The sequence below is a fragment of the Kitasatospora sp. NPDC029367 genome (assembly GCF_055569135.1).
Genome location: NZ_JBVHYH010000025.1, coordinates 1 through 52,587 on the forward strand (window position 1 = coordinate 1; position 52,587 = coordinate 52,587).

Here is a 52,587-nt window from a genome sequence, read left to right on the forward strand (position 1 = left end):
GCGGCTCGTGGCGGAACGGAAACGGCGCTGACCCCCTTCTCCGCCCACACCCCCTTCCCCCCCCCCCCCCCCCCCACCGCCGATTCCGCCCAGGCCATGGGCAGGGACCGGGTCATCACCCTCATCGGCCGGCTCGCGCAGCAGTCGCACTTCCCGGTCAACCCCGGCGGCGCCCCGGCCCAGGGCGATCGGACCGTCTTCCGCTCGATCCTCTTCGACAAGGACGGCATCAATCAGGTCGGCGAGACCGACGGCACCTGCACCACCACCACCGTCGACAACGGCGGAGCGGAGGAGTGCGTCGTGACCTACACCCTCGCGGACGGCCAGATCTCCGCGCAGGGGATGGTCTTCGGCAACCTCAACCCGGGCCCGCCGCCGTCCTTCGACAACGCGATCACCGGCGGCACCGGGGAGTTCGACCGGGCCCGTGGCCAGATCCACGCCGACACGATCGGTCCGGGCACGAGGCGCTTCACGATCGACCTCGACCGCTGACCGGTCCTGCGCACCGCATCCGGCGGCCCCGCCCTCTCGGCGGGGCCGCCGTCGTTCTCACGTTCTCCCCGGTGATAAGGATGTAGTCCCTACGGCTTGCCGCGCAGGCCGCGGAGGTGTTCGGCGACCGGGGCCAGGGCCGCGTAGAGGGCGTCGAGCTGCTCCGGGGTGAAGCGGTCGATGAAGTGGGCCCGGACGCTGCGCACGTGGTCGGGGGCGACCCGCTGCATGGTCTCCCAGCCCTGTTCGGTGAGGTGGGCGTAGAGGCCGCGGCGGTCGCCGGGGCACTCCTGACGCAGCACCAGCCCGGCGTTCTCCATCCGGGTGATCTGGTGCGAGAGCCGGCTCTTGGACTGCAGGGTGGCGGTCGCGAGGTCCGTCATCCGCATCCGGTGGTCGGGGGCCTCGGAGAGCACGACCAGGATCTCGTAGTCGTTGATCGCCAGGTTGTGGGGCTGGAGTTCACGGCTGAGCTGGTAGTCCAGCAGCTTGGCGACCTCCAGATGGGCGCGCCACATCCGCTGCTCCCTGGCGGTCAGCCAGGGAGTCTCCTCCTCGGGCTGCGGCGGAGGGTTGTCCGCAGTGTCGATCGTGTGCGTATCCATGGGATCCAGCATAGCCGATTTAGTTCAATCTTGTACAAGTTTACAGGCCGAAACGCCGACCGAGTTCGCCCAGGTTACCGAGGCCCGGTGCGTTGGGCTGGTTGCCGCCGTGGCCCGGCTGGATCGGCACCCCGCCGCCCGGGACCCCGGCCTCGGCGTCCACCCGGCCGACCGAGCGCTCGGCCAGCAGCGTCTCGCTGGACTGCACCAGCACCTGCCCGGCACCGATGAACTCGAACTGGTGCTCCTCGCCGGAGGCGCCGCCGATGCCGGTCAGCCGGCGCAGGCCGCCGACCACCCCGTGCAGGTAGTCGTGGTCGTAGTGGTGGCACGGCGCCGGGCAGTCCGCCCAGCCGACCAGGGCCTGCGGGTCCACCCGGACCGGCGGCTCGACGAAGTGCACCGGCCCGTTGGAGGCGGCGACGAAGCGGCCGGTGCCGATCAGGGTCAGGAAGCCCGGGATGATCGACTGCTTGAGCCGCAGCGTCGGGTCGAAGGCGAGCAGGTTGCCCGAGCGGACGGTCAGGTTGCCGTCGTCCAGGTCGTAGGAGTTGAGGTCGAAGGCGCGGTCGGCCAGCAGCAGCCGGCCGGAGCCCTGGGCGACCACCCAGTCCGAGGCGTGCAGCGGGGAGTTGAAGTGCTGGCCGAGTACCCGGTCGACCATCCCGGCGCCGACGCCGCGGAAGGAGATGTCGCCGTAGTAGGCGACCATCTTGCCCTTCTGCAGGAAGTAGGAGCCGTTCAGCTCGACGGCGAAGGCGTAGGGGTTGACGTTGTCGTTGGCCGGCAGGGTGTGCGCGTCGTACACCACCGGGCCGGTGCCGCCGTGGGTGGTCGGCAGCGGGGCCTGCGGGCCGCCGAACTGCTCCTGGGCGTACGACTGTTGGGGCTGCGGCGGCTGGTAGGACGGCGGCGGTGGCGGGGGAGGCGGCGGCGGGTGGCCCGCGGAGCGGCCGTGGTCCGGCGGCAGCGTGAAGCCCGGCTGGGTCTGCTGGTCGTGCGGCGACTGCCCGTACGGCGGCTGCGGCGGCTGCGGCGGGTGGGACATCAGAGCTTCTCCTCGCTCGCCTGGACGTACACCGTGCCCTGCCCGGACAGCTCCAGCTGGAACGCCTCGCCCGAGCCCCGGCCGATCATCTCGCGCCAGCCGATCGCGGTGGACAGTTTGTTGCGCACCTCGCCGCGGTGCGCCACGTACGCCTGCGGGTCGACGTGCACCGACTGGCCGGGGGTGATCGGCAGCTCGAAGACGCCGCCGTGGGCCATCACCGCGACCGAGCCCTGCCCCTCCAGCCGGGTGGTGAACAGGCCCTGCCCGCTGACCTGGCCGCGGACCATGCCCATCACCCCGCCCTGCGAGCCGAGGAAGACGGTGGACTGGCGCAGGGTGCCCTCGAAGGCGAGCAGCCGGTCCGCCTCGACGAACAGGGTGTCGCCGACCAGGTCGATCACGTGCACATGGTGGCCGCCGTGGCCGAACATCACCCGGCCCTGGCCCTCGACCGTCATCAGCGGGGTGTCCTCGTTGGCGACCCGCCGGCCGATCATCGACATCACCCCGCCCTGGCCGCCGGTGATGTTCGGGGTGAAGCGGACGTCGCCGGTGTACCCGAGCATGGCCCCGCGCTGGCTGAACAGCCGCTGACCGGGCACCACCTGGGCCTCGACCATCTTGCCGTTGATCCGGGTGAAGCCCATCAGACGTCACCCCCGATGGTGACCTTCTCCGAGGGCTGGACGTACACCAGGCCCTCGCCGGTGAACTCGACCTGCACGGCCTCGCCGCCGCCCTCGCCGATCACCGTGGTCCAGCCCGCGCCCGACTTCACGCTGCGGTGCAGGTTGCCGGTGTGCGCGACGTACGCGCCGGGGTCGACCCGCAGCGGCATGTCCTTGCCGACCCGCAGGATGACGGCCGGCCCGTTGGAGGTGACGGCCGCCCAGCCGTGCCCCTCCACCTTGGTGGTGAAGAGGCCGTTGCCCGAGGAGACGCCGTTCAGCCCGGTGAAGCTGGTGCCGGTGTGCAGCCCGGCCTCGGTGCAGAGCAGGTTGTCCGCCTCGACGTAGAGCGTCTCCCCGTCGAGGCGGACCAGGTTGATCTCGGTGGCCCGGTCGGCGAAGTAGCAGGTGCCCTGCCCCTTCACCTCCATGACCGTCATCCGCTCGCCGGTGAGTCTGCGGGCGACCATGCCGCGCAGCCCGTCCCCGCCGCCGGTCAGTTTCTTGAAGGTCATCTGGCCGGTGTACGCGACCATCGAGCCGTGCCGGGCCTTGACGGCGTCCCCGCCCAACTCGACGGCGAGCACCCGCGATCCCTGGAGTCTGAACTGTGCCACGGCCGCAATCTAGCCGCCGCGGGGGCGGCCGGGCGAGAGGGCCGGGGCGGACCGGTACGGACTCGGGACAGTCGTTCGGGTCAGGAGCGTGCGTGCGCCCCGCGGCCGTGGCCGGGGTGCGGGACCGTCCCGGCGGCCTCCTCGACCTCCAGCAGCGAGGCCGAGTGGCGCTCCGCCTCGAAGGCCACCACGCCGCCGCGCAGGCCGAACAGCCGCTTGGAGAGCATGATCCAGAGCACCGCGGCGATGTTCAGCAGCAGGGTGCAGATCTTCACCGCGCTGACGTGCTCGTGCAGCTCGTAGCCCTCCAGCGGGAGGAAGGCGGCGGTGGCGACCACGGTCAGGTACTCGGCCCAGCGCTTGCCCAGCCAGAGGCCGACCGCCTCGACGATCTCGATCAGCGCGTAGGCGACCAGCGCGCCCGCGACGACCAGCAGGGTCTTCTTCTGGTAGCCGAAGGTCTTGCGGATGGTCTCGACGATCGGGGCGTGGTCGAGGTCCCAGTGGAAGTGGTCGGTGACCGGCTTGAAGACCGTGAGGTCGTCCTCGAAGATCCGCTGCACGGCCTCCTGGCTGTTGGAGAACTTCCAGACGCCCCAGGCCATCAGGATGATGATCACGCCGCGCAGGACCCGCTCGACGGCCAGGAAGCGCAGGATGAAGAGGTCCCGCAGCGCCTTGCCGCGCGGCACCAGCGGGGCGTCCGCCGCCGGGCCGGAGCCGTGCGGGGCGCCGAGCGCGAAGTCGCCGCAGCGCAGGCAGCGCCAGGCGTCGCCGACGGCGGTGGCGGTGTGCAGCCGGGCGGCCAGCTCGGGCTCGGCCGGCGCGTAGGTGATGTGGCCGCGCTTGGCGCAGGTCCTGCGGTCCCAGTCACGCTTGAACATGTGGTGCTACCCCCGTGGTGCGGTGCCGGTGACGCCCGGTTCCGTCGGGCGCGCGGGCAGCAGGATAGGGGGTACGGGCGACGCTCCGGCGCATCCGGCGGGGTTCTGGCGCGCGGCTGTGACATCCGGCACGGTGGCCACCCCCGGCCCGGGGCCCGTACGTGTGCTCGGTGATAATGGCCGGAAGGCTTGTGAGTCGCTTCACAAGCGTGCCCGCGCCTCCGACCCCCGTATTGAGGTATCCATCGTGAACAGCAGCGCCGTCCACCGCCTGCGCCTGGTCTCCGCTCCCGAGGGGATCTCCTTCATCCTGCTGCTGATCTGCTCGGTGCTGAAGCGGACCACGTCCTTCGACGCCGTGCCGGTGATGGGCATGGTCCACGGGATCCTGTTCATCCTGTACGTGGTCTTCTGGATCCAGGCCTGGCAGGCGCAGAAGTGGGACGTCAAGCGCGGCGCCCTGCTCTTCGTGCTCTCGGTGCTGCCGCTCGGCGGCTTCTTCGCCGAGCGGATGCTCGGCCGGGAGGAGCGCGGCGAACTGCAGCCCGCCACCGCCTGATCCCGCTTCCGTGCGGACGGTCGACAGGCTGCCACGGCCTCCTCTCCCAAAGGGCCGCGGCAGCCTGTCGCCGTTTCTCACCGGTGGTGGCTGGTGGGCGCCGGGGCGGCTAGTTGACGTTCACCCCGCTCCAGGCCGCGCCCACCGCCTTGTACTCGGCGCTGGTGGCGCCGTAGAGGTCGGAGGCGGCCTTGAGGGTCGCCGTGCGGGCGGCCTTGTAGTTGGTGGTGGAGGTCATGTAGACGGTCAGCGCGCGGTACCAGATCGCGGCCGCCTTGTTGCGGCCGATGCCGGTCACCGTCGAGCCGTTGGAGGTCGGGCTGTTGTAGCTGACCCCGTTGACGACCTTGGCGCCGCTGCCCTCGGACAGCAGGTAGAAGAAGTGGTTGGCCACGCCCGAGGAGTAGTGGACGTCCTTGTTGCCGACCGTGGAGGACCAGTAGTCGGCCGAGCGGCCGTCCTTGGACGGCTTGTCCATGTAGCGCAGCGGGGTGCCGTTGCCGTTGATGTTGAGCTTCTCGCCGATCAGGTAGTCCGGCGGGTCGGCGGGCAGGTTGGCGTACCACTCGACCATGGTGCCGAAGATGTCCGAGGTGGCCTCGTTGAGGCCGCCGGACTCGCCCGAGTAGATCAGCCCGGCGGTGGCGGAGGTGACGCCGTGGCTCATCTCGTGGCCGGAGACGTCGATGGCGGTGAGCGGGTGGGTGTTGCCCGAGCCGTCGCCGTACGTCATGCAGAAGCAGGAGTCGTCCCAGAACGCGTTCACGTAGTTGCTGCTGTAGTGGACGCGGCTGGCGGCGCCGACGCCGTTGTTCTTGATGCCGTTGCGGCCGAAGGTGTTCTTGTAGAAGTCCCAGGTGGCGGCTGCGCCGAACTGGGCGTCCACGGCGGCGGACTCCCGGTTGGACGGTGAGCCGTTGCCCCAGGAGTTGGTGGTGTTGCTGAACAGCGTGCCGCTGCCCGAGGTGCCGCCCTTGAGGTCGGTGGTGGACTGGTTGCCCCGGGAGGCGTCCTTGAGCGAGTAGGTCGAGCCGCTCTGGGTGGTGGTGAGGGTGACGGTGCCGACGTTGACGCCCTTGCCGGTGCCGGTCGCGGTCATCACCTGCTCCTGGCTGGAGAGCACCCGGCCGGTGGCGGCGTCGGTGACGACCTCCTGGCGGCTCGGGGTGCCGTCCGCCCGCTGGCCCTGGACCACCGTGCGGTGGGCCAGCCGGGGGTTGCCGTCGGCCGCCCAGACCACCAGTTCCGGCGTGTCGGCGCCGTCCACCCGGCTGAGCGCCGGCTCGTCCGCGTCTGCGGCCAGGCCGACGGTCGCCCGGACGGCGTCGGTGGCACGGGCGGCGGCCTGGCCGCCGGTGAGCGCCGGGGTGGTGGTGGTCAGCGCCAGTCGGCCGTCGAAGGCGCGGTCCACCGAGGCCACCGAGCCGTTCGGGCGCTGGTGGACGACCAGGTCGCCGCCCAGCACCGGCAGGCCGGCGAAGGTGCGCTCGTAGCGCAGGTGCCGGGTGCCGTCGGCGTCCACCACGGCGTCCTTGACGACGAGCCGCTCCTGGCCGCCGAGGGCCAGCTGCTGCGCGAGCGGGGCGCTCTGCGCGGCGGCCAGCGCGAGCGGGGCGGCCGACGGCGGGGCGGGTACGGCCGCCTGGGCGGCGGGGAGGGCGGCGATCTGGACGACGCCGGCCAGCAGAGCGGTGGCGGAGAGCACCGCCGGAAGGGTCAACTTTCGCTTCACGTGGGGCAGTTCCTTCCACGAGACCCGCGGGTGCCTGCGGGTGCGCCGCGTACCGGGGCGCCGGGGGTGGCGCCGTTGGGGGCGGTAGGGCGCGGACGTGCTGCTCCCGTGCGGCTTCTGACGATCCGTCAATTGGGTGGGGGTGACGGAGCGTTGAGCGGGAGCTTGGTCATAAGCATGACAATTCGTGGCAGGAAAGAACAGGGCGCCGCCGGGGATTGGCCAGGAGTCGCCAGCGGCGGTGCGGATGGTTCGGTTGCCGTCCACTGTCCGGAATTTACGGTTCGTCCGGCTGGCGGAACCCCGCCAGCTGCGGGTATGGACGGACGCCCGGGACCTGCCCTCCAACGGGGCCCCGGGCGTCCGGCTCACCTTGCGCCGTGCGTCACTTCACGTTGACGGCGGTCCAGGTCGCGGCGACGGCGCTGTACTCGGCGCTGGTGGCGCCGTACAGGTCCGCCGCGGCCTTGAGGGTGCCGGTACGGGCCGCCGCGTAGTTGGTGGTGGAGGTGAAGTAGGTGGTCAGCGCGCGGTACCAGATCTTCGCCGCCTTGTCCCGGCCGATGCCGGCGAGGCTGGAGCCGTCGTACGTCGGGCTGTTGTAGCTGACGCCGTTGATGGTCTTGGCGCCACTGCCCTCGGACAGCAGGTAGAAGAAGTGGTTGGCGACGCCCGAGGAGTAGTGGACGTCCTTGTTGCCGACCGTGGAGGACCAGTAGTCCGCCGACGCGCCGTCCTTGGAGGGCTGGTCCATGTAGCGCAGCGGCTTGCCGTCACCGTTGATGTTGATCTGCTCGCCGATGAGGTAGTCCGGCTTGTCGGAGGGCAGGTTGGCGTACCACTCGACCATGGTGCCGAAGATGTCCGAGGTGGCCTCGTTGAGGCCGCCGGACTCACCGGAGTAGTTGAGGCCGGCGGTGGCGGAGGTGACGCCGTGGCTCATCTCGTGGCCGGCCACGTCCAGCGCGGTCAGCGGGTGGGTGTTGCTGGTGCCGTCGCCGTACGTCATGCAGAAGCAGGAGTCGTCCCAGAACGCGTTGACGTAGTTGGAGCCGTAGTGGACCCGGCTGGCGGCGCCGACGCCGTTGTTCTTGATGCCGCTGCGGCCGAAGGTGTTCTTGTAGAAGTCCCAGGTGGCCGCGGCGCCGTACTGGGCGTCCACGGCGGCGGACTCGGCGTTGGAGGCCAGGCCGTTGCCGAAGCTGTTGGTGGTGTTGGCGACCAGGGTGCCGGAGCCGGAGGTCCTGCCCTTGAGGGTGTAGGTGGCCTGGCCGCCGCGGGTGGCGTCCTTGAGCTGGTAGGAGCTGCCGCTCTGGGTGGTGGTCAGCGGGACGGTGCCGACGAAGACGCCCTTGCCGGTGCCGGAGGCGGTCTGCACCTCCTCGTGGGTGGAGAGCACCTGGCCGCTCGCCGCGTCGGTGACCAGCAGCTGGCGGCTCGGGGTGCCGTCGGCGCGCTCGCCCTCGACCGTGGTGCGGTACGCCAGGCGCGGGCTGCCGTCGGTGGCCCAGACCACCAGCTCGGCCTTGCCGGTCTGGTGCACCGCCGTCAGCGGCGCCTCGTCCTCGTCGACGGTGATGCCGACGGTGGACTGCACGGCGCCGGTGGCCTGGGCGGCGGCCTTGTCCGCGGGGATCTGCGGGGTGAGGCTGGGCAGCGCGAGCTTGGCGCCGATGGCCTTGTCCACGGCGGTGGTGGTGCCGTCCGCCTTCTGGTGCACGACCAGGTCGCCGCCGAGGACGGGGAGCCCGGCGAGGGTGCGCTCGTAGCGGAGGTGGCGGGTGCCGTCGGCGTCCACCACGACGTCCTTGGCCACCAGTTGCTCCTGGCCGCCGAGGGCCAGGGCGTGGGCGACCTTGCCGGACTGGCCGTTCGCCTGGGCGAGCAGGGCGGCGAGCTGCTGGGAGCTGCCGGCCTGCGGGGCGGGGTCGGCCTGGGCCGCGCCGGCCTGGACGACACCGGTGAGCAGAGCGGTGGCGGACAGTACGGCGACTGCGGCGAGCTTTCGCTTCACGGACGAGTCCTTCCGGGAAACCGCGTGTGGGCGCGGTCGCACCGCGTCCCGGGGGCCGGGGTCGGCACCTTCGGGGCGGGACGGGCGCTGACGTGCGAGGACCCCGAACGGTCGTGCGGCTGCCACCGGTTGGGTGGGGGTGGTGGCGGTCGAACGGGGTTGGCGGAAAGCATGACAATCGAGCAAATCAAATGACAGGTCTTCCTCATGAATTGGCCAAGTCCCGCCAGGGCGAAGGAATGTGAACGGGCGGACAAAGCGGACGTTTTACCCCGACTTTCAGCGGGTTACGGTCCGAACCGAGGCCTGATACCGGGGTGTTCGGGCGTTCGACGGTCAACCCCGTTGCGCCGGGCGACCGTTGCCCGCAGTTCACACCGACGCAATGTCCAGGTATGGACCTGGCCGTCCGATTGGCGGGATCCCGCCACGCGTCGCGCTTGTCCACCATCAGGACGGCTGGTAGCACACGTCCCGTCCGCCGGTACGGTAAGGAGGTGGCCAAGCCCCTCGCACTCGACTTCGACCCGATCGCCCGCGCCGACGAACTGTGGGCCCGCCGCTGGGGCACCGTGCCCTCGATGGCGGCGATCACCTCGATCATGCGCGCCCACCAGATCCTGCTGTCCCGGGTCGACGCGGTGCTCAAACCGTACGGACTGACCTTCGCCCGGTACGAGGCGCTGGTGCTGCTGACCTTCAGCCGGACCGGCGAGCTCTCGCTCTCCAAGATCGGCGAGCGGCTGATGGTCCACCCGACCAGCGTCACCAACACCGTCGACCGGCTGGAGCGGGCAGGCCTGGTCGCCCGCCGCCCCAACCCGCTGGACGGCCGCGGGGTGCTCGCCGCGATCACCGGGCGCGGCCGCGAGGTGGTCGAGGAGGCCACCCGGGAGCTGATGTCGATGGAGTTCGGGCTGGAGGAGTACGGCCCCGAGCAGTGCCGGCAGGTCTTCGAACTGCTCAGGCCGCTGCGGATCGCGGCGGGCGACTTCGCCGAGCCGGACGAGGGGGCTGCTCAGGGGCGGCCGTGAGGACGGCTACCCTCGTGGGAGCGGTGCGCGGATCCGGGCGTACCGGCCCAAAGAGCCGAGCGAGGCGAGGAAGAGTATGAAGGCGACCCCCCTGCTGGGCTGGTACCGCGGCCTGGCCATTGCGACCGGTGTGGCACTCCTGGTGTTCTGCGGCTTCATGGTCGCGAAGTACGGTTTCAGCACCGCCGAGGACGTGACCACCTACGTCGCGATGCTGCACGGCTACCTGTACATCGGGTACTTCGTGGTGACCTTCCTGCTCGGGCAGAAGCTCAAGTGGCCGCTCGGCCGCCTGGTGCTGACCCTGGCGGCGGGCTGCATCCCCTTCCTCTCCTTCGTCTTCGAGCGCCGGGTGGCCCGCGAGGCCGCCGAGCAGCTCCCGGCGGGCGGCGCCCGTCAGCCGGCCGGCGTCTGAGCCGCACGCCGCGAGGGCGCGCCACGAGCACGTGCCGCCAGGGCGCCCTTCCCCGACCGGGGGAGGGCGCCCTCGGCGTTTCCGCCCCCTCCCGCCCGGCTGCCGCTCCCGGCCGCCGCCGTTTCCACGGGCGGGGCTCCATCGACAAGTACTAGGACGTCCGAGTAAATTAGTAGGACGTCCTAATAGCTGTGCCGCCCGGTGCCGTGGCGGCCGTACGGAGCGGAGTTCGGCCCATGGACGCCGAGGACATCGAGCGCGGACGCCAGCGCTGGCAGCAGCGGTACGACAAGGCCCGCAAGCGCGACGCGGACTTCACCACCCTCTCCGGCGACGAGGTCGAGCCGGTCTACGGCCCGGCGCCCGGCCAGCCCGTCGAGGGCTTCGAGCGGATCGGCTGGCCCGGCGAGTACCCCTTCACCCGCGGCCTGCACCCCACCGGCTACCGCGGCCGCACCTGGACCATCCGGCAGTTCGCCGGGTTCGGCAACGCCCAGCAGACCAACGAGCGCTACCGGATGATCCTGGACGCGGGCGGCGGCGGCCTCTCGGTCGCCTTCGACATGCCCACCCTGATGGGCTACGACTCGGACGACCCCAAGTCGCTCGGCGAGGTCGGCCACTGCGGCGTCGCCATCGACTCGGCCGCCGACATGGAGGTGCTGTTCGCCGGCATCCCGCTCGGCGAGGTCACCACCTCGATGACGATCAGCGGCCCGGCCGTCCCGATCTTCTGCATGTACCTGGTCGCCGCCGAGCGCCAGGGCGTGGACCCGGCGGTGCTCAACGGCACCCTGCAGACCGACATCTTCAAGGAGTACATCGCCCAGAAGGAGTGGCTCTTCGCCCCCGAGCCGCACCTGCGCCTGATCGGCGACCTGATGGAGCACTGCGCCCAGGGCATCCCGGCGTACAAGCCGCTCTCCGTCTCGGGCTACCACATCCGCGAGGCCGGGGCGACGGCCGCGCAGGAGCTGGCGTACACCCTCGCGGACGGCTTCGCCTACGTCGAACTGGGCCTGTCCCGCGGCCTGGACGTGGACGTCTTCGCGCCCGGCCTGTCCTTCTTCTTCGACGCCCACCTGGACTTCTTCGAGGAGATCGCCAAGTTCCGCGCCGCGCGCCGGATCTGGGCCCGCTGGATGCGCGACCGCTTCGGCGCCAAGACCGACAAGGCGCAGTGGCTGCGCTTCCACACCCAGACCGCCGGCGTCTCGCTCACCGCGCAGCAGCCGTACAACAACGTGGTGCGCACCGCGGTCGAGGCGCTCTCCGCGGTGCTCGGCGGCACCAACTCGCTGCACACCAACGCGCTGGACGAGACCCTGGCGCTGCCCTCCGAGCAGGCCGCCGAGATCGCGCTGCGCACCCAGCAGGTGCTGATGGAGGAGACCGGCGTCACCAACGTGGCCGACCCGCTGGGCGGTTCCTGGTACGTCGAGGCGCTGACCGACCGGATCGAGCAGCAGGCCGAGGCGATCTTCCAACGGATCCTGGACAAGGGCCGGGCGGACCATGAGATCGGCCCGATCACCTCCGGCATCCTGCGCGGGATCGAGGAGGGCTGGTTCACCGGCGAGATCGCCGAGGCGGCCTTCCAGTACCAGCAGTCGGTGGAGAAGGGCGAGAAGCGCGTGGTCGGCGTCAACTGCCACCCGCGCAGCGTCACCCCCGACCTGGAGATCCTGCGGGTCAGCCACGAGGTCGAGCGCGAGCAGGTGCGGGTGCTGGGCGAGCGCAAGGCGGCCCGGGACGAGGCGGCGGTGCGGGCCGGGCTGGACGCCATGCTGGCGGCGGCCCGCTCGGGCGAGTCGATGATCCCGCCGATGCTGGACGCGGTGCGCGCCGAGGCGACCCTGGGCGAGATCTGCAACGCGCTGCGGCAGGAGTGGGGGACGTACCAGGAGAACGCGGCCTTCTGACCCGTTGAACGTCCGAGCCGCCGTACGGAGGTCCGTACGGCGGCTTCGGCGTGCCGTCAGCCGATGACCAGCGGTCCGAGCAGCAGGTCGATGAAGCGGCGGGTCCACGCGGGGGTGATCGGCTCGCCGCTGACCAGCACGCGGTGCTCGACGGTGCCGGCGATGGTGTCGAAGATGATGTCGACCTCCTCGCGGGCCGAGGCGGTGTCGGTGTCCGCCTCCAGTTCGCCGCGCGCCTGGGCGGCCGCCCGGCCCTGCCGGACCAGCCGCTTCTGCGGGTCCACGATGGCCTCCCGGATCCGGCGGCGCAGCTGAGGATCCCGGGTGCCCTCGGCGAACAGGGCGAGCAGCGCGGCCTGGGTCTCCGGGCGGGCCAGCAGGTCGGCGAACTGGCCGACCACGGCCTCGATGTCGGCCCGCAGGCTGCCGAGGTCGGGCATCACCAGCTCGTCGAAGAGGCTGGCGACGGCGTCGACCACCAGCTCGTTCTTGGAGGGCCAGCGCCGGTAGAGGGTGGTCTTGGCGACCCCGGCCCGGGTCGCGACGTGGCCCATGGTCAGTCCGCCCCAGCCGAGTTCGGCGAGGGCCTCGCGGGTGGCGTCGAGGATCGCGAGGTCGGCGGCGGCGCTGCGCGGGCGGCCCTTGGCCCGTACGGCGCCGTCCCGTACGGCACCGTCCCGGACGGCGTCGTCCGGTCTCACGGAGGGCTGGGCGGCCGGCACCGGACCTCCTTGCGATCTACTGGTAAGTAACCTGGGTGGGGCTGGTAACGGTAGCGACTGTTCGGGGATTCGGGCAGTCAGGCGGCCGGTGAAAGTGGGGCAGCTCACGTCCCCGAACCGCCGGTGGGGCTTGCGGCCGGGGCACCGGCTCCAGTTACGCTACGACCTGTAGCGAAAGCAGTGACAACCAGGCGCCGACCCCGTGGGACGGGGCGGCGCGGGTGCGGGTGGGGATCCGCGCCGAACGGTTCAGGCTACCGGGGGAAGGGCGCACCGGCCGGGAACCCGCACCGCGCAGCCCGCGCGGGGCGACTTTCCGGAGGTTGGCGCCCGCGAGCAGCGACGACGGGGGAGGATGGTGCCATGCAGCCACGGAATTCGCGTCTCAACAGCTCCTCCCTGCGCGGTGCGGTCGACCTCGCCGCAGTGAAGGCGGCCGGTGAGGCCGCCCAGAAGGCCGAGCAGGCCCGGGCCGAGCGGGCCCGTCAGGCGGCCGCCGCCGAAGCGGACGGAGTCGCCGCCCCCCAGCCCGCCTACCAGCTCGTCATCGACGTCACCGAGGACACCTTCGAGACGGAGGTCGTCCAGCGCTCCGCCGAGGTGCCGGTCGTCATCGACTTCTGGGCCGAGTGGTGCGGGCCCTGCAAGCAGCTCAGCCCGATCCTGGAGGGCCTGGCCGAGGAGTACGCCGGCCGCTTCGTGCTCGCCAAGATCGACGTGGACGCCAACCAGCTGATCGCCCAGCAGTTCGGCATCCAGGGCATCCCGGCCGTGATGGCCGTGGTGGCCGGTCAGCTGGTGCCGCTGTTCCAGGGCGCGGAGAGCGCCGCCAACGTCCGCAAGGTGCTGGACCAGCTGATCCTGGTCGCCGAGCAGCGCTTCGGCATCTCCGGCGGCTCGGTCGTCCCGGGCGAGGCCGGCGCCGTCGCCCCGCAGCGGCCGGAGGACCCGGCGCTGGCCGCCGCGCACGACGCGCTGGACGCCGGCGACCTGAGCGGCGCCATCCAGGCGTACCGGAACGTGCTGGTCGACCAGCCGGGCAACACCGAGGCCAAGCTGGGCCTGGCCCAGGCCGAGCTGCTCAAGCGGGTCGAGGGCCTGGACCTCCAGTCGGTCCGGACGGCGGCCGCCGCCGACCCGAAGGACATCGGCATCCAGCTCCAGGCCGCCGACCTGGATCTGGTGGGCGGTCACGTCGAGGACGCCTTCGGGCGCCTGGTGGACACCGTCGGCCGGACCTTCGGCGAGGACCGGGACACCGTCCGGCGGCGCCTGCTGGAGCTGTTCGAGGTGATCGGCCCGGAGGACCCGCGGGTGGTCGTGGCCCGTGCGGCGCTGGCCCGCGTGCTGTTCTGAGCCGGGTGTTCTGAGCCGGGTGTTCTGAGCCGCCCCCGCGGCGGCCCGGCCCCGGTGCTGGCACCGGGTGCCTGACACCTCGGATGACCTGCGGTGTCGCCTGGTGATTTGGCGACAATCCGGTCAACCGGACAGAGGTTTACCAAATCTTGATTTCATCCGTGGGTGGTCACTATCCGTGACCACCCACGGGTGTTTCGCTGCTGTTTCCGGCAGATTTCGCCGTCACGTTTCCTTCAACGCGTCACGCACGGTGCAACGCGGGTCGATTCCATGATCAATGCCACCTGGTGTTGCATTACCCGTCAGTAAGGCACCCCTTGTGCTTCGCCCGGGATTCAAGCACGATCGGCCACGCCCGGTCCCTGACTCCACACCCTCCGACAGCCGGTCGGCCACGCGGAGTGCGGGATCCCCACCGGGTGATCCGCCGGCTCCGGTCGGCGGTAGGGAGGGCAGGGGGGTATCCGCGGTCCCACGGCGGTTCCTGTCCTCGACCGGCCGCGCGGCCCTGCGCGGTCGCTGGTTGTCGCTCGGGGGTGATCGCCGATGTCGTCGGTCCGACCCGTCGTCCCGCAAGGACGGCCGGTTACGGGACGGGAGTGCCGCAGCACGCAGGCCGCTCCCGCGTCCGACGACGACCGAGGCGCTCTCCGCTACCGAGGACGTAGCTCTCTCCCATCCCAGGCTCCCACCGGCGCGGGACGCGCCGCCGGGAGGCCGGAGATGTACGTCCTAGAAGGAGGACTCGCATGTCCAAGACCTACGGCAAGACCCGCTGGAAGCGCTTCGCCCTGGTGATGGTGCCGAGCGTCGCGGCCACCGCGATGGTCGGCGTCTCGATCGCCAACAGCGCGCTCGCCGCCTCGTTCAGCATTTCCGGCCAGCAGTTCAAGGTCAGCACCGACCAGCTGCACGGCACCAACTTCGCCCAGTTCGGCTCGGTCGACATCGAGGCGAACGGCAAGCCCCACCCGGTCGCGGTCTCGGCCTTCGACCACGCCGACATCACCAACCTGTGCCAGTCGGTGGTGACGGACCTGTCCGCGTTCGGCCTGGGCAAGATCACCCTCCAGCTGCACGCCGGTACCGAGGCAGGCAAGCCGGTCCAGGCCGACAACCTGCTGATCGACCTGGAGCAGCTGAAGGCGGACGCGACCTTCAGCCAGATGAACATCGGCCAGGACGCCTCCACCCTCTCGGGTACGGCCACCCAGGGCTGGGCCCCGCACGCGGGTGTCACCAAGGCGGGCGGCGGCGCCGGCCTGCCGTCCGGCGCGACCGGCTTCGCCCAGTCCGCCAAGACCGCCGACCTGAGCGGCGTTCAGCAGACCGCGCGGGCCACCTCGGCCGGCACGTTCAAGCTGAACGGCCTCAACCTCGCGCTCAAGAGCGGCGACGGCGCGGGCAACGAGTGCTTCTGAGCCACGTCTGACGGCACGCCGACCGGCGTGCCCGGATGACCGGGCAACCCGGGGCCGGGGGTGGCGGGCGACCGCCGCCCCCGGCACCCACCTTTTTCGTTCTTCCCTCGTAGCGACGTCGAGGAGCTGCACCATGTCCAGCGCAACGGTCGAGACACGGCCCCGTCAGCAGAACCCCATCGGGTGGCTCTGGCGGCACTTCCGTGAATTCCGCCGCTCCAGGCCCTTCTGGGGCGGCCTGCTGGCCATGATCGCCGGCGTCCCGATCCTCTACTTCCCGTACGCCCACCTGACCTTCGGCGGGCTGACCATCGCGATGTCCACCACGGCCGGTGCCGGCTCGCTGATCATCGGGGTGCTGATGATCATCCTCGGGCTGACCGCCTGGTTCCAGCCCGCCGTACGGGTCTTCGCGGGCATCGCGACCATCCTGCTGACGTTGGTCTCGATCCCGGTCTCCAACCTCGCGGGCTTCGGCCTCTCCCTGCTGCCCGGTCTGATCGGCGGCGGGCTGATGGTCTCCTGGGCGCCGCTGCCGGAGCCGTCCACCGCGACCGCGCCGGCCAAGGGGCGGCGCGCACGGCACGGCAAGCAGGCGGACGGTGCGGTGGCGGAGAGCGTCGCCACCGAGACCGCCGCCGCCGAGATCGCCACCGAGACCGCCGCCGCCGAGACGGCCGCCGCCGCTGAGGCCACCACCGCCGAGGCCGCCACCGAGGCGCCCACCGCGAAGCTGCCCGCCCAGGGCGGCGCATCCGAGCAGCCGGCCGCCGAGCCCGCCGCCGAAGCCGCCGAGGCCGCCGTTCCGAAGCAGGGCACCGCCGGGGAGCAGGAGGGGGCGCGGTGACCGGGCCGGCCGAGCAAGCAGAGGGCACGGCCGTCCCCGCGCAGCGCTCCGGCCGGCACGCCGCGCCGCGCCCGCCGGTCCGGGTCCGGCTGAGAGGCCGCGCCCTGGCGATGGCCGCGGTGCCGACCGCGCTGCTGATGGCGGCCGCCTACACGCCCAACCCGGCGGTGGCCGAGTCCGCCGCGGGCAAGCCGTGCGGCAACGCCCCGGTGACCGTGCCGGACGTGGCGCCGGTCGAGGAGACGCCCGTCCCCAAGAGCGAGCTGCCCGAGCCGCCGCCCGCGCCGACCGGTACGCCCGGGGCGACCGGGAGCCCGACGGCGCCGCCCTCGTCCGGCCCGAGCTCGCTGCCGACCACCACGCCGACCCAGGCGCCCACCACGGCGCCCACCACCGCGCCGACCACCGCGCCGGTGAAGCCCCCGGCGACGACGGCCACCCAGCCCGCCGTCCGCTCCGCCGCCACCGGCGGCTCCGGCGCGGTCAGCGCCGTCTACCGGGGCACCGGGGGCGGCACGGCCACCGCGAGCCAGGCCGGGCTGATCGACGACATCGTCGGCGGCATCAACCACCTGCTGAACCCCGGCAGTTCGGCCAGTCCGACGCCGAGCGCGACACCGAGTGCCACCCCCCAGGGGCCGGCCGCCCCCGCCCCGCGGGCCGGCACCCCGGCGCAGCCCGCCCAGCCGCAGGCCCCGGTCGCCGGCACCCAGCAGGCCGCGCCGCCCGCCGGGTCCTCGGACGGGCAGTCCGCCGCCCAGCCCTCGGGCGGGCAGCCCTCGCCGGCCGCCACCGCCACCAGCGGCAAGGCGGGCGGCAAGGCGAGCGGCAAGGCGGCCCCGTCGGCGGGTGCGTCGGCGAGTTCCTCGGCCACCCCCACCCCGTCCGGCTCGCCCACCGCGAACCCCAACTGCGCCGTGGACACCCGGAATCTGACCGCCGGTGCGGCCACCGCCGAGCACGTCGTCCCGGAGCAGAACTGGACGCTCCGGACCAGCCGGCTCGGCCTGCACGGCGCGGTCTTCCACGGCGTCTACGACGTGAAGACCCCGACCGGCACCAAGCGGGTGCTGAAGTTCGTGGTCGACAGCGTGGACATCGAGAACCTCGACATGTCGACCCTGGAGGGCAACGGCGTCACCTTCCACGTCCAGGGCGCCCCGGGTTCGACCTCGACCATGCGCAACGGCCCGGTCACCATGTACGTGGAGCGGCTGTCCGGCCACCTGTCCAAGCTGCTCGGCCTGCCGATCCCGATCGACCTGGGCGAGATCACCCTCACCCCGGACACCCTGCCGCGCTGGCTGTACGACCTGATCGGCGCCATCCCTATCCCGCTGGACATCGAGCTGACCGGGGTGACCGCCAAGCAGGCCGGCCAGTTCGGCGGCACCCTGCACATCCCGGGGATGCACCTGTTCAACGACGACGCGCCGTACAGCGACAAGTAGCGGACCCGGAAACGCCGGTGGGGCGGCCCTCCCGTACAGGAGGACCGCCCCACCGGCGTTCGTACTACCGGGGTGTCACTCGCCGTGGCTGCCCAGGCGGTGCACCTGCACCATGTTGGTGGTGCCGGGGATGCCGACCGGGACACCGGCGGTGACGATCACGGTGTCGCCCTCGCCCAGCTCGCCCAGCTTCAGCAGCTCGCGGTCGACCTGCGCGACCATCGCGTCGGTGGTGGCCACCTGCTCGGTGACGTACGACTCGACGCCCCAGCTCAGCGAGAGCTGGTTGCGGGTGGCCGCGTCCGGGGTGAACGCGATCACCGGGATCGGCGAACGGTAGCGGGACAGCCGGCGCGCGGTGTCACCGGACTTGGTGAACGCGATCAGCGCCTTGCCGTTCAGGAAGTCGCCCAGCTCGCACGCGGCGCGGGCGACGGAGCCGCCCTGGGTGCGCGGCTTGCGGCCCGGGTTGAGCGGCTGGAGGCCCTGGGAGACCAGCTCCTCCTCGGCCTTCTCGCAGATCCGGCTCATGGTGCGGACGGTCTCGACCGGGTACTTGCCGACGCTGGACTCGGCGGAGAGCATCACCGCGTCGGTGCCGTCCAGGATGGCGTTGGCGACGTCGGAGACCTCGGCGCGGGTCGGGCGCGAGGCGTGGATCATCGACTCCATCATCTGGGTGGCGACGATGACCGGCTTGGCGTTGCGGCGGGCCAGGGTGATCAGCTGCTTCTGGACCAGCGGCACCCGCTCCAGCGGGTACTCGACGGCCAGGTCGCCGCGGGCGACCATGATGGCGTCGAAGGCGAGGACGATCTCCTCCATGGCCTCGACGGCCTGCGGCTTCTCGATCTTGGCGATGACCGGCACCCGGATGCCGACCTCGTCCATGACCTCGTGGACGTCCTTGATGTCCTCGGCGTTGCGGACGAAGGACAGTGCGACCATGTCGACGCCCAGACGCAGGGCGAAGCGCAGGTCGTCCTTGTCCTTCTCGGACAGGGCGGGCACGTTCACGGCCGCACCGGGCAGGTTGATGCCCTTGTTGTTCGAGAGCACGCCGCCCTCGACCACCACGGTCTTCACCCGCGGGCCGTCGACGCTGACGACCTCCAGGGCGATGACGCCGTCGTTGATCAGGATCGGGTCGCCGGGCTTCACGTCGCCGGGCAGGCCCTTGTAGGTGGTGCCGCAGATGTGCTGGTCACCGGGGACGTCCTCGGTGGTGATGGTGAACTCGTCGCCGTTGTCGACGGTCACCGGGCCGTTGGCGAAGGTCGCCAGACGGATCTTGGGACCCTGGAGGTCGGCCAGGACGCCGATGGCCTTGCCGGTGTCCTCCGAGACCTGGCGGACCTTCCGGTACCGCTCCTCGTGGTCCGCGTGGTTGCCGTGGCTCATGTTCAGTCGGGCGACGTTCATGCCCGCCTCGACGATGGCCTTCAGCTGTTCGTAGGAGTCCGTGGCCGGACCCAGGGTGCAGACAATTTTCGCTCGGCGCATATGGATCAGTCTATCCGTTCGTGTTATGGGTGCATTCGGCACGGACCGGGAGGAATCGCCGACGAATGATCCCGAGGAACGAGACGATTCCGTGTCAGTCCTCGGACAGCTCGCCCTCGTGGTGCACCAGGGCGAAGGCCTGCCGGGCGATCTCCAGCTCCTCGTCGGTCGGCACCACCGCGACCGCCACCCGGGAGAACTCGGGCGAGATGATCCGGGCGTCGCCCGAGCGCACCGAGTTCAGCTCCGGGTCCACGGCGATGCCCAGCTCCTCCAGTCCCGCGGTGGCCGCCGCGCGCACCGGCGCCGCGTTCTCCCCGACCCCCGCGGTGAACGCGATCGCGTCCACCCGGCCGAGCACCGCGTAGTAGCCGCCGATGTACTTGCGCAGCCGGTGGACGTACGCGTCGAAGGCGAGCCTGGCGTCCGCGTCCCCCTCGTCGGCGCGGCGCATGATCTCCCGCATGTCGTTCTCGCCGCACAGGCCGCGCAGCCCGCTGCGGCGGTTGAGCAGGTCGTCGATCTGGTCGACGGACAGGCCGCCGACCCGGTGCAGGTGGAACACCACGCCCGCGTCGATGTCACCCGAACGGGTGCCCATGACCAGGCCCTCCAGCGGGGTGAGGCCCATCGAGGTGTCCACGCAGCGGCCGCCGCTGACCGCCGAGGCGGAGGCGCCGTTGCCCAGGTGCAGCACGATCACGTTGACCTCGGCCGGGTCCTTGCCGAGCAGCCGGGCGGTGGCCCGCGAGACGTACTGGTGCGAGGTGCCGTGGAAGCCGTAGCGGCGCACCCGGTGCTCGTCGGCGACGGCCTTGTCGATCGCGTAGCGGGCCGAGTACTCGGGCATCGAGGCGTGGAAGGCGGTGTCGAACACGGCCACCTGCGGCAGGTCCGGCCGCAGCGCCCGGGCCACCTCGATGCCGGTGATGTTCGCCGGGTTGTGCAGCGGCGCGACCGGGATCAGCCGGCGGATCTCCCGGAGCACCTCGTCGGTGATCACCGTCGGCTCGGTGAACCGCTTGCCGCCGTGCACCACCCGGTGGCCGATCGCGGCCAGCTCGGGGGAGTCCAGCCCGAGGCCGTCGGCGGCCAGCTCCTCGGCGACGGCCTTCAGCGCGGCCGAGTGGTCCGGGAAGGCCTGCACCAGCTCGCGCCGCTCGCCGGACCGCGGGGTGTGCACCAGCCGCCCGCCCGCCTCGCCGATCCGCTCCACCAGCCCGGAGGCCGGCCGGGAGCCGTCCAGCATGTCGATCAGCTGGTACTTCACCGACGAGGAGCCGGCGTTGAGAACGAGGACGCGCGTCCCTCCGGTCATGCCTGCGGCTCCTTGTCGTCCTGGGCCTGGATGGCGGTGATCGCCACGGTGTTGACGATGTCCTCGACCAGCGCGCCGCGGGAGAGGTCGTTGACGGGCTTGCGCAGCCCCTGCAGCACCGGGCCGACCGCGACCGCGCCGGCCGAGCGCTGGACGGCCTTGTAGGTGTTGTTGCCGGTGTTGAGGTCCGGGAAGATCAGCACGGTCGCCCGCCCGGCCACCGGCGAGCCCGGCAGCTTGGTGGCCGCGACGTGCTCGTCCACCGCCGCGTCGTACTGGATCGGGCCCTCCACCAGGATGTCCGGCCGCAGCGCGCGGACCAGCTCGGTGGCCTTGCGGACCTTGTCGACGTCCGCGCCCGAGCCGGACGTGCCGGTCGAGTACGAGAGCATCGCGACCCGCGGCTCCACCCCGAACTGGGCGGCGGTGGCGGCCGACTGGATCGCGATGTCGGCCAGCTGCTGGGCGTCCGGGTCCGGGTTGACCGCGCAGTCGCCGTACACCAGCACCCTGTCGGCCAGGCACATGAAGAAGACGCTCGACACGATGGACGCGCCCGGCGAGGTCTTGATCACCTCGAAGGCGGGGCGGATGGTCGCCGCGGTGGAGTGCACCGCGCCGGAGACCATGCCGTCGGCGATGCCCTCCTGGACCATCAGGGTGCCGAAGTAGGAGACGTCGGTGACCACGTCCAGGGCCAGCTCGACGGTCATCCCCTTGTGGGCGCGCAGCCGGGCGTACAGCTCGGCGAACTGGCGGCGCAGCGGGCTGGTGCTCGGGTCGACGATCCGGACCTGGGTGCGGTCGGCACCCGGGTCGTCCTGCGGGAGGACGATGCCCAGGCTCGCGGCCTTGCGGCGCACCGCGTCGACCTCGCCGAGCAGGGTGAGGTCGCAGATGTTGCGGCGCAGCAGGATCTCGGCCGCCCGCAGCACCCGCTCCTCGGTGCCCTCGGGCAGCACCACGTGCCGGCGGCCGGCCCGGGCGCGCTCCAGCAGCTCGTGCTCGAACATCATCGGGGTCACCCGTTCGGACCGGCCGACCTCGATCCGGTTGGTCAACTCGACGGTGTCCACGTGCAGTTCGAAGAGTCCGAGGGCGATCTCGGCCTTCCGGGGGCTGGCGGTGGTGAGCTTGCCCTCCAGGTGGGTCAGGGTGGCGGCGGTGGGCCAGCTGCCCTCCGGGACGACCGCGACGGGGGTGCCGGGGGCGAGCCGGGCGGCCAGCGCCATCACGTTCGGGCCGGGGTGCTGGCCGAGGGTCAGCAGCACGCCGGCGATCGGCGGGGCGCCCGCCGCGTGCGCGGCCAGCGAGCCGATCACCAGGTCGGCGCGGTCCCCGGGGGTGACGACCAGGGCGCCCTCGGTCAGCGCGTCCAGGAAGGTGGGCAGCATGGCGCCGCCGAAGACGAAGCCGCGGACGTCCCGGGCCAGGCCGGCCGCGTCGCCGAGCAGCACCTCGGCGCCGGTCGCCTCCACCAGCTGGGCGACCGTCGGCGCGGCCAGGGCCGGCTCCTCCGGGATCACGTAGGCCGGGATCGGCAGCCGCTCGGTGAGCGCGCGCTGGATCCGCTGCTTGGCCCCGGGGGAGGTCCGGTTGGCGATCATCGCCAGGGTCTCGCAGCCGAGGTCGGTGTACGCCCGGTGGGCGCCCAGCACCTCGGCGATCACGGCCTCCGGGTCCTTGCCCTGGCCGCCGACCACCGGCAGCACGGCGGCGCCGAACTCGTTGGCGAGCCGGGCGTTGAAGGCCAGCTCGTCCGGGATGTTGGTGTCGGCGAAGTCGGTGCCGAGCACCAGTACCGCCTGGCAGCGCCGCTCCAGCGCGCGGAAGCGGTCGACCAGCGCGGAGACCAGCTCGTCCTGCCCCCGGGCGGCCTGCAGCGCGGCGGCCTCCTCGTAGCCGAGCCCGTACAGCTCCGTGCCCGGCAGGTCGATCCGGTACCGTCCGCGCAGCAGCTCGACGACGTGGTCGGAGCCGGGTTCGCCGGGCGCGGCCGCGTGCACCAGCGGACGGAACACCCCGACCCGGTCCACCTGGCGGGTGAGCAGTTCCATGACCCCGAGTTCGACGGCCTGCCGGCCGTCCCCCCGGTCGATCCCGGTCACGTACACGCTGCGCGCCACGCGGATGTCTCCGTCCCGTCGTCTCGGAAGGTGGTCATCTCGACCATACCTTCGCACCACGAACGCCTGTCCGCGAGCAGAGGCAGGGGGGAAGGGCAAGGGACCAAGGGCCCGGACCGGGGACTTGCGGCACTGCCTGCCCTTGATGTACCTACGTCATGTAGTTACATTGGCTGGTATGGAGACCATGGGACTGCGTGAGCTGAACCAGAACCCGTCGAAGGCGGTCGCGCGGGTCCGGGCCGGTGCGACGATCGTCGTGACCGACCGCGGGCGGCCCGTGCTGCGAATGGTGCCGGAGACGGCCCCGGAGTCGACCCTCGAACGCCTGGTCGCGGCCGGCGAGGTCACTCCGCCCACCGACCAGGGCATGCCCGAGCTCGCCCTCGACCTGCTGCCGGACGTCGGCAGCCTGTCGGACCTGCTGATCGAGGACCGGAACCGGGAGCGCGACCGTTGATCTACCTGGACTCCTGCGCACTGCTGAAGTTCATCAAGCCGGAGCCGGAGACGGCCGCGCTGCGCGCCTGGCGGGAGGCGCTTCCCGACGGCACCGAGCTGATCACCGGCGAACTGGCCCGGCTGGAGATCACCCGCACGCTGCTCCGCGCGGGCCTGTCGCACCAGCTGGTCCCGTACCACGTGGACCAGGCGCTCCGGGGGGCCTACCGGGTCGACCTCAGCAGCGCGGTGCTGGCCAGGGCGCTCGCCTACCGCACCCCGCGGCTGGGCTCGCTGGACGCGCTGCACCTGGCCAGCGCGGAGCCCTTCCGCGCCGAACTCACCGACTTCGTCACCTACGACCGCGAGCTCGGCCGGGCCGCCGAGGAGCTCGGGTTCCCGGTCACGGCTCCCCGGTGACGCCCACTGGGGCGGTTACCAGCGGTCAGCGCGCGGCGTTGGCGGCTTCGGAGCCGGACAGGTCCAGTTCCCGGCCGTTGAGGTAGACGGTGGACAGGCGTCGGTCCAGCAGCCAGCCGTGCGGGCGGAGCAGGGCGCCGTCGCGGCCCGCGGTCCAGCCGTCGGCGGTGAGGGCGGCGCGCATCCGGGCCTCCAGCTCGGCGGCGGGCAGGCCGGTGGTGCTGCCGATGGTGAGGGTGCGGGCGCAGAAGTCGGAGCCGCAGTAGCCCCCGTCGGTGCGGGTGACGGTCAGGCCGGCGGGGACGGGCACCTCCGCGGCGCTCGGCAGGAAGGCGTCGTGGGCGAACAGCGGGTAGGCGACGGCGACGGCCGCTCCGACCAGGGCGTGGACGGTGAGCGCGACGGCCGCTCCGGCGACCGGGTGGTAGAACTGCCGCTCCGGTCGGGGGCCGCGCAGGCGCCGCTCGACCAGTGCGCCCGCCAGCACCACCAGGCCGGCCGCGAGCGGGTACCCGGCCTCGATCTCGGCGGTGGCGCGGGTGAAGTACCACTCCTGCTCCAGGCCGACCAGTGCGAGGGCCAGCGCGGCGAGGACGGCGAGGACGGCCGCTCCGACGGCCCGGGTGCGGACCAGGAACGCCCAGCAGACCAGCGGCGGCAGCAGATAGGCCAGCGCCAGGACCACGTACACGAGCAAGCCCCCCGCCTGCCGACGATCACTGCCAGGCGGGGAGCCTACGGGGTCAGGCGGGTCGGAGCCAGAGGGTGGCGAGCGGGGGCAGGACCAGTTCGGCGGAGCGGGGCTGGCCGTTCCACTCGACCGGATCGGCCTTGATCGGGCGGGAGTTGCCGGTGCCGCTGCCGCCGTAGGCCTCGGCGTCGGTGTTCAGCAGCTCCTCCCAGAGCTGCTCGCGGCCGTCCAGGGCAGGCAGGCCGACCCGGTGGCCGTGCCGGACGACCGGGGAGAAGTTGCAGACGGCGACCAGCGGGGTGCCGTCGGCGGCGAAGCGGACGAAGGAGAGCAGGTTGTCCTCGGCGGCGCCGCCGTCCAGCCAGCGGAAGCCGTCCGGGGTGGTGTCCAGCTCCCAGAGGGCGGGGGTGTCCCGGTAGGTCCGGTTGAGGTCGCGGACGAGGCGGCGCACGCCCTGGTGGTCCCGGTGGGCGGGCCACTGCTCGTCGAGCACCCACCACTGCGGGCCCTGCTCGTGGTCCCACTCCGCGCCCTGGGCGAACTCCTGCCCCATGAAGAGCAGTTGCTTGCCGGGGTGGGACCACATGAAGCCCAGGTAGGCGCGGTGGTTGGCGCGCTGCTGCCACCAGTCGCCGGGCATCTTGGAGACCAGGGCCTGCTTGCCGTGGACGACCTCGTCGTGGGAGATCGGCAGGACGTAGTTCTCGGAGTAGGCGTACACCATCGAGAAGGTGATCTCGTTGTGGTGGTACTTGCGGTGCACCGGCTCCTTGGACATGTAGACCAGCGAGTCGTGCATCCAGCCCATGTTCCACTTGAGCCCGAAGCCGAGGCCGCCGGCGTCGGTGGGCCGGGTGACGCCGTCCCAGGCGGTGGACTCCTCGGCGATGGTGATCACGCCGGGGCAGCGCCGGTAGACGGTGGCGTTCATCTCCTGGAGGAAGGCCGCCGCGTCCAGGTTCTCCCGGCCGCCGTACTGGTTGGGCGTCCAGGCGCCGCCCTCGCGGGAGTAGTCGAGGTAGAGCATCGAGGCGACCGCGTCGACCCGCAGGCCGTCGATGTGGAACTCCTCGCACCAGTACACGGCGTTGGCGACCAGGAAGTTGCGCACCTCGGTGCGGCCGTAGTCGAACTCCAGCGTCCCCCAGTCGGGGTGCTCGGCGCGCTGCGGGTCGGCGGGCTCGTACAGCGGCTCGCCGTCGAAGCGGGCGAGGGCGAAGTCGTCCTTGGGGAAGTGCGCGGGCACCCAGTCGACGATCACGCCGATGCCGTGCCGGTGCAGGGTGTCGACCAGGTGCCGGAAGTCGTCCGGGGAGCCGAGCCGGGCGGTGGGGGCGTAGTAGCCGGAGACCTGGTACCCCCAGGAGCCACCGAAGGGGTGCTCCATCACCGGCATGAACTCCACGTGGGTGAAGTTCAACTCCTTGAGGTAGCGCGGCAGTTCCTCGGCGATCTCGCGGTAGGTGGTGAGGTCGGGCCGCCAGGAGGCCAGGTGCAGCTCGTACACCGACATCGGCGCCCGGTGGTGCGCGGTGCGGGCCCGGCGGGCCATCCACTCGTCGTCCTGCCACCGGTACGCGGAGGAGGTGACCACCGAGGCGGTGCCGGGCGGGCACTGGGCGGCCCGGGCGAGCGGGTCGGCCTTGTCGAGGACCCAGCCCTGCCGGGTGTGGATCTCGTACTTGTAGGTGGCGCCCTCGGCGAGGCCGGGGACGAACAGCTCCCAGATGCCGGAGGAGCCCAGCGAGCGCATCGGGTGGCCGGTGCCGTTCCAGTGGTTGAAGTCGCCGATCAGCCGCACCCCGACGGCGTTGGGCGCCCAGACCGCGAAGGCGGTGCCCGCCACGCCGTCGACGGTGCGCACGTGCGAGCCGAGCGCCTGCCAGAGCTGTTCGTGCCGGCCCTCGGAGATCAGGTGCAGGTCGAGTTCGCCGAGGGTGGGCGCAGTGCGGTAGCCGTCGTGCTGGCGCAGCGGTTCGCCGTCGGGGTAGGTCACCAGCAGGGTGTAGTCCGGGAGTTCGCCGCCCGCCAGCAGGCCGGTGAACAGCCCGCCCTGCTGGTGGGTGAGTTCGGCGGGGCCGTGGGCGGTCTCCACCACCACCCGCTCGGCGAACGGGCGCAGCACCCGGATCGCCGTCCCGCCGTGCACCGGGTGGGCGCCGAGCAGGGCGTGCGGGTCGTGGTGCTGCCCGTTCACCAGCCGGTCCACCTCGGCCGGCGGCAGCGGGGCATCGGGCAGGCGCAGGGCGCCGGCCGGGGCGTCCGCGGGGGTGTCCGCGGGGGGACCGGCCGGGGCGGCGGCCCCGGGTGCTGAGCCCCCGCGGCCGGAGCTCCCGCGGCCGGAGCTCTCGCGTTCGGAGCTCCCGTGGTCGGCGGCCCCGCGTTCGGAGCCCCCGCGGTCGGCGGCCCCGGGTTCGGCGGCCCCGGCCAGGAAGGTGGCCGGAACGGGGCGGGTGGGGCGGCCGGTCGGGTCGAGCGGCGTCACGGCGTGGTCCTCCAGCGGCGGGGATGGGCGAACTCGTGGCGGGCGGGCGGGCGGGGCGGGAGCGCGGGTCAGACGGACAGGGCGAGCCGGTTGATCGCGGCGAGCGGGATCGGCAGCCAGCTGGGCCGGTGCCGGGCCTCGTACACCACCTCGTACACCGCCTTGTCGATCTCCAGCGCCCGCATCAGCTCCGGCGAGGCGGCCGGGTCGGCGCCGCCCCCGGCGGTGTAGCCGGCGCAGAAGGCGGTGCGGTTGCGCTGGGCCCAGGCGGCGGCGAGGTGGGCCAGCTCGGGGTCGACCGGGCCGCCGGCCAGCAGGTGGGCGGCCGCGTAGTCGAAGGAGCGCAGCATCGCGGCGACGTCGCGCAGGGCGGGCTGGGGTTCGCGGCGCTCGCTGACGGATTTGGCGGGCTCGCCCTCGAAGTCCAGCAGCACCCAGCCGTGCGGGGTGCGCATGGCCTGGCCGAGGTGGAGGTCGCCGTGGATGCGCTGGACCGGCAGGCCGTCCGGGTGGGCGTCGGCGAGCTGCTGGAAGGCGGCGCGCAGGGCGGCGCGGAAGCGCAGCAGGCCGGGGACGGCGGCGACGGCGCTGTCCAGCCGGTCGGCCATCGCGGTGGCGAGCCGGCCGGTCTGGGTGCGGTCGAGCCGGGCGACGGGCATGGAGCGGGCGAGCACCCGGTGCACCTCGGCGGTGGCCCGGCCGAGCCGGTGCGCCTCGATGGCGAAGTTGCCGGGGGAGCGGTCGCCCTTGAGCCGGCCGACCTGGTCGAGGGCGAGTTCCCAGCCGTCCTCGGCGTCCGGCAGGTAGCGCTGGAGCAGTCCGAGGGTGGCGGGTTCGGCGCGTTCCATCCGGCTCTCGAACCAGGCGGCGACCCGGGGGATGCGGGTGGAGCCGGCCCGGGAGAGGGCGAGGGAGAGCTCCAGGTCGGGGTTGGTGCCGGGGTGGATGCGCCGGAACAGTTTGAGGATGTACGAGGTGCCGTAGATGACCGAGCTGTTGGACTGTTCGGCGGTGGAGGCGCGGCCGGGGAGGTTGGCGGGCAGTCCGGAGCCGGGGGTGCGGCGGAAGGACAGCGAGCCGAACCGGTCGCCGGTGGCCAGGTGTTCCAGCAGGCGTCCGGTGAGTTCGGGGTCGTGCACGGCGTCGTAGAGGGCGGCGCCGTCGTACGGGCCCTGGGTGAGCCGGCCGAGCACGGCGCCGGGTTCGATGCCGGCGGGCCCCTGGGAGCGGACGCCGAGCAGCAGTTGGTAGGTGTCGCCGTGCGGGAGGCCGGCCGTGGTGGCGTGTTCGACCCGCAGCAGCAGGTGCAGCAGGGCCGGGTCGCCGACCTGCAGCGGGGTGCCGACCACCGGCACGAGTCCGGTGATGGGGCGTCCCTTCCCGGCGTACCAGCGCTGGGTGGGGAGCCAGTCGGCGATCAGCGGCAGGGCCGCCTGGACGAGCTCGCTGACGCCCAGGGCCGTTCTCCGGACCCCGGTGCCCCGCGCGCCCGGGTGCGCGGCGGAGCCGGCCGGGGCGTCGTGCTGCACATGGGCTTGCGAACGGGAGGTTTCGGACATGACTCCCTTTCCCCGGAAGCACGCGGACGGCCCGACGGGTCGTGGCCGGGGTCCGTCAGTCTTCCGGATTTCGGCGGCGCGGCGGTCGCGGCACGCGAGCACGGCTCGGGTGTCACGCCTTCGTGTGGGTGGCCGTTGGGCTGTTCTCCGTACGCGGTGGTGCAGAGAACTCCGGGGGCGCGGGGGTCAACTCGCGCCCCCGGAGGGTCTGGTGGTGCCGTGCGGGCCGCTGGTGGCAGGGCTCGGCGGATCGTTACTTCGACCGCCCGGTTCCGCTCGTGCGCGGGGGCTGCCGGAGTTGGAACCAGTAGAAGCCGTGCCCGGCCAGCGTGAGCAGGTAGGGCCACTCGCCGATCGACGGGAAGCGCACTCCGCCGATCAGCTCGACCGGGTACCGCCCGCCGTACTGCCGAAGGTCCAGCTCGGTCGGTTGCGCGAACCGCGAGAAGTTGTTCACGCACATGACCAGGTCCCCCTCGTACTCGCGCACGAAGGCCAGCACGGCGGGGTTGCTGGACGGCAGTTCGGTGTAGGTGCCCAGGCCGAACGCCGGGTTGAGCTTGCGGATCTCGATCATGCGACGCGTCCAGTGCAGCAGCGAACTCGAACTGCTCTGCTGCGCTTCGACGTTGGTCACCTGGTAGCCGTACACCGGGTCCATGATGGGCGGCAGACTGAGCCTGCCCGGGTCGGCGGAGGAGAAACCCGCGTTGCGGTCCGGGGTCCACTGCATCGGCGTGCGCACGCCGTCCCGGTCGCCCAGCCAGATGTTGTCGCCCATGCCGATCTCGTCCCCGTAGTAGAGCACCGGCGAGCCGGGCAGGGAGAGCAGCAGGGCGGTGAACAGCTCGATCTGGTTGCGGTCGTTCTCCAGCAGCGGGGCGAGCCGGCGCCGGATGCCCACGTTGGCGCGCATCCGCGGGTCCTTGGCGTACTCCGCGTACATGTAGTCGCGCTCCTCGTCGGTGACCATCTCCAGGGTCAGCTCGTCGTGGTTGCGCAGGAAGATGCCCCACTGGCAGCCGCCCGGGATCGCCGGGGTCTTGGCCAGGATCTCCGACACCGGGTACCGGGACTCCCGGCGCACGGCCATGAAGATCCGCGGCATCACCGGGAAGTGGAACGCCATGTGGCACTCGTCGCCGCCGGCCGTGAAGTCGCCGAAGTAGTCGACCACGTCCTCCGGCCACTGGTTGGCCTCGGCGAGCAGCACGGTGTCCGGGTAGTCGGCGTCGATCTCCTTGCGGACCCGCCGGAGGAACTCGTGGGTCTCCGGCAGGTTCTCGCAGTTGGTGCCCTCGCGGGCGAACAGGTACGGCACCGCGTCCAGCCGGAAGCCGTCGATGCCGAGGTCGAGCCAGAACCGCAGCCCGGCGATCATCTCGTCCTGGACGCGGGGGTTGTCGTAGTTGAGGTCCGGCTGGTGGGAGAAGAACCGGTGCCAGTAGTACTGCTTGCGCACCGGGTCGTAGGTCCAGTTGGAGGTCTCGGTGTCGACGAAGATGATCCGGGCGTCCGGGTACTGCTTGTCGTCGTCGGCCCACATGTAGAAGTCGCCGTACGGCCCGTCGGGGTCCGCCCGGGAGGCCTGGAACCACGGGTGCTGGTCGCTGGTGTGGTTCATCACGAAGTCGATGATCACGCGCATGCCGCGGGCGTGCGCGGCGTCGGTGAACTCCATGAAGTCGGCGAGGTCGCCGAACTCCGGCAGCACCGACTTGTAGTCGGCGACGTCGTACCCGCCGTCGCGCAGCGGCGAGGCGAAGAACGGCGGGAGCCAGAGGCAGTCGACGCCGAGCCACTGCAGGTAGTCGAGCTTGGCCGTGAGCCCCTTGAGGTCCCCGACCCCGTCGCCGTTGCTGTCCTGGAAGGACCGCACCAGCACCTCGTAGAAGACCGCACGTTTGAACCATTCCGGGTCCAGGTTCTTCTTCGAGGTCTCCGGGAAGGTGTCGGGGACGGGCTCGTTCACTGTCACGCTGGGTTCCTCCGAACCGTGAGGAGGTGAGCCGGCTCGGCTGAGGGATCGAGCCGGACGTAGTTGTGCCGGCCCCAGGTGTAGGCGGCGCCGGTGAGCTCGTCGTGCACCGCGTGGGGCCCGTCGCCGTCGAGCGTGACGGTGGCCTCCTGGACGTGGTGCGGGTCGAGGTTGACCACCGTGATGACCCGGTCGGTCAGGCCGTCGGGGGTGGTCGCGGTCTTGGAGTAGGCGAGCACCTGCTCGTTGTCGGTCGGGTGGAAGCGCAGGTCGCGCAGCTGCTGCAGGGCGGGGTGGCGCCGGCGCAGCCGGTTCAGCACGGTGAGCAGCGGGGCGAGGGTGTCGGTGCGGTTCCAGTCGCGGGGGCGCAGCTCGTACTTCTCCGAGTGCAGGTACTCCTCGGAGCCGGGGTGGGCCGGCTCGTTCTCGAACAGCTCGTAGCCGGCGTAGACGCCGTAGCTGGGGGAGAGGGTGGCGGCGAGCACGGCGCGGATCGCGAAGGCGGCGCGGCCGCCGTGCTGGAGGTAGGCGTGCAGGATGTCCGGGGTGTTGGCGAAGAAGTTGGGGCGCATGTAGGCGGCCGCGTCGCCGGTGAGTTCGGTGAGGTACTCGGTGAGTTCGCGCTTGGTGTTGCGCCAGGTGAAGTACGTGTACGACTGGTGGAAACCGATCTTCGCCAGGGTGTGCATCATCGCGGGGCGGGTGAACGCCTCCGCCAGGAACACCACGTCCGGGTCGGTGCGGGCGATGTCGCCGAGCACCTTGTCCCAGAACATCACCGGTTTGGTGTGGGGGTTGTCGACCCGGAAGATCCGGACGCCGTGCGACATCCAGAACCGGAGGATCCGGACGGTTTCCTTGACGATTCCGTCCATGTCCTGATCGAAGTTGACCGGGTAGATGTCCTGGTACTTCTTCGGCGGGTTCTCGGCGTACGCGATGGTGCCGTCGGCGCGATGGCTGAACCATTCCGGATGCTTGTTCACCCACGGGTGGTCCGGGGAGCACTGGAGGGCGAAGTCCAGCGCCACCTCCAGGTGCAGCGCCCTGGCCTCGGCGACGAAGTGGTCGAAGTCCTCGATGGTGCCGAGGTCCGGGTGGACGGCGTCGTGGCCGCCCTCCGGCGAGCCGATCGCCCACGGCGAGCCGACGTCGTGCGGACCGGCCGTCAGGGTGTTGTCCGGGCCCTTGCGGAAGGCTCGTCCGATCGGGTGGACGGGCGGCAGGTAGACCACGTCGAAGTCCATCGCGGCGATCGCCGGCAGCCGCTCGGCCGCGGTGCGCAGGGTGCCCGACCGCGGCGGCTCCACCCCGTTCGGGTCCACCACCGCGCCCTCCGAGCGCGGGAAGAACTCGTACCAGGAGCCGAACAGCGCGCGCTCGCGGTCCACCTGGAGTGGCAGCGGACGGGAGGCGCTGAGCAGCTCCCGCAGCGGGTAGCGGGCCAGCAGCTCCAGCACCTCGGGGGCGAGCGCGGCGGCCAGCCGGGACAGCGGCGGCAGCCCCGGGTCGCGCAGCGCGTCCACGGCGGCCAGCACGTGCGCCCGGCCCTCCTTCTTCGGCACCCCGGCGGCGGCCTGCTCCAGCAGCCGGGCGCCCTCCTCCAGGACCAGCGCGGTGTCGATCCCGGCCGGCAGCTTCACGGCGGCGGTCCTGCGCCAGGTGGCGACCGGGTCGCTCCACGCCTCCACCAGGTACGACCAGCGGCCGGGCGCGGTCGGGGTGACGTGCGCCCCCCAGCGGTCGGTGCCCTCGGCGAGCTCGCGCATCGGCGTCCACGGGCCGCTGCGGCCGCGCGGGTCGCGCAGCACCACGTTGGCGTTGACGGCGTCGTGGCCCTCGCGGAAGACGGTCGCGGTGACCAGGAAGGTCTCGCCGACGACGGCCTTGGCCGGGCGGCGACCGGCGTCGATCTGGGGGCTGACGTCCAGGACGGGGATGCGGCCGATCACGGTGTCGCTCTCTGTCGTCTTGCGGGCGGAGGGCTTGGTGGCGGTCTTGCGGGCGGCGGTCTTGCGGGCGGGGGCCGTGCGCGCGGGCGTCTTCGCGGCGGCTCCCGAGGGCTCCGGCGAGGCGGCCGCGGAGTCGGCCCCCGCGGCGGCGGTGCTGCGGCGCGTGGTGGTGGCGCGCCTGCGCGGTGCCGCCGCCGGGCCCTCCTCGGCCCCGGGGTGTGGGGCCGGTGCGGAGGGCTTTGCCGCGGGAGCCTGTGCTGCGGAGGATTCGGTACGGACCGCCCCGGACACCCGGGGCGACGGCATCGCCGGGTCTGTCCGAGTGTCAGAATCCATCCGCCCGGCGGATTCCGCGACCGCTGCGTCGACGCTGTCGGCCACCGGTGTGGACTGGTCCCGCGTGTCACCGTGCATGCCAAACTCCTGCCCGAGATCAGCGGCAGCTCCCGCGGGCCGGGGGTGGGCCGGGGGGAGTACCGGGAGGACTGCTGGGTGGGGTGGACGTGCGACCGGAGCCTGCCCGCGCCGCTGTCCCCGGCAACCTGCCCGGCGCCCGCCGAACCGGTGGCGGGGCGCCCCGGAACCGGTGCGCGTTCCGGCGCACGCCTCCGCGGGCACGCCCCCGGGCGGGCCGGTCGACCCGTGAACGAGCCGACCGTGCGCGAGGACACGCGCCGGTGCGCGGTGAGCGCCGAACGGGCTAAGGGAGAAGGGGAACGATCAACGCGAAAAGGATTCGGACGTGCTGTTCCACGGGGGACGCCACCCGTCGTCGTTGTCCCCGAGGCATCAACGACCTTCGGCCATCCTCGCATCGGCGACGCGGTTTTCGCAGCGGTACGACAGTAGTTTCGGGTTTTGTCCGGGGCCGGGGAGCGGCCGGAAATGGATCTGTTCCGCAGAGTTCACGCATTGGTAGCGCGACGCCCGGAAATGTGCGCCTCGCGCGCCCCCCGTGCAGACCAGTGCGCCGAATGCGATCTCATCAATAGGCCGAACGGATGCCCAATAGTCCACTTGACCCGTAGTCGGACCGAGCGTCGCGGCTACGCTTCACCGCTGTGAAGGCAATCCGCAGATTCACCGTCCGCACCGTCCTGCCCGAACAACTCCAGCCGCTGCACGAGCTGGCCCTCAACCTGCGCTGGTCCTGGCACCCCGAGACCAGGGACCTCTTCCGGTCCGTGGACCCGGAGGTCTGGGCCGCGACCGGCGAGGACCCGGTGCGGCTGCTCGGGGAGGTCCCGGCCGCCCGGCTGGCCGCGCTCGCCGCCGACCGGCGCTTCCTGCGCAGACTCGGCGACCTCGCCGACGACCTGCGCGAGTACCTCACCGGCCCGCGCTGGTACCAGGCCCAACAGGACGGCGCAGCCACCCCGCCGCCCACCGCCATCGCCTACTTCTCACCCGAGTACGGCATCGCCGCCGCGCTGCCCCAGTACTCCGGCGGTCTCGGCATCCTGGCCGGCGACCACCTCAAGGCCGCCAGCGACCTCGGCGTCCCGATCATCGGCGTCGGGCTGTTCTACCGGCACGGCTACTTCCGGCAGTCCCTCGACCGGAGCGGCTGGCAGCAGGAGCGCTACCCCCTGCTGGACCCGGACGAACTGGCCGTCAGCCTGTTCCGGGAGGCCGACGGCACCCCCTGCCGGGTCGACCTCGCCCTGCCCGGCGGCCGCACCCTGGCCGCGCACATCTGGAAGGCCCAGGTCGGGCGGGTCCCGCTGCTGCTGCTCGACTCCGACATCGAGGCCAACTCGCCCGCCGAGCGGGACGTCACCGACCGGCTCTACGGCGGCGGCAGCGAACACCGGCTGCTCCAGGAGATGCTGCTCGGCATCGGCGGGGTCCGGGCCGTGCGCGCCTACTGCCGGCTCACCGGGCACCCCGCCCCCGAGGTCTTCCACACCAACGAGGGCCACGCCGGCTTCCTCGGCGTCGAGCGGATCCGCGAACTGGTCGCCACCGGGGCCGGACTGGACTTCGCCGCCGCCCTGGAGTCCGTCCGGGCCGGCACCCTGTTCACCACCCACACGCCCGTTCCGGCCGGCATCGACCGCTTCGACCGCGAGCTGGTCGCCCGTCACTTCGACGGCGACGCCGCGCTGCCCGGCGTCCCGGTCGAGCCGGTGCTCGCCCTCGGCGCCGAGACCTGGGCCGGCGGGGACCCGAAGCTCTTCAACATGGCCGCCATGGGCCTGCGGCTCGCCCAGCGCGCCAACGGGGTCTCCACCCTGCACGGCGAGGTCAGCCGCTCGATGTTCAACGGCCTCTGGCCCGGCTTCGACTCCGCCGAGGTACCGATCACCTCGGTCACCAACGGGGTGCACGCCGCCACCTGGATCGACCCGGCCGTGGTCCGCCTGGGCGCCGCCGAGATCGGCGCCGAACGCGCCGAGGAGGCGATGACCACCGGCGACACCCAGCGCTGGACCGGCCTGGAGCGGATCGGCAACACCGAGATCTGGGACCTGCGCCGCAGCCTGCGCGCCCAGCTGGTGGAGGAGGCCCGCCGTCGGCTGCGCGCCTCCTGGCGCCAGCGCGGGGCCGGCGAGGCCGAACTCGGCTGGGTCTCCTCGGTGCTCGACCCCGACGTGCTCACCATCGGCTTCGCCCGCCGGGTGCCCTCGTACAAGCGGCTCACCCTGATGCTGCGCGACCCGGCCCGGCTGCGCGCCCTGCTGCTGCACCCCACCCGGCCGGTGCAGATCGTGGTCGCCGGCAAGGCCCACCCGGCCGACGACGGGGGCAAGCGGCTGATCCAGCAGATGGTCGCCTTCGCCGACGACCCGACGGTGCGCCACCGGATCGTCTTCCTGCCGGACTACGACATGGCGATGGCCCAGCACCTCTACCCGGGCTGCGACGTCTGGCTGAACAACCCGCTGCGCCCGCTGGAGGCCTGCGGCACCTCCGGGATGAAGGCCGCCCTCAACGGCTGCCTCAACCTGTCCGTCCTGGACGGCTGGTGGGACGAGTGGTACGACGGCCAGAACGGCTGGGCGATCCCCACCGCCGACGAGGACGCCGGGGTGCTCGACCCGGAGAGCAGCGAGGCCGAGCGGCGGGACGACATCGAGGCCGCCGCGCTGTACGACCTGATCGAGGAGCAGGTCGCCGGCCGGTTCTACGACCGGGGCTCGGACGGGCTGCCGCACCGCTGGATCGCCATGGTCCGGCACACCCTGGTCACCCTCGGCCCCAAGGTGCTGGCCGGGCGGATGGTCCGCGAGTACGTCGAGCGGCTGTACACCCCGGCGGCGCTGGCCCAGCGCGAGCTGGCGGTCCGGGACCACGCCTGCGCGAGGGAACTGGCCGGCTGGAAGGCCAAGGTCCGGGAGGGCTGGCCGGGCGTGCGGGTCGAGCACGTCGAGGCGGACTGCCCGGCCGAGGCCCAGGAGCTGGGCAGCTCGCTGGCGCTGCGGGTGCAGGTCGCGCTCGGCGCGCTGGAGCCGGGCGACGTCGAGGTGCAGGTGGTCTCCGGCCGGGTCGACGAGACGGACGGCATCTCGGACGCCGAGGTGCTCGCCCTCAAGCCGGTCGGCGGGCCCGACCTGGACGGCCGCACCCGCTACGAGGGCTCACTGGAGCTCGGCCGCACCGGCCCGTTCGGCTACACCGTGCGGGTGCTGCCCGCGCACCCCCGGCTGGCCTCGCCGGCCGAACTGGGGCTGGTCGCCCTCCCGGCCGAGTCGACCGGGATGGACGCCGGGCTGCTGCGCTGAGGCCCCCGGCGGGTGGCTGCCGTCCCCGTTGCTACGGACGGCAGCCGCCCGCTTGCCCTGCGTGGCGGGCGGGGGGAGCGTGATGGTCATGATGCGAACCTTGCGCGCGACCGCCCTGGCCGCGCTCTCCGTGCTCCTCGTGGCGGGGCCGGCCCAGGCCGCCACCGCCCCCCTCGCGGCGCCACCGGCGACCGCGCAGCTGTCCCTGGAGGTCTGCCCGCCGCAGCACCCGGTGGTCCCGGGCGAGACCGGGACCCTGGAGGTGAAGGTCACCAACCGGGGCCCGGCCGCCACCACCGACGACACCCTGGTGGTGGTGCACTTCCCCGCGCCGGGCGTGGTGCAGTCGGCCGACCCGGCCGTCACCCTGACCTACTTCGGCACCGGCAGCTCCTACAAGGTCCCGGCCGGGCTGGCGCCGGGGGCGGCCTCGGTCGAGCGGCTGGCGCTGTACGTCGCGCCGGTCACCGACCCGTTCATCACCATCAGCGGCGACGTCCAGGCCTACTACCCGGGTGACCCGGACCAGTCCGGCCACACCACCGCGTACAGCCTCACCACCGCCGACACCAAGGCCCACTTCATGGTCGGCGCCTCCTCCGCCTGGCAGGCCGGGCACCCCGTCCCGCAGCCGGGCGACCTCACCGGCGCGCCCGGGGCGACCATCAACCTGCCGCTGTGGGTGTACAACGCGGGCCCCTCGTACTCGCGGCACCCGATCGACCTGGCGATCACCGTGCCCGAGCACACCACGCTGACCGGCACGCCCCCGTACGGCTGCACCGCCACCGGGCCGCGCACGCTGAGCTGCCACTACCCGACCGGGCCGCGCTACCACGACGCGGTCTACATCGACCCGGCCGTGGTGATCGACCCCTCGACCGTCGCCGGGCAGGTGCTGCCGGGCGGCACGCTGGACGTGGTGGCCGCGGTGGAGGACTGCCCGTCGCCCGACTGGCACACCGACTACGTGGTGACCGTGAACTGACGCCGGCCCGGACACGGAGCGGCCCGCCCGGGTGCGTGACGGCGCACCCGGACGGGCACAACTGTGGGCCCTGCGGCCAGGGCCTTTCTTACACCAGGCTGTCCCGCCAGGCACGATGCAGGGTGGCGAAACGGCCCGCCCCCTCGATCAGCTGCCGCGGTGTGCCGTCCTCGACGATCCGCCCCTGGTCCATCACCAGCACCCGGTCGGCGATCTCCACCGTGGAGAGCCGGTGCGCGATGATCACCGCCGTGCGGCCGGCCAGCACCGTGCGCATCGCCCGCTGCACCGCCTGCTCGCCCGGTACGTCCAGGGAACTGGTCGCCTCGTCCAGGATCAGTACGGCCGGGTCGGCCAGCAGGGCGCGGGCGAAGGCGACCAACTGGCGCTGCCCGGCGGAGATCCGGCCGCCGCGCTTGCGCACGTCGGTGTCGAAGCCGTCCGGGAGCGAGGCGATGAACCCGTACGCGCCGATCTCCCGGGCGGCCTGCTCGACCTCGGCGCGGGTGGCGTCGGGGCGGCCGATCGCGATGTTCTCGGCGACGGTGCCGGAGAACAGGAAGGACTCCTGGGTCACCATCACCACCCCGCGCCGCAGCTCCGGGGTGGCGAGGTCGCGCAGGTCCACGCCGTCCAGCCGGATCCGGCCGTCCGTCGGGTCGTAGAAGCGGGCCAGCAGCTTGGCGACCGTCGACTTGCCGGCGCCGGTCGCACCGACCACCGCGACCGTCTGCCCGGCCGGGATCAGCAGGTCGAAGGGCGGCAGCACCTCCTTGCCGGTGCGGTACGCGAAGCGCGTCCGCTCGAAGGAGACCTCGCGGCCCTTGACTGTGACTCGCCCGCTCGGCAGTTTCCTCGGCTCGGCCGGCTCGACGACGGTCGGCTCGTGGGCGAGCAGGCCGGCGATCTTCTCCAGCGCCGCGGCGGCGGACTGGTAGCTGTTCAGGAACATCGCCAGCTGGTCGAGCGGGTCGAACAGGCGGCGGAGGTAGAGCGCGAAGGCGGTCAGCACGCCCAGTTCCAGGGCGTCGTCGGCGACCAGGTAGGCGCCCATCAGCACGCTGCCGGTGAACCAGACGTTGGCGGTGGCGCGGGAGAGGCCGACGTACCGGGCGAGCTCCAGGAAGCCCTCCGCGTTGGCCGCCGAGGCCTGCCGGTTGACCACCCCGAAGGCGGCGTCGTTGGCCTTCTCGCGGCGGAAGGCCTGCACCGGGCGGATGCCGTTCATGGTCTCGGTGAAGCGCACGATCATCGAGGCGGCGGCCGTCCGCGAGCGGCGGTAGACCCGGCGCGAGCGGGTGCGGAAGGAGTGGGCGATCAGGGCCAGCGGCAGGAAGGCCGTCAGCGAGGCCAGGCCCAGCCGCCAGTCCAGCACCACCAGCAGCACCGAGATGTAGCAGACCGACAGGAAGACCGTCAGCAGCTCCTGGAGGCCCTCGGAGAGCAGTTCGCGCAGCGCGTCGATGTCGCTGGTGGCCCGGGAGATGATCCGGCCCGAGGTGTAGCGCTCGTGGAAGTCCAGGCTGAGCCGCTGGGCGTGCCGGAAGATCCGGCCGCGCAGGTCCAGCAGGACGTCCTGGTTCACCCGGGCGCTGATCTTGATGAACACCCACTGCAGCAGCGGGCTGAGCAGGGCGCAGCAGAGGTAGCCGGCCACCACCGCGACCAGCGGGCCGGAGTCGTGCTCGCGCAGCGCCGGGATGCCGCGGTCCATCGCCACCGCGACCAGCAGCGGGCCGGACTGCAGGGCGGCCTGCTGGACCAGGATCACCACCATGGCAACGGCGATCCGGGCCCGGTGCGGGCCGAGCAGCGAGCGCAGCAGCGCCCGGGGCGCGCCGGGCGGGACGGGGATGTCCTCCTCGTCCGCCGGGGGCGCGGGCAGCTCCTCCTCGGCCGGGTCGGCCTGGTCGGCCGGCTCGGCCGCGGCGGGCCCGCTGGGGTCGACGGTGGTGGTCATCGGGCGGAGCCCTCCTCGAGGACGAAGGGGCGCTCGGGTGCCGGGGCGGCCTCGCCCGACATCAGTTCGCGGTAGTGGGGGCAGTCCCGGAGCAGCTCCTGGTGGGTGCCGACGGCCTCGATCCGGCCGTCCGCGAGCACCGCGACCCGGTCGGCGAGCAGCACCGTGCTGGGGCGGTGGGCGACCACCAGGGCGGTGGTGGAGCCGAGCACCTCGCGCAGCGCCCGTTCGACCAGGGCCTCGGTGTGCACGTCGAGCGCGGAGAGCGGGTCGTCCAGCACCAGGAAGGGCGGGTCGCCGACCACGGCGCGGGCCAGCGCGAGGCGCTGGCGCTGGCCGCCGGACAGGCTCAGGCCCTGCTCGCCGACCTCGGTCTCCACGCCGTCCGGGAGCCTCTCGACGAAGCCGGCCTGGGCGGTGGCCAGGGCGGCGGCCAGCTGTCGGTCGTCCGCGCCGGGGGCGCCCATCAGGACGTTCTCCCGGACGGTGGCGGAGAACAGGGTGGGCTCCTCGAAGGCGACCGCGACGAGTTCGCGCAGCTCCTGCCGGGGCAGCTCGGCGATGTCCCGGCCGTCCAGGGTGATCCGGCCGCCGGTGGCCTCGTACAACCGGGGGAGCAGGGCGGTGAGCGTGGTCTTGCCGCTGCCGGTGGCGCCGACCAGGGCCATCGTCTCGCCGCTGCGGACGTGCAGGTCGATGCCGGCCAGCAGGTCGGGGGTGTCGTCGGGGGCGTCGGGGTAGCGGAAGCGGACGCCGGTGAAGCGGATGCCGTCCGGGGTGCCCGGGGCCCCGGAGGCGGCGGTCGCGGCGGTCGTGGCGGCTGCGGTGGTCGTGGTGGTCGTGGCGGCCGGGTCGGCGGGCTCGGGCTCGTCGATGACCTCGAAGAACCGGTCGGTGGCGGTGGCGGCCTCGTTGGCGTAGGCGAGCAGCCAGCCGATCGACTCGACCGGCCAGCGCAGCGCGAGCGCGGTGGAGAGGAAGGCGACCAGGGTGCCGGCGCTCAGCTCGTCGTGGGCGACCAGGTAGGCGCCGACGGCCAGGGCGCAGCCCAGGGCGATCTCCGGCAGGCCGACGATGACCGCCCACAGCTTGGCGAGCTGGTGCGCCTTGCTCAGTTCGGTGCGGCGCAACCGGTGGGACTGGGCGCGGAAGTGCTCGGCCATCGAGCGGTGCCGGCCGAAGGACTTGAGGACGCGGATGCCGAGCACCGACTCCTCGACCACGGTGGCGAGGTCGCCGTTCTGGTCCTGGGCGAGCCGGGCGGTGACCGAGAACTCGGACACGAAGCGCCGGGTGAGCACCAGCAGCGGCGCGGCGGGCAGCAGGAGGATCAGGGCGAGCCGCCAGTCCTGGGCGAACATCAGCACCGCGCCGGCCAGGAGGGTCACCGAGTTGACGACCAGGAACACCAGCGGGAAGGCCAGGAAGATCCGCATGGCGTTCATGTCGGTGGTGGCCCGGGAGAGCATCTGGCCGGAGCCCCAGCGGTCGTGGAAGGAGACCGGCAGCCGCTGGAGCCGGGCGTAGAGGTCGGCGCGCATGGCCGCCTCCAGCCGGCCCAGCGGGCGGGACAGCACCACCCGGCGGGTGTAGAACAGGGCGGCCTCGACCAAGCCGAGGAGCAGCAGCAGGCCGACCGGCGGCCACAGGGCGTCGAGGTCGTGCGCGGCGAGCGGGCCGTCGACGATCCGGCCGAGTACCACCGGGACGGCCAGGGTGCTCAGCATGGCGAGGGTGGCGGCCGACACCGAGACCAGGAGCCGGCCGCGGACGGCCCGGGCGTAGGGCCACAGGCGCAGCAGTGAGCGGACCGTGGAGCGGCGTCGCGCGGTCGTGAGCTCGGAGTCCTGTCGGTTCTCGGCCATCGCGGTGAGGGTAGGCGGATTGCCCGTCATTTCTCATCCGGTTTTTCGCCCCTGTCGACGGCGGCCGCCGAGAACCCGGCCACCCGAACGGGTGAGGCGAGGGCGCGGGGCGGGGCGTGCAGAGCCGTTCGTGCAGGGAGGAGTGCGCCGTGCGCCTCTTGCGAGCGCCTGCCGAACGGCCGATTACATCTCCTGACGGATGCTCATTGGTAAGCGAGTGACAGGAGTGTGTGGACATGACGGTCGACACCGAGCCCACCCCCGGCCCCGGAACGACAACTGTGCAGGTCAGGGCCCAGCTCAGTCTCAGCACCACTGCCGCCCGCAACCTGGCGACGACCACCAAGTCGAAGCCGCAGATGCAGGAGATCACCTCCCGGCTGCTGCTCAAGGTACTGCCGTGGGTGCAGGTCAGCGCGGGTACGTACCGGGTCAACCGTCGCCTCAGCTACGCCTCCGGGCGCGGCCGGGTGGGCTTCGCCAAGGCCGGTTCCACGGTGACGGTGATCGCGCCCTCGCTGGCCGAGGTGCCGGCGCTGCGCGGGTTCGAGGACCAGGAGGTGCTGGCCGAGCTGGCCCGCCGCTTCGTGCAGCGGGACTTCGCACCGGGCGACGTCCTGGTGCGGGAGGGGACGCCGATCGAGGAGGTGTTCCTGATCGCCCACGGCAAGGTCGACCGGATCGGCACCGGCAAGTACGGCGAGGAGACCGTGCTCGGCACCCTCGCGGACGGCGACCACGTCGGCGACGAGGTGATCACCGAGCCCGGCGGCAGCTGGCCGTACACCGTGCGGGCCGCCACCGCCGGTGTCGCCATGGCGCTGAACGCGGCCGGGCTGCAGGAGCTGGTCGACCGCTCCGCGCCGCTGCGCGAGCAGCTGCTGGGATTCGCCGCCGACGCCGCCCAGGCGCAGAACAAGCACGGCGAGGCGGCGATCGACCTCTCGGCCGGCCACCAGGGCGAGTACGAGCTGCCCGGCGCCTTCGTGGACTACGAGCTGGAGCCGCGCGAGTACGAGCTGAGCGTCGCGCAGACCGTGCTCAAGGTGCACACCCGTGTCGCCGACCTCTACAGCAAGCCGATGAACCAGACCGAGGAACAGCTGCGGCTGACCATCGAGGCGCTGCGCGAGCGGCAGGAACACGAGATGATCAACAACCCGGAGTTCGGCCTGCTCCACAACGCCGACTTCGACCAGCGGATCCAGACTCACTCGGGCGCGCCCACCCCGGACGACCTGGACGAGCTGCTCGCCATGCGCCGCGACACCGACTACCTGTTCGCCCACCGGAGGGCGATCGCCGCCTTCGAGCGGGAGTGCAACAAGCGCGGCATCAACCCCGGCACCGTCGACGTCCTCGGCAAGCAGCGGCCGGTCTGGCGCGGGGTGCCGATCCTCACCTGCGACAAGATCCCGGTGCTGGGCGGCCAGACCACCTCCTTCATCGCGCTGCGCGTCGGCGAGGACAACCAGGGCGTGGTCGGCCTCACCCAGGTCGGCATCCCGGACGAGGTCGAACCGGGCCTGAACGTCCGCTTCATGGGCATCGACGAGAAGGCGATCGCCTCCTACCTGGTCAGCACCTACTACTCGGCGGCGGTGCTGGTGCCGGACGCGATCGGCGTCCTGGAGAACGTCGAGATCGGGCACGCCCGGAGCTGAGTCCGGGGCTGAGTCCGGGGCTGAGGCCGGGCGCGGGGTCCGGGCGCGGGGCCGGGTTGGGCCGGGGTCGGGGTCGGGCGTGGGACCTAGGCGTCGCGGGCGGGTGCGCGCAGCAGTTGCAGCGAGCGCCCGCCCAATACCGTCGCGCCCCGCGGCCGGGCCTCGCCGGTGCCTGCGGCGGCCGTGTCCAGCACCGTCTCGTAGGCGGCCTCCGGCTCCGCCCAGGGCTCGCCGGGCAGCGTGAACACCACCGGTTCGGGGCCGGCGTTGAGCAGCAGCAGGAAGCTGTCGTCGGCCAACGGGAGCCCGGTGTCGTCCTGTTCGGGCAGCGCGGCGCCGGACAGCAGCATGCCGAGGCAGGCCGTGGGGCCGAACCAGTCCGCCTCGGTCATCTCCTTGCCCAGCGGGGTGAACCAGGCGAGGTCCGGCTGCCCGCCGGGGGTGGCGGCCCGGCCGGAGAAGAACGCCCTTCGGCGCAGCACCGGATGGGCCCGGCGCAGCCGGACCAGCCGGGCGGTCAGTTCGCACAGCCCCCGCCAGCCGGGCTGTTCCAGCAGCGACCAGTCCAGCCAACTGACCTCGCCGTCCTGGCAGTAGGCGTTGTTGTTGCCGCCCTGGGTGCGGCCCAGCTCGTCCCCGGCGGTGATCATCGGGACGCCCGTGGAGAGCAGCAACGTGGCCATCAGGTTGCGCAGTTGGCGCAGTCGTAGGGCGTTCACCTCCGGGTCGGTGGTCTCGCCCTCGGTGCCGTGGTTCCAGGAGCGGTTGTCGTCCGTGCCGTCCCGGTTGGCCTCGCCGTTGGCCTCGTTGTGCTTGCGGTCGTAGGAGACCAGGTCGCGCAGGGTGAAACCGTCGTGCGCCGTCACGTAGTTGACGGAGGCGTACGGGCGGCGGCCGCCGCGCTGGTAGAGGTCCGAGGAGCCGGCCAGCCGGTAGCCGAGCTCGCGCACGTCCGGGCGGGCGCCGCGCCAGAAGTCCCGTACGGTGTCGCGGTAGCGGTCGTTCCACTCGGCCCACAGCGGGGGGAAGCCGCCGACCTGGTAGCCGCCCGGGCCGACGTCCCACGGCTCGGCGATCAGCTTCACCCGGCTCAGCAGGGGGTCCTGGGCGATCGCGGCGAGGAAGGGGTGCTCCATGTCGACGCCGTCGCTCGTCCGGGCCAGGGCGGCCGCGAGGTCGAAGCGGAAGCCGTCCACGCCCATCTCGGAGACCCAGTAGCGCAAGGAGTCGGTGATCAGCCGGATCACCTGCGGGCGGCGGGTGTCCAGGGTGTTGCCGCAGCCGGTGTAGTCGGCGTAGCCGCGCGGGCGGTGCGGGGCCAGCCGGTAGTACGCGGCGTTGTCGATGCCGCGCAGGGAGAGTGCGGGGCCCAGCTCGGCGCCCTCGGCGGTGTGGTTGAACACCACGTCCAGGATCACCTCGATCCCGGCGGCGTGCAGGGCGCGGACCATCCGCTTGAACTCGCCGACCTGGCCGCCGCGGGAGCCCGAGGCGGAGTAGCCGGCGTGCGGGGCGAAGTAGCCGACCGTGTTGTAGCCCCAGTAGTTGACCAGGCCGCGGGCCTGGAGGTGGTCCTCGCTGACGTACTGGTGCACCGGCAGCAGCTCGACGGCCGTCACTCCGAGGCGGGTGAGGTGGGCGAGGGCGGCCGGGTGGGCCAGGCCGGCGTAGGTGCCGCGCAGGTGCGGGGGGACGTCGGGGTGGCGCATGGTGAAGCCACGGACGTGGAGCTCGTAGAGGACCGTCTCGGCCCAGGGGGTCTTCGGGCGGTGGTCGTCGTACCAGTCGTCGTCGTCGTGGACGACCACGGATCTGGGCACGTACGGGGCGGAGTCGCGGTTGTCCCGGACGGTGTCGGCGACGTCGGCCTCCGGCCAGTTGCGGACGGCGGAGCACGCGGCGTCGTGGGAGGTGTAGCAGCCGTCGACGGCGCGGGCGTACGGGTCGAGCAGCAGCTTCGCGGGGTTCCAGCGGGCGCCCGTCCACGGGTCCCAGCGGCCGTGTACCCGGAAGCCGTAGCGGGTGCCGGGGCGGACGCCGGGGACGAAGGCGTGCCAGACCTGGAGGTCCTGCTCGGTGAGGCGGTGGCGGTGCTCCCGGCCGTCCTCGTCGAACAGGCACAGGTCGACGGCCTCGGCGCCGGCCGCCCAGAGGGCGAAGTTGGTGCCGGGGCCGCCCCGGTCCGGCCGGAAGCGGGCGCCCAGGGGCTGCCAGCTGCCGGGCCGTACTGCGGCCTGCTCGGTCTCCTCGGTTTCCTCGGTTTCCAGATCCTGACCTGAGGTCATGGTCGTGCCCTCCCTGAACGGGGGGTCCCGGGCCCCGTTCACCTTCTCTTTCCCGGAATGTGGGACTGGAAAGCAGGCCGCTGCGCGGGGCTGGGGGGTTTGGGGGGCTTTCGGGAGGGTGGGTGGGTCCGGGGGCGGTTCCGGGGGTGGGCGCTCCGGGGGCTGGGTGATTTTCGGACCGCCGACTCTGTGGGTGGGGTGCTGGGCGCCGTTGGCGGTCTGAAAATCACCCGTCACGCCCCCTTCCGCACCCACCCCCTCCACCGCCCCCTCCCGCAGCGCGTCCCTCTCGCCTGGGGTGGGTGGGGAGGTGGGTGGGGGGTTGGGGTGGGTGGGTGAGTGCGGGTTGGTGGGGGTGGGTGGGTTCGGGTGGGGGTGGGTGCTGCGGGTTGGGGGGGCGCGTGTCCTGGGGTGGTTGGGGGTCGTTGTTCCCGGAGTCCGGTGTTCCAGGTGTCGGATCCGAGTAGTGGGAGGCCCCGGGATGCGGCGCTGGGTGGCGGCGGTGGTGTGCTGTCTGGCTGTGGTCAGTGGGTGTGGTGGGTCGGGTGGGGGGTCGGCGGGGGACGCGGTGGGGGGTGGGGCGCGTACGCCGCCTCCGGCGGTGTCGCGGGCGGTGTTGGCGGTGGTGCCGGCGGACGGGGCGCAGGATGTGCCGTCGGAGGGGCCGGTGCGGGTGAGTGTGACGCAGGGGCGGCTGGTGTCGGTGCGGCTGGCCGATGCGAAGGGGGTCGAGCTGCCGGGGGTGATCGGTGCGGACGGTGCCGGTTGGGCGCCGGAGGGGGCGTTGCCGCTGGGGACGGCGTTCACCCTGGACTCGGTCGCGGAGGACGACCAGGGGCAGCGGGCGGCCCTGCACTCGGAGTTCTCCACGGCGGCCCGGGCGCACACCTTCGTGGCGTTCTTCACGCCGGAGGACGGGTCCACGGTCGGGGTGGGGATGCCGGTCTCGCTGCGGTTCAGCCGGCCGATCGCCGACCGGGCGGCGGTGGAGCGGGCCGTACAGGTCACCGCGGACCCGCCGGTGCCGGTGGCGGCGCACTGGTTCGGCAACCAGCGCCTGGACGTCCGTCCGCGGCAGTACTGGGCGGCCGGCACCAGGGTGACGGTGGCGCTGCGGCTCAAGGACGTACAGGGGGCGCCGGGGGAGCTCGGGAGCCAGAACCGGGACCTGCACTTCACGGTGGGCCGGGCGCAGGTGTCCACGGTGGACCTGGACGCGCACACCCTGACGGTCCGGTCCGGGCCGGGCGGCAAGGTGGTGCGGGTGCTCAAGGTCTCCGGGGGCAGCCCCGAGCACTCCACCTACCGGGGGGTGATGGTGGTGTCGGAGAAGTACAAGCTGACCCGGATGAACTCGCAGACCGTCGGAATGGGCGACGAGTACGACATCAAGGACGTCCCGCACGCGATGCGGCTGACCGCCTCCGGCACCTTCCTGCACGGCAACTACTGGACGGACCCCGGGGTGTTCGGCACCGCGAACACCAGCCACGGCTGCATCGGGCTGGCGGACGCCAAGGGGGGCGCCGGCAAGGACACTCCGGCGGGGTGGCTGTTCGAGCACACCCTCCCCGGGGACGTGGTCGAGGTGCGGGCCTCGGCGGGGGACGTCGTGCCGCCGTCGAACGGGCTGAACGGCTGGAACCTGCCGTGGGACCAGTGGGTGGCGGGCAGCGCGCTGCGGTAGGCCACCTCCCCGGGATCCCCTCAGACCCCCCGGTTATCCTGCTCCGGCGCGTCGGCCCCGACGCGAAAGATCGGGACCCGGTGCAACTCTTCCGGTCGCCCGTCGCGTCAAGTGAGTGAGTACCTGGAGGGGAGATTCCGTGAAGACGGGGAACACGGCCGGCGCTGCGATACGCACCGGTGGGCGATACCGGCGCAGGGGCGCGATGGCACTGGTCATGGGCAGTGTGCTGCTGCTCACCGCGGCGTGCAACGACGACAAGGGCGGCACCTCGGCGGACGCGGCGGCGACCGCCCCGGCGGACGCCGGCGGGACGACCGCCCCCGGCGGCGGCAACGCGGCCACGCCGAAGACCTCGGCGGCCGTGCTCTCGGTGTCGGCGAAGGACGGTGCCCAGGACGTCGCGCCGAACGGGCTCCAGGTCTCCGTCGCCAGCGGCAAGTTGACCGCGGTCGAGGTGACCGACAAGAACGGCAAGCCGGTCGAGGGCGCGATCACCCCGGACGGCGCCGGCTGGAAGCCCGCGGCGGCGCTCGCCGTCGGCATGACGTACAAGGTGAACGCGCAGGCGAAGGACGACGCCGGACTGGTGGCCGCGTCGACCACCTCGTTCACCACGCTGACGCCGGAGAAGAAGGCCTCGGCCAACGACAACATCGCCGACGGCGGCACCTACGGCGTCGGCATGATCGTCTCGGTGAACTTCACCAAGGACGTCAAGAACAAGGACGCCGTTCTCAAGGGCATCTCCTTCGAGACCGACAACGGCACCGTGGTCAAGGGTCACTGGTTCGACAGCCGCCGGGTGGACTTCCGCCCGGAGGAGTACTGGAAGCCGGGCACCAAGGTGACCATCAAGTACCGGTTGAAGAGCGTCGAGATCGCGCCGGGCGTCTACGGCGACGTGGACAAGGACGAGCCGTTCACCATCGGCCGGTCGATGGTCTCCACCGCGGACGCCAAGACCCACAAGATGACCGTCGAGCGGGACGGCAAGAGCACCGTCCTGCCGGTCACCCTGGGCGCGGACGCGACGCCGTCCTGGGGCGGGACCATGGTGATCATGGACAAGGAGCCGGTCACCCGGATGAACTCGCAGACCGTCGGTCTGGGCGGCGAGTACGACATCCAGGACGTGCCGCACGCGATGAGGCTGACCACCTCCGGCACCTTCCTGCACGGCAACTACTGGTCCAACCCGTTCGGCAAGTCCAACGGCAGCCACGGCTGCATCTCGATGCAGGACGTGAAGGGCGGCAGCGACTCCTCGGTCGCGGGCAAGTTCTACAACGACTCGATGGTCGGCGACGTGGTGAAGATCGTGAACACCAAGGAGAAGACCGTCTCGCCCTCCAACGGGCTGGGCGGCTGGAACGTGTCCTGGGCCAACTGGTAGGCCCGCAGGTTTTGTCGTCGAGCGGCCCGGACCTCACCCGTTGGGGTCGGGCCGCTCGGTTTTCGGGGCGGAAAGACCCTCGAATGGCGCAACCTTTCCGGTGGCTCGACACATCTATGGGGCGGGTCCGTCGTGACCGCGGGGAGCAAGGGAGGGAATCGGCGATGAGGTCGATACGCAGAGTGGTGGCCGTCGGACTGGTCGGCGGGGCGATGGCGTTGACCGCGGCCTGTGGCGGCGGCAACGGGGGCGGCAGCGGGAGCGGCGCCGCCAAGGCCGACCTGGGGGCCGGTGCCGGGGCCTCGGCGTCCGCCGCGGCGCCCAGCAGCTCGGTGCCGAAGGTGTCCACGGCCGCGGTGAGCATAGAGCCGAAGAACGGCGCGGTGGACGTGGCGCCGGGCGCGCTCAAGATCGGCGCGACGGGCGGCAAGCTGACCACCGTCAAGGTGAGCGACAAGGCGGGCAAGGAGGTCCCCGGCACGATCGCCGCCGACGGCGCCAGCTGGACCCCGTCCACCGGCCTCGCGGTGGGCACCGCCTACCAGGTCAGCGCGATGGCGGCGGACGCCAACGGCGCGGTCGCCGAGGCGGACAGCAGCTTCACCACGCTGACCCCGGCGGCGCTCGCCAAGGCCGTGGACAACGTGGACGACAACGCGACGTACGGCGTCGGCATGATCGTCTCGGTGGACTTCAGCAAGGACGTCACCAACAAGGACGCCGTGCTGAAGGGCATCTCCTTCGAGACCGACAACGGCACCGTGGTCAAGGGCCACTGGTTCGACGACCGCCGGCTGGACTTCCGCCCGGAGGAGTACTGGAAGCCGGGCACCAAGGTGACGGTGCACTACCGCCTCAAGAGCGTGGAGATCGCCCCCGGGGTGTACGGCGCGGACCGGGACGAGCCCTTCACGATCGGGCGATCCCAGATCTCGACGGTTGACGCCGCCGCGCACCGGATGACGGTGGTCCGGGACGGGCAGTCCAGCGACATCGACATCACCTCCGGTTCGGACCAACACCCCACCTGGAACGGCACGATGGTGGTCATGGCCAAGGAGGACACGGTGCGGATGCAGTCCAGCACCCTGCCCGGCATGACCGGCGCCCCGTACGACCTCCAGGTGCCGCACTCGATCCGGCTGACCACCAGCGGGACGTACGTGCACGGCAACTACTGGAGCGGCTCCGCCTTCGGCGAGGACAACGTCAGCCACGGCTGCGTGGGCCTGCGCGACGTCAAGGGCGGCGGGGAGGGCACCTCGATGGGCAAGTTCTACGCGGGCACGCTGGTCGGGGACGTCGTCACCGTGAAGAACTCCATCAAGAAGGAGCCGCTCGACCCGGCGAACGGGCTGAGCGGCTGGAACCTGCCGTGGAGCAAGTGGTAACCGCCTGGTAGGCGGGGTTCGTCGTCAACCCGGGCTTGACTTCGGTCGGCCCGGGTCGACGCTTTTCCGGGGTCGGGTTGCTGGAGGCATATGCCGACTCGGGGGAGATCGTTTGCTCATTGTCCGTACGCGGCCGCTTGCGTTCCGCAATGATGGACCGCATGGCGGGTTGGGGCGAAACAGATCAGTCATCGGTTCCCGCGGCCGGCGTGGTCGCACAGGCGTCGTGGATCGACGTCCAGGGTGCGCTCTCGGCGCTGGAGCGGCTCAGCTCCGAGGAGCTGCAGGAGATGTACACCGGCAGACTGTGCGACCAGTCCGCGCCCAACGAGGCGCGGCTGCCGTCCCGGCCGGAGTCGGGCCCGGTGGCCCGTCGGCTGGTCCTGAACGTCCTGGAGTCCTGGGAGCTCCACCAGCACCTGGAGGCGGGCGAACTGCTGACCAGCGAGCTGGTCTCCAACGCCGTCCGGCACGCCGCCGGGCGCACCATCGGACTGTACGTCAGCCGCAAGCCCGGGTGGCTGCGGATCGAGGTCCGGGACTCCTCCCGCGCGCTGCCCTGCATGATCCTCGCCGAGCCCCGGCCGGTGAACGAGCGCGGCCGCGGGTTGAAGATCGTCGACGACCTCGCCGACCGCTGGGGGGCCGACCTGCTGCCGCGGGGCAAGGGCGTGTGGTTCGAGCTGAGGGTCCGCGAGCGGGGCTGAGGCCGCCGGTCCGTTCCGGCCGCGGATACGCGCAGGGCCCCCAGGTTCGCCGTGGTCGGCGGTGGGGGCCCCTGCAAGTCATCGCGCGGCCAAGGGGGTGCGTGTCGCGCGATGGGCGTCGGCAGTGCCAGGTCGGGCCCGCCGAAGTTCTCGATGTCTCGACTATCGCACGAGTCTCAGCATGTGGGCAAACCGGGCGTCTTGGATTGCAAGGTTTGTAACCTACTTCACCTTTGGATTTTGCATAGGTTCACGCTTCGGCCTGTGAATATTCACGATCCTGTCGGTGGTCGCCGCTCCTGATCACTGCTCGGTGGACGCGTGCGGGTGCGTGGCGCGGGGCTGTGACGGCCAGGGCGGCCGGGGGTGCGGGTCGCGGGCGGGACGGCCGCGAGGGGGCGGCCGCGAGGGGGGACGGCGGGCCCGGCTCGGAAGATATCGATTCGTGATAACCGTCCGGCATTTCCGGGCGGCGCGTAAAAATGTGCCGGTCCTTTTCGCCCGGGACGTATGGATGTCGTCAACGGCCGCACTGCGGCGGGATTTCCGGCCCTACCATCCAGCTTTACCGAGAAGAAGGATGGATTTGACGTGGAATCCCTGTCCCGCCTGAAACGCGCCCTGGCTTGCGGGCTCGCCGCGGTCGCCGTTTTCGGGGGCCTGTCCGTACAGGCCCCGACGGCGTCGGCGGCGCCCCCCGTGGACACCACCTGCGGAACCCCGGCCGCCGTGGGCGGCGGCAACTGCATGACTGCGCTGATCAATTCGGCCTTCGACATGATCAGGGGCATGCGTGCCGCGGCCAACAACAACAAGCTGGACAACGCGGAGTTCACCCAGAGCACCGCGAGCAAGTTGAGCCAGAAGTTCCCGGGGTTCAACGTCCTGGTGTACAAGACGGTGGGCACCGACCTGTACGACACCGAATGGTTCAAGGGCGAGTACAAGGCCGACATGCGCGGGGTGCTGCTCGACACCACGTACAAGCTCAATCATTTCCTGGACAAGGACAAGAAGGATCCCTCCGGCTACGATGTGTTCCGCATCTGGGTCTTCCAGGGGGACTCGACGTTCCGGAACCGGACCGACGGCGGCTTCATGAACTGGGCGTTCGTCGGCAACGACGGCGACAGCGTCAAGAAGGAGTCGTGGACCTGCCGGTCGGGCACCGCGCGGCCCTACAAGTGCGACGGCGACGTGCGCAGCATCCACTTCCCCGGGCGGTCCGGCTACGGCACCAGGACCGGCAGCCTGACCCCCGACTCCAGTCGCCCCGGCTACCACGCCTGCCTGGACGTCAGCGGCAACGGCACCGCGAACGGCACCCCCGTGCAGCTGTGGGAGTGCAACGGCGGCGACGCGCAGAAGTGGACCTACAACGGCTACCGGCTCCAGGCGGCCAACGGCAAGTGCCTCGACCTGCCGGGCAAGAACACCGCGAACGGCAACAAGCTCCAGGTCTGGGACTGCCTGGACAACCCCGGGCAGCGCTGGAACATGTCGGCCAGCGGCGGGTTCCGGCACCTGGTGGACCAGGAGGACCGCTCCAAGGACGTCTGCATCGACGACTACAGCGGCCGGACCGGCAACGGCAGCCCGGTGGTGGCCTGGGGCTGCGGCGCCGAGGACAAGCGGGACGCGCCCAACCAGAACTGGGCCTGGGGCGGCACCCCGCCGACCACCACCCCGACCACACCCGCGAACGGCGCCGACGTGACCCTCAAGCTCGACAACGGGCTGGGCGCCGTGCCGGTCAGCGGTTCCGCCGGCGCGTCGGTCGTCGCCGGGATCCGGGGTGGCAGCGAATCCAAGTGGAAGCTCACCCCGGTGGGTGGCGGCCGCTACCGGATCACCAGCTCCTACGGGCTGGAACTCACCGAGAGCGGCGGCTACCTGGCCGAGCTCCAGCCGTGGAGCGACTCCTCCCAGCAGAAGTGGCAGCTCGTCCCGGTCGGCAACGGCAAGTACCGGATCCGGATCTCCGGGGACGACTGCCTCGCCCACGACGCCGACTTCAAGCAGCTCGGGGTGTGGACGTGCAAGTCGGGCTGGCAGCAGGAGTGGGTGCTGGAGGGCTACTCCGGCGGCGTGATCACGCCGACCGACCCGACCACGCCGACCAAGCCCCCGACGACCGGCGGCGGTGGTGGCGGGGGCGGTGCCGGCGTCCCGACCGAGCGGCCGCTGTTCCTCAAGCTCGCCAACGGGCTGGGCGCGACCGCGCCCAACGAGACCGCGAGCTGGGGTTCGCCGATCGTCGGCGGGATCCTGGGGGCCAAGGGGTCCCGCTGGACGATCAAGCCGCTGGGCGGGGACCGCTACCGGATCGTCAACGACCTCGGGTTCAACCTCACCGAGAACCCGGCGACCTACGTCGCCGAGCAGCAGGCCTGGGGCGACACCTCAAACCAGAAGTGGCAGTTCAAGAGCCTCGGCGACGGCAAGTACCGGATCCAGATCGGCGACGACGACTGCCTCACCCACGACTCCGACTTCAAGCAGCTCGGGGTGTGGACCTGTGAGGGCGGCTGGAAGCAGGAGTGGACCTTCCAGCTCCTCTGACCGCTCCTCCGCAGCGCGGGGGGGGGGGGGCCGGCCGGCCTCCCCCCCGGGGCCCCATTCCTCCCCCGCCCCCCCGCGGGGGTTG

The 52,587-nt window shown here is 72.1% G+C and carries 38 protein-coding genes; 19 read left to right on the top strand and 19 right to left on the bottom strand.

Annotation, left to right across the window (positions count from 1 at the left end; genetic code table 11):
* Positions 1–96 precede the first annotated feature (96 nt).
* Entirely contained in the window at positions 97–498 is a 402-nt protein-coding gene (locus tag ACZ4W5_RS16210) for an allene oxide cyclase barrel-like domain-containing protein (RefSeq protein WP_465655062.1), read from the top strand.
* Between the two features lie 89 nt (positions 499–587).
* Here the strand turns inward: ACZ4W5_RS16210 and ACZ4W5_RS16215 are convergent, their stop codons facing one another.
* The 5 genes from ACZ4W5_RS16215 to ACZ4W5_RS16235 form a co-directional block, all read right to left on the bottom strand.
* A complete protein-coding gene (locus tag ACZ4W5_RS16215) occupies positions 588–1,103 on the bottom strand; it encodes a MarR family winged helix-turn-helix transcriptional regulator (protein WP_360243761.1) in 516 nt (171 codons plus the stop codon).
* Positions 1,104–1,143: 40 nt separating this feature from the next.
* Positions 1,144–1,944: an AIM24 family protein gene (locus ACZ4W5_RS16220; protein ID WP_465655129.1), complete on the bottom strand. Its 801-nt coding sequence runs from the start codon at positions 1,942–1,944 to the stop codon at positions 1,144–1,146.
* A 206-nt stretch (positions 1,945–2,150) separates the two neighbouring features.
* Entirely contained in the window at positions 2,151–2,801 is a 651-nt protein-coding gene (locus ACZ4W5_RS16225; protein WP_402481135.1) for an AIM24 family protein, read from the bottom strand.
* Positions 2,801–3,439 (bottom strand): AIM24 family protein, encoded by a 639-nt coding sequence (locus ACZ4W5_RS16230; protein WP_360243755.1) that lies wholly within the window; start codon positions 3,437–3,439, stop codon positions 2,801–2,803. Before ACZ4W5_RS16230 ends, ACZ4W5_RS16225 begins: the two co-directional genes overlap by 1 nt.
* Before the next feature lie 80 nt (positions 3,440–3,519).
* Complete coding sequence (locus ACZ4W5_RS16235) at positions 3,520–4,323, bottom strand: DUF2127 domain-containing protein (protein ID WP_465655065.1); 804 nt, start codon at positions 4,321–4,323, stop codon at positions 3,520–3,522.
* 232 nt (positions 4,324–4,555) lie between these two features.
* On the opposite strand from ACZ4W5_RS16235, the gene ACZ4W5_RS16240 reads away from it, so the two are divergent.
* The gene (locus tag ACZ4W5_RS16240; RefSeq protein ID WP_465655131.1) at positions 4,556–4,882 is read left to right on the top strand and encodes a DUF3817 domain-containing protein; all 327 of its coding nucleotides are present in this window, start codon (positions 4,556–4,558) and stop codon (positions 4,880–4,882) included.
* Positions 4,883–4,991: 109 nt separating this feature from the next.
* On the opposite strand, the gene ACZ4W5_RS16245 is transcribed toward ACZ4W5_RS16240, so the two are convergent.
* Complete coding sequence (locus tag ACZ4W5_RS16245; RefSeq protein ID WP_465655066.1) at positions 4,992–6,614, bottom strand: M4 family metallopeptidase; 1,623 nt, start codon at positions 6,612–6,614, stop codon at positions 4,992–4,994.
* A 385-nt stretch (positions 6,615–6,999) separates the two neighbouring features.
* The gene (locus ACZ4W5_RS16250; protein ID WP_360243746.1) at positions 7,000–8,628 is read right to left on the bottom strand and encodes a M4 family metallopeptidase; all 1,629 of its coding nucleotides are present in this window, start codon (positions 8,626–8,628) and stop codon (positions 7,000–7,002) included.
* Positions 8,629–9,125: 497 nt separating this feature from the next.
* Between ACZ4W5_RS16250 and ACZ4W5_RS16255 the strand changes: the two genes are divergently transcribed.
* The 3 genes from ACZ4W5_RS16255 to ACZ4W5_RS16265 all read left to right on the top strand — a co-directional run bounded on the left by ACZ4W5_RS16255 (position 9,126) and on the right by ACZ4W5_RS16265 (position 11,999).
* Positions 9,126–9,662, top strand: coding sequence for a MarR family winged helix-turn-helix transcriptional regulator (locus ACZ4W5_RS16255; protein WP_360243743.1), 537 nt, complete (start codon positions 9,126–9,128; stop codon positions 9,660–9,662).
* Between the two features lie 76 nt (positions 9,663–9,738).
* A complete protein-coding gene (locus ACZ4W5_RS16260; RefSeq protein WP_360243740.1) occupies positions 9,739–10,077 on the top strand; it encodes a DUF3817 domain-containing protein in 339 nt (112 codons plus the stop codon).
* Positions 10,078–10,313: 236 nt separating this feature from the next.
* Positions 10,314–11,999: an acyl-CoA mutase large subunit family protein gene (locus ACZ4W5_RS16265; protein ID WP_360243737.1), complete on the top strand. Its 1,686-nt coding sequence runs from the start codon at positions 10,314–10,316 to the stop codon at positions 11,997–11,999.
* Positions 12,000–12,055: 56 nt separating this feature from the next.
* Here ACZ4W5_RS16265 and ACZ4W5_RS16270 read toward each other — a convergent pair whose 3' ends face one another.
* On the bottom strand, positions 12,056–12,700 hold the full coding sequence (locus ACZ4W5_RS16270; RefSeq protein ID WP_402481601.1) for a TetR/AcrR family transcriptional regulator: 645 nt from the start codon (positions 12,698–12,700) through the stop codon (positions 12,056–12,058).
* Between the two features lie 384 nt (positions 12,701–13,084).
* Between ACZ4W5_RS16270 and ACZ4W5_RS16275 the strand changes: the two genes are divergently transcribed.
* The 4 genes from ACZ4W5_RS16275 (at position 13,085) to ACZ4W5_RS16290 (ending at position 17,799) form a co-directional block, all read left to right on the top strand.
* Positions 13,085–14,077 carry a tetratricopeptide repeat protein gene (locus ACZ4W5_RS16275; RefSeq protein ID WP_465655070.1) on the top strand — a complete coding sequence of 331 codons (993 nt, stop codon included), beginning with the start codon at positions 13,085–13,087 and terminating at the stop codon, positions 14,075–14,077.
* A 752-nt stretch (positions 14,078–14,829) separates the two neighbouring features.
* Entirely contained in the window at positions 14,830–15,501 is a 672-nt protein-coding gene (locus ACZ4W5_RS16280; RefSeq protein ID WP_360243731.1) for a DUF6230 family protein, read from the top strand.
* A 133-nt stretch (positions 15,502–15,634) separates the two neighbouring features.
* The gene (locus ACZ4W5_RS16285) at positions 15,635–16,348 is read left to right on the top strand and encodes a DUF6114 domain-containing protein (protein WP_465655072.1); all 714 of its coding nucleotides are present in this window, start codon (positions 15,635–15,637) and stop codon (positions 16,346–16,348) included.
* Entirely contained in the window at positions 16,345–17,799 is a 1,455-nt protein-coding gene (locus ACZ4W5_RS16290; protein WP_465655074.1) for a hypothetical protein, read from the top strand. Before ACZ4W5_RS16285 ends, ACZ4W5_RS16290 begins: the two co-directional genes overlap by 4 nt.
* Before the next feature lie 75 nt (positions 17,800–17,874).
* On the opposite strand, the gene pyk is transcribed toward ACZ4W5_RS16290, so the two are convergent.
* From pyk to pta, 3 genes are all read right to left on the bottom strand, one after another.
* Entirely contained in the window at positions 17,875–19,302 is a 1,428-nt protein-coding gene (gene pyk, locus ACZ4W5_RS16295) for a pyruvate kinase (RefSeq protein WP_360243722.1), read from the bottom strand.
* A 94-nt stretch (positions 19,303–19,396) separates the two neighbouring features.
* Entirely contained in the window at positions 19,397–20,620 is a 1,224-nt protein-coding gene (locus ACZ4W5_RS16300; RefSeq protein WP_360243719.1) for an acetate kinase, read from the bottom strand.
* On the bottom strand, positions 20,617–22,746 hold the full coding sequence (gene pta, locus ACZ4W5_RS16305) for a phosphate acetyltransferase (protein ID WP_465655076.1): 2,130 nt from the start codon (positions 22,744–22,746) through the stop codon (positions 20,617–20,619). The genes ACZ4W5_RS16300 and pta overlap by 4 nt, the downstream gene beginning before the upstream one ends.
* A gap of 178 nt (positions 22,747–22,924) precedes the next feature.
* On the opposite strand from pta, the gene ACZ4W5_RS16310 reads away from it, so the two are divergent.
* Positions 22,925–23,206 (top strand): type II toxin-antitoxin system Phd/YefM family antitoxin, encoded by a 282-nt coding sequence (locus ACZ4W5_RS16310; RefSeq protein ID WP_360243713.1) that lies wholly within the window; start codon positions 22,925–22,927, stop codon positions 23,204–23,206.
* Positions 23,203–23,607, top strand: coding sequence for a type II toxin-antitoxin system VapC family toxin (locus ACZ4W5_RS16315; RefSeq protein ID WP_360243710.1), 405 nt, complete (start codon positions 23,203–23,205; stop codon positions 23,605–23,607). The genes ACZ4W5_RS16310 and ACZ4W5_RS16315 overlap by 4 nt, the downstream gene beginning before the upstream one ends.
* A 25-nt stretch (positions 23,608–23,632) precedes the next feature.
* Here ACZ4W5_RS16315 and ACZ4W5_RS16320 read toward each other — a convergent pair whose 3' ends face one another.
* The 5 genes from ACZ4W5_RS16320 to ACZ4W5_RS16340 all read right to left on the bottom strand — a co-directional run bounded on the left by ACZ4W5_RS16320 (position 23,633) and on the right by ACZ4W5_RS16340 (position 32,272).
* Positions 23,633–24,304 (bottom strand): hypothetical protein, encoded by a 672-nt coding sequence (locus ACZ4W5_RS16320; RefSeq protein WP_465655079.1) that lies wholly within the window; start codon positions 24,302–24,304, stop codon positions 23,633–23,635.
* Between the two features lie 46 nt (positions 24,305–24,350).
* Positions 24,351–26,783 (bottom strand): 1,4-alpha-glucan branching protein GlgB, encoded by a 2,433-nt coding sequence (gene glgB / locus ACZ4W5_RS16325; RefSeq protein WP_465655081.1) that lies wholly within the window; start codon positions 26,781–26,783, stop codon positions 24,351–24,353.
* A 68-nt stretch (positions 26,784–26,851) separates the two neighbouring features.
* Positions 26,852–28,342 carry a maltokinase N-terminal cap-like domain-containing protein gene (locus ACZ4W5_RS16330; RefSeq protein ID WP_360243701.1) on the bottom strand — a complete coding sequence of 497 codons (1,491 nt, stop codon included), beginning with the start codon at positions 28,340–28,342 and terminating at the stop codon, positions 26,852–26,854.
* A 253-nt stretch (positions 28,343–28,595) separates the two neighbouring features.
* Positions 28,596–30,320 carry a maltose alpha-D-glucosyltransferase gene (gene treS, locus ACZ4W5_RS16335; RefSeq protein WP_360243698.1) on the bottom strand — a complete coding sequence of 575 codons (1,725 nt, stop codon included), beginning with the start codon at positions 30,318–30,320 and terminating at the stop codon, positions 28,596–28,598.
* Positions 30,317–32,272, bottom strand: coding sequence for an alpha-1,4-glucan--maltose-1-phosphate maltosyltransferase (locus ACZ4W5_RS16340; protein ID WP_465655133.1), 1,956 nt, complete (start codon positions 32,270–32,272; stop codon positions 30,317–30,319). Before ACZ4W5_RS16340 ends, treS begins: the two co-directional genes overlap by 4 nt.
* Positions 32,273–33,333: 1,061 nt before the next feature.
* Between ACZ4W5_RS16340 and glgP the strand changes: the two genes are divergently transcribed.
* Both glgP and ACZ4W5_RS16350 read left to right on the top strand, forming a co-directional pair.
* Positions 33,334–35,997: an alpha-glucan family phosphorylase gene (gene glgP, locus ACZ4W5_RS16345; RefSeq protein WP_465655083.1), complete on the top strand. Its 2,664-nt coding sequence runs from the start codon at positions 33,334–33,336 to the stop codon at positions 35,995–35,997.
* 88 nt (positions 35,998–36,085) lie between these two features.
* A complete protein-coding gene (locus ACZ4W5_RS16350; protein ID WP_465655085.1) occupies positions 36,086–36,985 on the top strand; it encodes a hypothetical protein in 900 nt (299 codons plus the stop codon).
* A gap of 88 nt (positions 36,986–37,073) precedes the next feature.
* Here the strand turns inward: ACZ4W5_RS16350 and ACZ4W5_RS16355 are convergent, their stop codons facing one another.
* Complete coding sequence (locus ACZ4W5_RS16355) at positions 37,074–38,945, bottom strand: ABC transporter ATP-binding protein (protein ID WP_465655086.1); 1,872 nt, start codon at positions 38,943–38,945, stop codon at positions 37,074–37,076.
* On the bottom strand, positions 38,942–40,810 hold the full coding sequence (locus ACZ4W5_RS16360) for an ABC transporter ATP-binding protein (protein ID WP_465655088.1): 1,869 nt from the start codon (positions 40,808–40,810) through the stop codon (positions 38,942–38,944). The genes ACZ4W5_RS16355 and ACZ4W5_RS16360 overlap by 4 nt, the downstream gene beginning before the upstream one ends.
* Positions 40,811–41,046: 236 nt before the next feature.
* Between ACZ4W5_RS16360 and ACZ4W5_RS16365 the strand changes: the two genes are divergently transcribed.
* Positions 41,047–42,474 (top strand): family 2B encapsulin nanocompartment shell protein, encoded by a 1,428-nt coding sequence (locus ACZ4W5_RS16365; protein ID WP_465655089.1) that lies wholly within the window; start codon positions 41,047–41,049, stop codon positions 42,472–42,474.
* Positions 42,475–42,560: 86 nt separating this feature from the next.
* On the opposite strand, the gene glgX is transcribed toward ACZ4W5_RS16365, so the two are convergent.
* Positions 42,561–44,759 (bottom strand): glycogen debranching protein GlgX, encoded by a 2,199-nt coding sequence (gene glgX, locus ACZ4W5_RS16370; RefSeq protein WP_465655090.1) that lies wholly within the window; start codon positions 44,757–44,759, stop codon positions 42,561–42,563.
* A gap of 481 nt (positions 44,760–45,240) precedes the next feature.
* Here glgX and ACZ4W5_RS16375 point away from each other — a divergent pair, with 481 nt between their 5' ends.
* The 5 genes from ACZ4W5_RS16375 to ACZ4W5_RS16395 all read left to right on the top strand — a co-directional run bounded on the left by ACZ4W5_RS16375 (position 45,241) and on the right by ACZ4W5_RS16395 (position 52,502).
* Positions 45,241–46,446 (top strand): L,D-transpeptidase, encoded by a 1,206-nt coding sequence (locus ACZ4W5_RS16375; RefSeq protein ID WP_465655092.1) that lies wholly within the window; start codon positions 45,241–45,243, stop codon positions 46,444–46,446.
* 205 nt (positions 46,447–46,651) lie between these two features.
* Positions 46,652–47,842, top strand: a complete 1,191-nt coding sequence (locus ACZ4W5_RS16380) for a L,D-transpeptidase (protein ID WP_465655094.1) — start codon at positions 46,652–46,654, stop codon at positions 47,840–47,842.
* 164 nt (positions 47,843–48,006) lie between these two features.
* Positions 48,007–49,233, top strand: coding sequence for a L,D-transpeptidase (locus ACZ4W5_RS16385; RefSeq protein ID WP_465655096.1), 1,227 nt, complete (start codon positions 48,007–48,009; stop codon positions 49,231–49,233).
* A gap of 209 nt (positions 49,234–49,442) precedes the next feature.
* Positions 49,443–49,940 (top strand): ATP-binding protein, encoded by a 498-nt coding sequence (locus tag ACZ4W5_RS16390; protein WP_360232907.1) that lies wholly within the window; start codon positions 49,443–49,445, stop codon positions 49,938–49,940.
* A gap of 789 nt (positions 49,941–50,729) precedes the next feature.
* Positions 50,730–52,502, top strand: a complete 1,773-nt coding sequence (locus ACZ4W5_RS16395) for an RICIN domain-containing protein (RefSeq protein WP_465655098.1) — start codon at positions 50,730–50,732, stop codon at positions 52,500–52,502.
* Positions 52,503–52,587 lie beyond the last annotated feature (85 nt).

What these genes read in the sequence shown, in the direction of transcription:
- ACZ4W5_RS16210 (WP_465655062.1), top strand. Translation starts at nt 97, where the DNA reads ATGGGCAGGGACCGGGTCATCACCCTCATCGGCCGGCTCGCGCAGCAG.
- ACZ4W5_RS16215 (WP_360243761.1), bottom strand. Translation starts at nt 1,103, where the DNA reads ATGGATACGCACACGATCGACACTGCGGACAACCCTCCGCCGCAGCCC.
- ACZ4W5_RS16225 (WP_402481135.1), bottom strand. Translation starts at nt 2,801, where the DNA reads ATGGGCTTCACCCGGATCAACGGCAAGATGGTCGAGGCCCAGGTGGTG.
- ACZ4W5_RS16235 (WP_465655065.1), bottom strand. Translation starts at nt 4,323, where the DNA reads ATGTTCAAGCGTGACTGGGACCGCAGGACCTGCGCCAAGCGCGGCCAC.
- ACZ4W5_RS16260 (WP_360243740.1), top strand. Translation starts at nt 9,739, where the DNA reads ATGAAGGCGACCCCCCTGCTGGGCTGGTACCGCGGCCTGGCCATTGCG.
- ACZ4W5_RS16265 (WP_360243737.1), top strand. Translation starts at nt 10,314, where the DNA reads ATGGACGCCGAGGACATCGAGCGCGGACGCCAGCGCTGGCAGCAGCGG.
- ACZ4W5_RS16275 (WP_465655070.1), top strand. Translation starts at nt 13,085, where the DNA reads ATGCAGCCACGGAATTCGCGTCTCAACAGCTCCTCCCTGCGCGGTGCG.
- ACZ4W5_RS16280 (WP_360243731.1), top strand. Translation starts at nt 14,830, where the DNA reads ATGTCCAAGACCTACGGCAAGACCCGCTGGAAGCGCTTCGCCCTGGTG.
- ACZ4W5_RS16285 (WP_465655072.1), top strand. Translation starts at nt 15,635, where the DNA reads ATGTCCAGCGCAACGGTCGAGACACGGCCCCGTCAGCAGAACCCCATC.
- pyk (WP_360243722.1), bottom strand. Translation starts at nt 19,302, where the DNA reads ATGCGCCGAGCGAAAATTGTCTGCACCCTGGGTCCGGCCACGGACTCC.
- ACZ4W5_RS16300 (WP_360243719.1), bottom strand. Translation starts at nt 20,620, where the DNA reads ATGACCGGAGGGACGCGCGTCCTCGTTCTCAACGCCGGCTCCTCGTCG.
- ACZ4W5_RS16310 (WP_360243713.1), top strand. Translation starts at nt 22,925, where the DNA reads ATGGAGACCATGGGACTGCGTGAGCTGAACCAGAACCCGTCGAAGGCG.
- ACZ4W5_RS16330 (WP_360243701.1), bottom strand. Translation starts at nt 28,342, where the DNA reads ATGTCCGAAACCTCCCGTTCGCAAGCCCATGTGCAGCACGACGCCCCG.
- ACZ4W5_RS16350 (WP_465655085.1), top strand. Translation starts at nt 36,086, where the DNA reads ATGATGCGAACCTTGCGCGCGACCGCCCTGGCCGCGCTCTCCGTGCTC.
- ACZ4W5_RS16355 (WP_465655086.1), bottom strand. Translation starts at nt 38,945, where the DNA reads ATGACCACCACCGTCGACCCCAGCGGGCCCGCCGCGGCCGAGCCGGCC.
- ACZ4W5_RS16360 (WP_465655088.1), bottom strand. Translation starts at nt 40,810, where the DNA reads ATGGCCGAGAACCGACAGGACTCCGAGCTCACGACCGCGCGACGCCGC.
- ACZ4W5_RS16365 (WP_465655089.1), top strand. Translation starts at nt 41,047, where the DNA reads ATGACGGTCGACACCGAGCCCACCCCCGGCCCCGGAACGACAACTGTG.
- glgX (WP_465655090.1), bottom strand. Translation starts at nt 44,759, where the DNA reads ATGACCTCAGGTCAGGATCTGGAAACCGAGGAAACCGAGGAGACCGAG.
- ACZ4W5_RS16375 (WP_465655092.1), top strand. Translation starts at nt 45,241, where the DNA reads ATGCGGCGCTGGGTGGCGGCGGTGGTGTGCTGTCTGGCTGTGGTCAGT.
- ACZ4W5_RS16380 (WP_465655094.1), top strand. Translation starts at nt 46,652, where the DNA reads ATGGCACTGGTCATGGGCAGTGTGCTGCTGCTCACCGCGGCGTGCAAC.
- ACZ4W5_RS16385 (WP_465655096.1), top strand. Translation starts at nt 48,007, where the DNA reads ATGAGGTCGATACGCAGAGTGGTGGCCGTCGGACTGGTCGGCGGGGCG.
- ACZ4W5_RS16395 (WP_465655098.1), top strand. Translation starts at nt 50,730, where the DNA reads ATGCGTGCCGCGGCCAACAACAACAAGCTGGACAACGCGGAGTTCACC.